Raw genomic sequence first — 57,671 nt, forward strand, 5'->3', positions numbered from 1 at the left:
TTTTCATTGGTAATTTTAGAGCGTAAAATAATCTAAGAAGCCAACTTTTATTGTCCTTTATTTCATTTTTTCTTATCCAAAGTTCTTGGCCAATATGGTAATAAAATAGTGGAGGAGTAAAAGGAACAACATCAGAGCCATTAATAATACGTATCGTTTTTTTGTTTAGTTCTTCATAGAATGTTTTAAATCTTTTTAAACCAACAGCTGGTGCTCCAAAAAGGACTACTTCATGTAATTGTTCGGCAACTACAATTGGCATTTTTGCTCTTAACTTTACAGAAAATAAAGTTGCTAAAGCCCCCCCTAGGGAATGTCCAGTAATAACTATTTTTCTATTGGTAATCAAATCTAAATCATTTATATGTTTCAATACGGCATCAAAACTATTAAGTTTTGTTGTTTTATCTGCATAATATAGTGTTCTTTGAAAACCTCTATGAACTTTTATTTTTTTTGAATTCATTTCACAGTTTTTCAGCAAAACAGGAAACATTTTAAGATTTGAAACCCACCAGTCTATACTTTCTCTCGTACCTCTAAAAGCAAGAACTAACGTTTCATCATTCCAAAATAATCTGCAAAAACCTCTACCGTAAGAACCGTGAACAATCTTTTGTCCTGACATTTTTTTACCGTTGTACGACAAGAGGTCTTGTCTAACGGGACTTCCATAAACAGCTTTACACATTTTTGCTAATTCAAAATATCTCTTGTAATCTGTAACCATAATTTAAATTATTTAAACGTACCAGTTTATTTTATTAAAATCTTCAAGCATTTTTTTACTTGCTTTTTCATTTATTGATTTTATGAAACACATATGGCCATACAACCAGTTATGAAATTTGATGTTGTTATATTTTGGAAATTCTTCTTTTCGCCTTTCTAAATGACTATTTACGCCATACTTTCTACAATAATAGATATGTTCTGTAATTGTCTTTCTATATTCCTTAGACACGTTTGTTCCATTGCTTGTTGTCAATCCTGTTACATATTGTTTGCAACCTCTTTTCATGTATTTTGTTTTTTTACTATTAATAAAAAAACCTTCGTCAGAAATAATTGTAGTAATCAATTTTAAAGAGGGTAATTTTCCGCCGTTTTTAATTGAGAAAGTTAAATCATCTGCATATCTAGAATAACGGAAATTTAGTTTTCTTGACAAAGCTTCAAATCGATAATCCATTTTAGTAGCCAAAATATTAGAAATGGCTGGACTCGTAGGAGCTCCTTGCGGTAATATTGGTGGTTTATTATCTACTAATTCATTTAGGATTTCTTTTGAATTTTCATCGAAATCTTTCCAATAACTTTCTCTATGTTTTGCTGTTGTAATTTTTGCAAATGAGTAAGCTAAATTACTAACATAGCCTAATGATTTAAAAACGCTACAAACTCTTTTTTCAGTAATAGTGTCATAAAATTTTAGCAAATCAACTTTTAGAATAACTTCAGAATTTTCATGAACCTTTGCATTATCTTTGATAGAAATGCCTTTTCTAAAGCCTTTACAACTATCTGCTAAAACATATTTACTTAAAATGTTTACTAAAATCCATTTTTGTATGTATTTTAAATCTTTAGCAGGAGCCATTATCTCCCTGAATTTACCGTCACGTTTTTTTAATTTGAAGTAATTGTATCTCTTGTATTTATGCTCATACTCATAATTGATATCCCATTTCCCATCTCCAATCAAGTTTCGGAGATAAACTGATTGAATCCCTATTTGTATGGCTAAATGTTCTAATGAAAAAATTACAGGTAATTCTTTTTCTTCTAGGGCTTTACCATAAGATAAACAAGCATCAATAAATTCTAGTGATTTATTTTGCTCCCTAGCTTGTATAATAAATTGTTCGAATGGAAATGACATAATAAATTGTTACTCTTTTATGAATGTTAAATAAATATTCTTAAAAATAAGGTTAAGAAAATAAATTGAGATTAACCTCTTTATATTCTATACCACTATTCTCAATTTATTTTCTTAACCTTATTCTTGATAACATATTGATTATATTATCAAGTAGCTTTATTAGTTCTCGATGAACTACACCGAGAAAACCTTATAAGGGTTATTTGCTAACAAAAAACTATGTCAGTCCATTGAACATTGTGGGTAAATATAAGACATCTTTTACTTCTAAATTTTCTTTAGTTTCTTTTCTGAAATTTTCTTTTTGAGTTTTTCTTTTTAATTCTTTCAAAAATTGAATTCCTTTAGTATTTAAATCATAATGGGTATTTATAAAACCTAATTTTTTGCCCTCAATATAAATTTTCTTCAACTCTAATCTAGTTAATCCAAGTAAATGACAAATAATTAAATTATCATATCCTTGATTTTTTAAAGTCAATAAAGCTATTACTGAATGATTTAGTTTTGAATTGTATTTTATTTTTCTAACAAATTTATCATCCTTCTTTTCGATTATAGATTTTCCAGAATATAAATCAATCTTCAGCCGGTTACAAATCCCAATGTAAAATGCAATGTCTTGTTTAAATTCACGAGCTTCTCTCATTCTAATGTTCGCCATTCTGGGAAACAATGGAGTCCAATTTTTGTTTGCACCCCATATTATTGATAATGTATTGTTTGGCGTACAATGAAAATATGATATCAAAGATTGACTATTATCAAATCCGTATGGAAAAACATAAGGGTAAGGTCCTACTTTTAAAGTGTTACCATGTTTTAATGCCATTTTTTCAATATGGCTTAAATTACCAAAAACGTTAAGTGGAGACAATGTTGAGTCAAAAATTTTATTCCTTTCTTCAGAAATAATTTTTATTTGAGGGTAACGATCTAAAATGTGTTTTTTTCCTTCAACCATTATTATGGAAGAGAGTATATATATGTTTTCAATATTATTAGTAGTTAACCACTGTTGGATATTATTAGGTTTTGAAAATTCTTTGCAAAATGTTTTACCACTACCTATAAAATCATCAAGGAAAATTATATGATTAAATGATGTTGGATTTTCTACGTTCTCATAATCATGAGTCAAAACAATATCATTTTCCCTTTTTTTAAACGCATTAGTATTTTTTAGAGGATAGGTAACCAATGTTCCGCTTTTCCCTACTTTTCCATATGGGAATATTATTATTTTATCTCCAAGAGGAATTACTTTTAAAAGTTCATTTAACAAATCATTAAGTCGGAACATAAACTCATTAAAGGGAACATATTCGTAAACACTCAATAAATCAATAGCCAAATCTACTTCGTCTTTATCAAAGTTCTCTAGCCAACGAATTATTTTTGTTGGTAAAACGGAATGCTTTAAACGAAGTAATAAATGTTCTACCTTGCGTAATGTCTTTTTATCTAATGTAAAATCATGTTTTCTTTGTATCTCCATACCTATTCAACTTCTGTATTTCTTTTCAACTCCCCCTTAAATGCCTTCTGACTCAAAACTCCATACATATTCTCTAATTCTTTCACACTAGCTATATATTCACCTTTCAATGTCTCTACTTTTTCTACTAATGCAGCAAATTGGTTTTGGAGTTCGATAGGGGGATTTGGTATTTTTAAGCTTTTAAGTTTAACCATTGAAATATTTGGCATCGATCCAGCAGCACCATTAGCTAAACTTCGTACTTGTTTAGAAAAAGATTCATTGTTAAATAGATGCCATAAATATAAACCAGATATTTTTAAAGGATGATAACTAATTTTAAAAATTGTATCTGGCAATAATAATTTCTGATAGTCTTTAAAAACAAATGCAGTTGCACCTACTAACTCAAAAGTATTCTTTCTAGAAAACAATAAATCTCCTTTTTTTGGTATTAATTCTTTCTTTATAACAGTTTCAGGATAACAAGCTTTGTTTTTTGTAGGATCAAATTTCTTATTTGAAACGCAACTTAATTTTAATACAGCCCATTCCTTCTCTGATTCTCTAGGTCTAGTATCGCATAGTGGACTCCAACCACTATCAATTGATGAAATGACGTCACTTAATTTAGTGTTCCATTTGGAATAATTTTTAAATTCATCCCCAAACATCTCCAAAAAAGTACTCTTCAACAATTCATCTAAAAGAGAAATACTTTCTTTACGTTGTGTGATTAAGTTTTCTGATTGAGTAAGTATTTCTGCAATACGAATTTGATCTTGTAAAGGTGGAAGTGATATTTTAATTTTACTTAATCCTTCTCTTGTGATTTGTGGCTGGGCAGAGCCTGTAATGACATCTTTAAAGCCTCTATTAAATAAAGCGTAATACAAATATTTTATATTAACATTATCACTCAAATCATCCAATGCCATAGCATTTGAATTTATATATGATTTTGGTCTTGTTATATGAAGACTTCCACAAGTTGCTCCACGGCATGTAATTGCAAGTGTTGGATATTCATGGTTGTATTCAGCATATTTTCCAATTATACCATTCGCTCCATAAACAAAATAACCTTCCTCGGTTAATTCCGAAGATGGCAAGTTTTTCCATTGTTTTGGTTTGGAAATATCTAAAAGCTTGACTATTTTAAAACTCATTACACTAATTCTTTAAGTTCACTAATCCCTTTCAAAATAGTAGCTTCAATACTTTCCAACTTTTCAAAAATAACTTTTGGGTTTTCATAGCTTACTTCTTCGTATACTTCTTTTTTGTATTTACTCAAGTTTAAATCATAGCCATTTTCCACAATTTCTTTTTTTGGTATAGCAAAGAAAAAGCCTTCTCTTTCGGCTTCTGTACTTGCTTTTGTAGTTCTACTGTGGTATTGCGTAATAATATCTTGTAAATCGCTATTGTCAATTTTGTTGCGTTTGTCGTCTAGCGTGTAACCATCGTTTTGCATTTCATAAAACCAAACGGTGTCGGTTTCACTTCCTTTGGTAAATAATAAAACAGCTGTACTAACTCCTGCATAAGGCTTAAAAACACCGCTTGGCATGGTTATTACGGCTTTTAACTCGCTTTTTTCCACCATAATTTTACGGCATTCTACAAAGGCTTTTCCACTACCAAATAAAACTCCTTGAGGCACCACTACAGCTGCTGTTCCTCCCATTTTTAGCATGGTGTAAATGCGTTCAATAAAAAGCAGTTCGGTTTTGGTAGTGCCTAGTTTTAGACTTTCATTAATGTCGCCTTTGTCAATATTTCCCGTAAAGGGTGGGTTGGCAAGGATAATGTCAAATTGTGCGTCTTCATTATACGATTTGCTCAAGGTATCTTTGTAGTCAATATTGGGTTGGTCAATACCGTGCATCATCAGGTTCATTAAACCCAAACGCACCATGGTGGTATCAATGTCATAGCCAAACAAAGATTCTTCTACAATATGTTTTAAATTTTCATTCAAGGTTGCCGAGACCGTGGCACGCATAAAACCATCTTCGTCTGGAGCAATTGCTTCACTATTTTCTTTTTTAACCAAATCGGTCAGGATGTATTGGTAAGCACCCAAAAGGAAACCAGCTGTACCGCAAGCTGGGTCGGCAATGCGTTGTCCTAATTGCGGTTGTACCAAATCATTCATTAATTTTATGATATGTCGAGGCGTTCTAAACTGTCCGTTTTTACCCGCACTAGCAATGGCGCCCAACAGCATTTCATACACATCTCCTTGTATGTCCTGAAAAGCATGACCGCCATCAACCGCATCTTTTTCTATTTCTACAAAAATCTCTTCAATGATTTTAATAGCTTCAACTAATAAAGAAGGCTTCGGCATAATAAAAACGGCATTGGCCATGGCATGCGTAAACTTAGAACCGCCTTCAAAAGCTTTTAAAAAAGGAAACACTTTGGTTTGTACGTGAAGCAACATTGCCTCAGCAGGCATGCGCTTGAAGTTTTTCCAACGCAAGTCTTGTTTGTCTACTTCCTCGTTACTACCAGTGACTTTATACATGCCCACAAATTTTGAGGTGTAGGATTCTCCGGTAAATTCGGCATCACGTTCGCGTTTGGCTTCTAAATCGTCCATTTGTTTCATAAAAAGCAAATAGGTAATTTGTTCGATGGCAGTAAGCGGGTTGCTGATACCACCACTCCAGAAGTTGTTCCAAAGTCGGTCAATAAGAGATTTTAATGCGGAATTGTTTTGTAACATGGTATTATTTAAGTTTTTTAATATTTTATTCCCAAGAAGCGAATTCATTTGAGAAATCGCCATTTTGTTTAATTGAATTAGTCGCTCTTTTTGTTCCAATCCTTAATGGATTAAAACGTTATTTATACTTTCCATATTAGAAAGTACGACAAGTTGCTCAATAGTAGCTTGATCACGAATGTTTCCGTCTGTATCTTGGTTTGTGTCGCGCCATTCTTTTGCGGTGATCCCAAACAAGGCCACATTAAGCAAATCGGCTTCAGAGGCATAAAGACCATTTATTTGTTGTTTAGATAGTTCTTTTGGTACTAGAATTTCTTTGATAGCATCGGTGTGAATTTGATAATTTACTTTGGCTAGAGTGCGTTGGAGATTCCAGTTTAGTTGGAGTCTATCATTTTCAACATCTTTTAGGCGTTGAAATTCTTTGATTAAATAAATCTTAAATTCTGGACTAATCCACATTCCAAATTCAAATGCTATGTCAGAATGCGCATAAGTACCTCCATATCTGCCCGTTGTAGCTTTAAGTCCAATGGCGTTGGTTTTCGCTACCCAATCTTTAACACTTAACTTATAGCTATTCAAACCAGCTTGACTTTTAATTATGGCAAATTCGCCATAATTAAAATCTGGATTATAAACACTTTCCCAAATTCCTAAATATTCGATAGTATTTCTGTTTCTTAACCAATCTGAAATAAAAAAGTCACCATCTTTGGCTTTAATCATATCAGTAAGCGATATAAATTCACTGTTTCCATTTTGTAAAATAGTTATTGAAGCTCCTTTTACATTGATTGTTTTACTTTTCGCCATTTTCTATTATATAAATTAAGTGCCTTATTTAGGCCGCTAATAATTTATTCGTAAGGTTTATAATTTCTTCTATTTCGCTGGGTTTAAATACACCACGAATGCCTTCGGGATGCAACATGGTAAAAGGTGATTCAATCAAATTTCGTTTGTTGAGTTCGCCTTTCTCTATAATGAATTTTTTGAGTAAGTCTACAAACTGCAATTGTCTTGCGGTTAAATAGGTATGCGCTTTTACATAGTCGGCAAAAGCATTAGAAACCGTTTCGGGAAACGATTCTAATATTTGAATACCTAAAATGTGCTTGATGAATTGTACTAGTTGTGCCTTTCTATGCGAATACACTCTACGCAATAAATCGACCGTAATGTGTGGGTGTTCGTCATGCAAGACTTCGGCAAGAATTGCTGCTTCATCAGGAGTAATTTCTTGACCTTGTTTTAGCTTTTGCAAGATTGGATTTTCAGAAACCAATTGATTTACGGTTTGTTCTACCAACTCTCGGTATTTGGCAATACTTAAAGCTTCGTGTTGCGGTCCAAACTCTACGTATTCTTTGGCATACACTTCATCTTTGAAATTGTATTTGGCTGTTCCCAAAGGCATAACTGCCTCTCTAAATTTCATGAGAGGTGCTAGTTTTATTATCAATTCATCAAATCGCTCTTCCGTAATGGTTGCCCAATAATTGTTGGTTTGGGCTTTTCTAATGAGTTCGCCTTCTTTAGTAATGCTACTTACTGTGAGCGGTAATTCACTTATTTCTTCAATGATGCTTTCTTTTAAAGCTTCAAATTTTTCTTTTTCTTCAAATAAATGTGCTAATGAAACTTCGAGGATGTCTTTTTCAAAACGCATGGCTTTAAAGTCTACATCAGAAATGGTTCGCATCAATGGTTTGACTACTAATCGTAAAAAATCTAATTTATCAGAAGTTAGCAGATTCCAAAAATTATCATCTTCCAGACGTTGCAATTCTGATTGTGCATCGAGAATAACAATGGAGTTTTTAGGCAAAGAAGCAATTTGTTTCCTCAATTTTGCAACTTCATTAATTACAATGGAAGTATTTTGCAATTCCTGCGCTTTTTCAATTTTATCCAAACGAATACCAAACAAACGAACTGGTAGTGGGATTGAAGAACTAATTTCTTTACCACGAGGATTAATTTTGAAATATTCAAAATTATCCCAACAATCCAAAATCAAGAAATTATCTTTTTGCGTACACCAAGGTTTCATTTTTGTAGGTTCTAACAAACGTGTACCACGCCCTATCATTTGCCAAAAACGAGTATAGGAATAAACAGGTTTAGCAAAAACTAAATTCACTAATTCCCGAACATCAATGCCTGTATCAAGCATTCCAACACTTATGGCAACACGAGGCATATCATTATTGGTGAACTGGTTGAGTAATCCGCTTTTACCATACACACGTGGATCATCACTTACCAAAACTTTAGCAAGTTCCCCATGGTATTCTGGATAAAAAGCATCGAATAATTCTTCCATTCTTCGAGCGTGCTTTATGGTCGTACAAAAGAAAATGGTTTTGCCCGGTAAAACGCCGTTAGGGTCTTTTATGCATTCCTCCATAAATTCCCTAATAATCAAAGCATTAGTCCCTTTGTTAGTTACCGATTTCTCAATGTCTGTTCCTTCATAGTTGATTTCGGCTACTTCTTTTCCTTCTAAAATCAAGTTTTTCTGGTCTTCTAAAGAAATAGTTCTTTTACTGATTCCTTCTTCTTGAAATTTGGTTTTAATTTTCATTACTTGAAAATTACTCAGGTAAGGCGGAATATTGTTTACAGCTTCTTCATACGAATAAGCAAAAGTAGGAACGCCTTCTTCACACTCAAAGAGTTTAAAAGTATTGTGATCTATAACATCTGTTGGAGTTGCTGTTAACCCCAATGTTATGGTGTTGAAATAATCTAAAATTTCACCATAGGTATTGTAAATGCTTCGGTGACTTTCATCCACTACAATCAAATCAAAGAAATGAGGGCTTAACGAATTTTCTTCGTCACGAATTACATTCAGCATGGTTGGATAAGTCGAAACATAAACCCTTCTGTCTTTTGCAATAGACTTTTCACCAATTTTTGGCCATCTTGGTTCGTTTGGTAAATGTTCTTTAAAAGCTTCTAAAGTTTGGTCACGCAATGCAATTCTATCCACCAAAAACAGTACTCTTTCTGCCCATCCAGCGCGCATTAAAGCATCTACTAAAGCTATACATGTTCTGGTTTTACCAGTACCTGTTGCCATAACTAGTAAAAACTTTCGTTTGCGTTTTTCTATGGCTTCCATCACCGCACGTATTGAAGCAATTTGGTAATCTCGTCCAGCAATCGATGTATTGATTAATTCGCTTGCCAATGTTTTTCTAGCTTTACGAATGTATTGGTATCGTTCTAAATCATCACGAGTTGGGAAACCATGTACTTTTTTAGGAGGATAGTTTCCTAAATCCCAAAAGAAAATATCATGTCCATTAGTAAAAAAACAAAAAGGCAATTCGCCTCCTTTTTCATTTTGAATGTTCTGGCAGTATTGTTTGGCTTGTTCTTTTCCAATATTTGCATCAACCAAAGATTTTTTTGCTTCAACTACAGCAAGTGGTTTACCATCTTTACCCAATAAAACATAATCGCTAAACTGATGTCCCTCATATTTACTGCGGGGCTCATTTACACCTTCAGCTAATGGCACAATAATATCGAACTCCTCAAGTACTTGAGTTGTATCGGAGATATTCCAGCCTGCTGCTTGCAGTCGTTTATCAATGATTTCTTTTCGGGTATGTTTTTCGTTTTTCAAAAAGCGATTTTTGATTATTCAAAAGTTACTAGTAGTAAGACGCTAAAGTATCGAATATTTAATTAAAAAGAATGTAGAAAACCGTAAAACGAATGTTTTTTGGCATGAATTTCTTATCCTTTGACTCGTTTTGGTTCCATTTGTAAATAAACTACATTTTCTAGAGTTTTACCATACCCACTTTTAGTGATATTAAGTCACCACTTTTTCTCTCAAAAAAATTTAAAGAAATCATAACATGATGAAATTCAGTTTTTTGATTAATCAAAAAGAAAATTAATTATAAAAAAGATAAAATTTCGGTCTTCTGTTTGAAATCAGGAACTCTAAATTTGAATTAAAATAGATTTATGATTGCGAAATTAATTGCTACTCTTTTGAAAACTGTGAGCCAAGTAATTTCTAATTATTAAACCCTTAAATTAATTTGGGGCTTTATTTTTATAAAATAACACATTCTAACATCAAATCTGATTATCTTTGTGGACAGAAAAACAAGTTGAAATTATAACTAATTTTTGTTTTGATACTGAACACGAAATTGAACACGATTTTATAAAAAACATATGGTTTTATGGCTCGCAAGCCCAGTAAATACGTTGGAATTTTACGGTCTGCGCAATTCATAACCCTGAGGTCCCGAGTTCAAATCTCGGTCTCGCTACAGACAACCCCTTAAACAACAACTGTTTAAGGGGTTTTTATTTAAATCAATTCCTCACTTAGTGAGGAAATAGAGTGAGGAATTATAAAAAGATACCTATATATAACTCTGACAATGTGAACAATAAGTAACCAGACCTCAGGTTCAATCACACCAGTCCTTTTTTTGTTTTCATTTTTATAACAAGCAATTTAAACTGACAAGACAAACAATTTACAACAAAACCTAAATAGAGGTATTATCAAAAAAGAAAAAAACAGACCCTTTTCCTATATTGCGCAGAAATTATTTTAAACCTTGTATTAGAAATACAGTGCAAGCCTTCTTCCATAAGTTCTTTGAATACTGGCTTAACCAGAGCCAAATAGCATCAACCTTTAACCAAAATATCAAAGGTTGTTGTTTTTTTTTGAGTGTTTAGATTTTTAAACAGGAATCAGAATTTATACAAATCCTAATCCATCAGACTCAAGAATATCATCATACCTAAGTATTCAAAAACATCATCCAAAATTTATAATTATAAAAAAGTTTCTGTTTTCAGGAAAATGAAATCATTAGCTTCTATATTAAAGACAATGGTATTGGTATTCCTGCTGATCAGCATGAAAATATATCAAAAATTTTCAAAACGCTTGACCAAAACGCTGTCAACAATGGTGTCAGGCCTTCAGTGTGCAAAAAAATAGAAGAATTACAGGGAGGAAAAATTACATTTCATTCCATATCGGGCCAAAGTCCAATATTTTATTACACTATTTAAAAAAATAATGTTAAATAGTTAAAAAAAATGAAACTATCACAAAATTTCTTAATGAATTAAACTCAAGTCTAAAATAAAATATATTTATATTTGACTTTAAAAAACAAATATAAATGCCTGATAAACAATTTGCCAATCTTTTTGTTGAACAATCGAAGGACCTTATTTGGATCATAGATTCGTGCTTTTGTTTAAAATACGCCAATCAAGCCTATCAAAACTTGATGAAGCAAGTTACGGGCGAAGAAAAAAAATTGGATGAACCGATATTTACAGAAGGTTTTGGTGATGGTTCTATAAAAAAATGGAAAGCCTATTTTGAGCGTGGGCTGAATGGCGAACATTTCGAAATTGAGGATCAGTTTTACAACCCTACTACGAATCAAGTTGAATACAGTCAAATATCGTTACATCCAATAATTGATGAAAACCGAGTTGTTGCTAGTTTAGCATGTCAATCAAGAGATATTACTTCGATTATAAAATCAAATACTGAAGCAGAAATAATTATGGATGCCTCTTTGGATGTGATTTGTTCTATTGATGAGCAGGGATTCTTCAAGAAGGTGAATGCAGCTTGTAAAGAATTATGGGGATATGAAAAGCATGAATTGGTTGGTAGAGCATACATTGATTTTGTTATTGATGAAGATGTAGAAAAAACTAATGCAGCCGCTGCAGATATTCTTTCAGGCAAAAACGTTACAACTTTTGAAAATAGGTATAAAAGAAAAGATGGAGGTATTGCTTTCAATTTATGGTCAGTACGATATGACCCAAAAAGCAAAATTATGTTTTGCGTAGCGCGTGATGCAAGGGAAAAAATCCAAAAAGAAGAATTGCTGATTGAGAGTGAAAACCGCTTTAAGGCACTAGTGCAAGAGGGGTCTGATATTATCAGTATTATCGATGGGGCTGGAAATTATATCTACACCAGTCCTAACACAACGGCAATCTTAGGGATTACCCCAGAGGAGTTTGACGGCAATTCCATATTCGACTTTATCCATCCCGATGATATCGAAAAATCAGCCGCATACATACAGCGAATAAGTACCGAAAACAAAGTGATTGTTGAGCCTTTTAGATTGAGGAATGGTAAAAATGAATGGCGATGGATAGAAACAGTATTGACTAATATGCTGGATAACCTTGCTGTGAATGGTATTGTGGCCAACTCGAGAGATATCACCGAAGAGAAAAAATTAGAGAAACTCAATAAACAAACCAATGATTTAGGCAAAATTGGAACCTGGGAATACGACCTGATTGAAAATAAACTCTTTTGGTCAGATGAGGTATACTATTTGCACGATGTAGACCCTGGTACATTTGTGCCAAATGTTGAAAGTGCAATAGACTTTTATAAGGAAGAACATAAATCATATGTTACGGATGAAATCACTAAAAGTCTGACTCAAGGAGTTTATTTAGATTATGAGGCTGTTATTATAACTAGAAGTAATAAAGAAAAATGGGTAAGAGTGATTGGTAGCCCTGAATTCATTGAAGGAAAATGTGCCAAGTTCATTGGAAGCTTCCAGGACACTACCGACCTCAGAGAAGCTGAAAGCCGTCTGCAAAGTTTGTCTGACAACATCCCAGGAGTCGTCTTTACATACCTAATTCATCCAGACGGTTCAGATGACTTTAAATATGTGAGTAAGGGATCTGAAAAAATTTGGTGGTATAGCCCGGAAGAGGTCAAAGACAATTCTGATCTGGTTTGGAATCAAGTAAAAGCCGGAGGTGATTTTGAAGTAATGAAGCAAAGCATTAGTGACTCAACTGAAAATAAATCACAGTGGTATATGCGTTTTAGCATCGTTAGAGCGGATGGCGAAAAACGATTGCTCCAAGGATTGGGAACACCAGAATTTTTATCTAATGGTACTGTGCAATATAATTCAGTGGTGTTAGACATCACTGAAGAAGCTAAAAACGAAGAGCTACTTGAACAAGCCTCCAATCTAGCAAGGATAGGTAGCTGGGAAGTAGATCTGAAAAAAAACAAAATATTGTGGACTGAAATGGTACATCAATTGCACGAAACCAATCCCCAAAGTTTTAAGCCGGACCTTGCCCAGAGCATCAATTTTTACCGGGAAGATTTCAAACCCATGATTACCGAAGCTGTCAATCAATGCATTCAGTTAGGTACTTCTTTTGATTTTGAGGCAGTAATTGTAACCGCAAACAAAAACGAATTGTGGGTAAGAGCCATTGGTAACGCTGAATTTATAAATGGGGAATGCGTCAGAATTTATGGCAGCTTTCAGGATATCCATAAACGTAAAGAAGCCGAGATTCGCTTGCAATCCTTATCAGATAATTTACCAGAGGTAGTTTACACCTATATCATTCATCCGGACGGTACCGACTCAATGCAGTTTATTTCTGGAATGGTTGAGAAGATGTGGGGTTATACAACCAACGAAGTAATGCAGAATATTGACTTATTATGGGATCAAATAAAGCAAGGTGGTGATATAGAAGAAGTCAAGTCGAGTGTAGCCAAATCTATCGAAACAAAATCAAAGTGGACTTGTCGCTTTAAAATTGTTAATCATAACGGCGAAATTAGAACTCATTTTGGCAGTGGAACTCCCATTTTTTTGGCAGATGGAACCATTCTATTCCATGTAATGGTACTAGACATTACACAGGAAGCCAAAAATGAAGAATTGCTAGAGGAGGTTACCAACATGGCAAGAGTCGGAAGCTGGGAACTGGACTTGATCAACCAAGACGGAGAAAGCATTTATTGGTCTCCAATTCTGAGGGAAATAGTGGAGGTGGATGATAGCTACAACCCTACATTAACAGGTGGTATAGAATTTCATGTTGGAGAAAGTAAAGAACGCATTCAGAAAGCACTGGACCTTTTAATTTCTGATGGTATAGAGTTTGATGTGGAAGTACTTCTTCGTTCACCAAAAGGAAATGAGCGATGGAATCGATGCATTGGTAAAAGAGAAATGGTAAATGGAAAATGTATCCGCATATATGGTAGCTATCAGGATATTCATCAGCGTAAAGAGTCTCAATTAGAATTATTGGCTGCTATAAAAAAAACACAGGAAAGCGACGCTAGATTTAAATCATATACGCAACAGTCACCAATTGCTATTTATACAACTGATATAAATGGAGATTGTATATATGCCAATGAAACGTGGCTTGAAATGGCAGAAATGCAATTGGAAGACGCCTTAGGTAAAGGATGGATTAACGCTCTTCATCCTGAGGACATGGACTATGTAACTGACAATTGGTACAAATTAATTGAATCTAATGATGAATGGAATTATGAATATCGCTTTTTAAGTAGCAATAAAAACATCATTTGGGTCAATGGAAGTGCTAAAAAATTATTCAATGATAAGAATGAACATATTGGTTATCTCGGATCTAATGTAGATATCACGGAACGCAAAAAAGCAGAGCAAGAAAAAAACAGTTTGCTCGCAACGCTGGAAAAAAGTTTGAATGAAATTTATGTCTTTGATGCAAAAACATTAAAATTCACTTATGTCAACCAATGTGCTCTCAATAACATCGGCTATTCAGAACAAGAAATAAAGGAACTTACTCCGATTGATCTAAACCCAGAATTTACCGGAACAACTTATAACCAGCTGATAAATCAGTTGATAACTAAAGAAAAAGAAAAAATTATCTTTTTTACAAATCACAAACGAAAAAACGGGAACCTTTACCCTGTGGAAATCCATTTACAATTCATCGTAGAAGGCAACAATAAAAGATTTCTGGCAGTAATTTTGGATATTACGGAGCGAAAGCAAAGCGAAGTAAAACTGTTGGACATAAATAAAAAGTTAAATATCCAAACCAAAGAATTACAACGTTCTAATGAGCAACTTGAACAATTTGCATTAAGCCGAAGCCAATACGTTATGCAGATGGAAGCACAAAATGAAAAACTTAGAAACATTGCATGGACGCAATCTCACCTTGTGAGAGCACCTCTATCCAGAATATTAGGTATCATCAACTTAATAGAAATGCAGCGAGACAATCTCGATGATTTGATGTTTTGCTTAAAGCAACTACGAGTTTCATCCGATGAAATGGATGCTATTATAAGGAAAATCACAGAAGAAGCTCAAGAAATTCAATTAAATAAAATCAATGAGTAAGACAATATTTATTATTGATGACGATCCCGTATTTAGCTTTATTGTAGAAAAAATGATGATAAAAGTGGACAGCACTTTAACAATTATTTTATGTAAAGACGGTAAAATAGGTTTAGAAAAAATATTTGGGCATCAAGGCGACTTATCAGAATGTATTGTTCTTTTGGACATAAATATGCCTGTATTAGATGGGTGGGGGTTTCTAGACCAAATACAATCAGAACAGTTTAGTGAGTATCACAATATACCATTATATATTTTATCATCATCTACAGACAAAGTAGATATTGAGAGGTCCAGTCAACATTCAATTGTTAAAAAATTTTACTACAAACCATTAAGCAGTGTTGATATTGTAGAAATATTGAACTTTAATAATATACAATCAGAAAGATTTTAGCGGCTTGTTAACAAAAGCTATAATACCATACTCACAAAATTAGAAACCTAATTAGTGAAGTAAAATTGAAACCAAAGACAAAAACCTTTAAGTTTATAAACTACTTATAGGCTCGGGATTAGTCCTTTTAAAATTGAATCATAGATGATTTTTAGTAAGCTACTTTGACCCAAATTAAAAATTGCTCCAAACAAGTTAGATATTCAAAAAATATTTGGAAAAACCACTATAAAATTACAACAATTCTAGTACTTTACAAACCCATACATAAACCTATCCATCAGCGAAAACTCCGTAAAGTGTGTGTTAAATAGCCGCACCCTAGAAAGCATGTAAAGCTTCAGAAAAGAACAACCAAGTCATATCAGTGGTTTTGTGAAATTTGGGTTTTCGGCCTAATATGAAGTTGGTTTTGTATTTGGAAATTTTGGCTAATCCGAAAATTGGGCTTAATTTAGTCCAAAACCCGCTGTAGTGTCGTAACGTAGTCAGAAACCTTAGAACTAGATATACAATAATGTTAATCATCATTTAAAATAACTATGAAAAAAATATCTATTTTATCCTTGTTATTTTTTACTACAATATTGTATTCTCAAATTGATACCACACATAAAAAAGACCTAAAAAACTTTTTTATATTGTCTCAAAAAAAAGATACAATTAAAAATTTTTCATTAAAATTTGATTTTAAAGACTTTTCTACAGAATTGTTTTCAGCATATAACCAGAATTCCAAATTAAATGATATTTTCATCATCAAAAAAGACACCTCAAACTTTGTGAAATCGACAATCAATTTCAATAATAACCTTAGAAACCCTAAAATTGATTCATTCAATCCTTATGGTGCTAGTGATGCTAAATCTGGTTTGATTATTGGGGCAATTGGAGGAGTTTTTAGATCCATCTTTAACACTGATTAATTTTTAACTCTTTTATGTATTGGTTTCATTGCGTGCGCAGCACGAACAATGAAACCCCTGTTGAATAGCCTGTCCCCTTTTTTCGGGAGAACCAATTATATACAGTCAACATTTATGGAGTTATCGTAAAGATTTAAGAGAGAATTTCGAGAGGATTTAGTGTCTTACTTTTTTTTTGAGAAATAATTTAGGTTTGGTATCGTGTATTATTCCTTTTATACATAAATTCCCTTACCCATTCGCTCGTATTACTTTCCGTACGTTTTATTACTAACAAATGAAGAAGTAATGCAAATAACTCTACAATTATTAAAAAATTAAACTGGAAAAACGCTCCATATCCTTTACCATAAAAAATTAGGAAATCGTTTTTTGTACAATGATAACAAAATACTAAGAAAGTATATGGTCAATAATAAATAAATCTCAACAAAGTACTAAAACAATCTTTAAAAGTATTGGCTTTATATTTTTGAACTTTAACTGCTGTTTTTAAAGCTTAGTTATACTTTTATTATCTCAAAGCGAATTTCATAAAATTTTTTTTATTGTAAGTGAAATCACTTATATTTATTTTGTAATTTACCACATAATATTTGTTTAGAGATTTTTAGACAAATTTTTATTAGCTGCAAGCCATGTATTCGTTTTTTGAAAAATGATTCGTTATACACTACATGCTGTGAAATTAGACTGCCTACAGAAAAAAAAAAAAAATAGAAATATGGATGAAATTTTTGAAATTGTAGAAAATATTTTCAGTTCTGGTGGGTTTATGCCTCGATGGATATGCGGGCAATGGTCAGAGACACTCGGTTGGCTCTATATTATTTCAAATATAGCTATTGGATTAGCCTACCTATCTATACCGATCTTCTTATACAAATTTGTCAAAAAAAGAAAAGAAAAAATATTTAATAGAGTGTTCATATGCTTTATGCTCTTTATCTTTTTTTGTGGCACTACGCATTTTGTGGACGCTATTATATTTTGGTTTCCGTTATACCGGCTAAATGCGGTAGTCTTAAGCATGACAGCATTGATATCTTGGATTACTGTTTTCGTGCTTTATCGTTTCCTTCCGATAGCATCACAATATCGATCTCCTGCAGATTTGCAGCTAATTATTGAGGAACAAACGAGAGACTTAGCCATTGCTTATCAAAAGTTATCAATCAGTGAGAATCAATTTAAGACTCTAGTTAATAGTAATCCGGATATCATTACTCGGATAGACAAAAATTTAACCTATCAATTCATCAATGATTCGATTCGCGAAATACAAATGGATGCTGAAAATATTATTGGTAAGGACATTCGAGAAGTGCGAGGGAAAGCCAACAAAAAGATAAAGGAATTATTCATTAGCCAAGTAAAATCTGTTTTCAAAACAAATAAAACCGAAACGTTTGAATTTGAAATGAAGACCAATGAAAATCAAAATAATTACTTTCAATTATCAATCATACCGCTTGAAAATCAAGCGGGTGAATTGCCTGAAGATGTATTAGCAATAACCAAAAATATTACGCCTCAGAAACTATATGAACAGGAACTTAAGCGTAATATTAATCATTTCGAACTATTAGCTGATGGAATAGAGAAAAAGAGAAAGATATTAGAAGATTTTACTTATATTGTTTCACATAATTTAAGATCACCTGTTGCCAATTTAGCCGCTTTGTTAAATTTGCTAAAAGACGAAACAGATGATGATATGCGAAACATGTTCATTGAAAAAATCGACATTGCCTTTCAAAGTCTTTCTACGACGGTAAACGATTTGACAAATGTTGTGCGAATACGACAAGATGCTGAAATACCGAAAGAAGAACTTTTCTTTCAAGATATTTTATCAAATCATCTAATCAATCTGGAAACACAGATTAACGAAACGGCTACCACAATTACTTACGATTTCAATGCATGTGAGAAAATTGATTATCCAAAAGTATACCTTGAAAGTATTTTTTTAAACTTATTAACTAACGCGATTAAATACAGCTCACCAAAAAGAGCACCGCAAATTATTTTTAAATCGTTTATTGACAAAGATGGAATGATTAGCTTAACTTGCGAAGACAACGGCATGGGCATTAATCTAGAAAAACATGGCGCAAAGCTTTTTGGTCTAAATAAAACATTTCACGAGCATCCTGATGCGAAGGGTGCTGGCTTGTTTATCACTAAGAATCAAATCGAAACAATGGGAGGTGCGATTTATGCTGAAAGTGAAGTAGATAAAGGATCCAAATTTATTATCTATTTCAATGTCAATAATTCTTAAATTTAAAAAAAATATTGTGATTGTAAAAAATAGTACAATTCTTTAAAAAACATTTATGAAAAAGATAAATACTTTTTGCATTGTAGACGATGATGATATTTATCAGTTCACTACATCACTTTTGCTGAAAAAGACTGATCTAGTAAATAAGATTATCGTGTTTTCAAATGGACTAAAAGCCATTAATTTTCTAAAGGATGAGATGGGTAATATAGAAAACATTCCTGACATTCTATTTTTAGATGTGAACATGCCTGTTATGGATGGGTGGGAGTTTTTGGAGGAATACCTAATAATCAAGCCCATGATACCTAAAACAATAGTAATTTACATGGTGACTTCATCTGTGGATGAAAAAGATGTTTTAAGAGCCAAAAGTATTAGTGCATTGTCAGGTTATTTGGTAAAGCCTATATCAAGCCAAAATATAGAAGAAGTTATTTTAGGAATTTTTAATTGAATTTTGTTTTCAATCAACTTTTAAATCTAGCCGCAAGGATGTTCTTTCCGTGTGTGTAAAACTTTTTTTCGCAAAAAATAACTATAAAGTTTTCAGGTTTAAACCAAACAGTCCATTCTGTTCGCTCGGGATTACATTCCGTTACTGTTTACTGTTATCAAATAATGAATTACACTAAATACTTCTATCATCATTAAAAAATGAAATTAGAAATACTATACCCATTCTTTATCACAAAAATTCAATAAATCATTTCGACCCAATTATAGCAATTTAACAAAACTACTTTATCTTTGATTAAACATAAAAGGAAATATCCTTTGTTACATAAATCCAAAGTCATTATGCCTGAGAAAAATAATGACAAAACTATTTTTTCGCTGCTGGAAGTAACAAAAAGTATAAAAAAAACTCTGAAGCAATTATATTCAATTACTTTTTGGATTAAAGCTGAAATGAACAAACTGAATCATTACAGTCATTAAACAAGTGATAGATCAAAAACATCTTCCATATTAGGAGTGAGGAAAAAGCATGAAGAAAACGGTAAAAAACGATAAAAATAGATTTTTTTTTAAAAATTAAAACATTGAAAATCAATAGTTTAAAAAATAAAAAAGTTAAATTTCAATTTTCATAACCATGAGGTCCCGAGTTCAAATCTCGGTCTCGACACCAAGACAAACCCTTAAACCTGAATTGTTTAAGGTTTTTTTATTAAAAATGAATTCCGGAATGCAGACTTTAAAATGCTAAAGCGAGGCAAGGGACTGAGGAATTTTACATATTGAAATTCAAATATCAATCGATTTTAAACAAAAAAAGGTATAAATGAATTGTAGTTTTCATTTATACCTTTTGAATTTTAGTCAAATTGATTTGAATTATGCAACTATTGAAAAAATTAACTGTGGATTATTTACCAAAATATAACTTAAATCATAAGTTAGTTTTTTCTATCCACATTTATAAAATAAAATTGTTCAGATTTTGAAAACCAAGGGTTTTTGTTTAAAAATTAAATTTTGCTCCTTTTTGAAATTGCTTTGTAATTATTAATAAGTATACTGGCTCCATTTGCAGAAGACAATTCCTCTAAACTTGTTTCACAAAGAGCATCTATCCTGCACATTTGATCTATTGTAGAGAGTAATTTTCCAGAGGTTTCATCAAAAATAAAAATGTTATCAATTGCATTTTTAATAATTTTGATTAGTTGTTTAAAATCATCTTGGGAAAATTCATTCTCTAAAATATAATTTTCTAATCTAGCTCCTTTTCTGTATTTAGGATACTCCTCAAGCCCCATAAAGTGCAACATCCATGACTTATTGTAATATCCAATTGTTTTTACAATTCCTATATAATCTGCAATTAACTCATCGTGTAAGTTATTTGATGCTATCCCATATTTTTGAAGAGTATATAAATGTGTACATTCATGTTCTTCTCTTATCGAAATGGAATAGGACAACCATGCATCTTCAGTCAAACCCAATTGTTTTGCTGCTACATTACTATAGGGTTTTATACTCAAAATAATTAAATTATCCTTAAATAATTTCTTATTAGGCAATACATTACAAGTAAACTCTTCTGTCCAATTTCCAAAAGTATTGGTTGCTAACCATTTGTTTTTTAAAATGGTCAATCTCTCCCAATTATTGATGCCGTTTATTAACATGGCGCCCATAGATTGGGGAACATAGTTAGGGTTGTTTTTATATAAAAGTGACTGTATAATCGTAGTGAAGTCTTCACTATTTGAAACCGTTACTATGGGTATTGAACCAGCAATACTTTTATGAACTTTAAATGTGATATTTTCAAAATCGTTTAAATGTAGTAAAAAAGGAAAATTCATATCGACTGTTTTTCCTCTTAACACTATATCTTTATAAAATTCTGTTTTTTCTATGCCTAACTGTATTGGGAAATTCAATTGAGGATAGCATTTTTTTAATTCATTAAACACCATTTTACCTTCTGAAACTCGTGTTGAAATCCCTCTCCAATATTCAAGATCAATCTCATCAAAAAAAGGCGATGTTACGTTTTTTTTTACTAAAAATTTATTCTCCAAGTAGTTTTTAAGTCCTGCAGAAAAACAAATGCTGTTAGTGTGGTCAACTTCCTTTACCATATCTTAAATTTATTAAAAAGTATTAAGCAATTTGACGTTTAGCAAGTTCTGTAAACAATCCGTCCTTTTGAATTAATTCTTCATAAGTTCCTGACTCTTTAATTTCCCCTTTATCTAATACAAAAATACGATCAGCATTTTTTATAGTACTCAACCTGTGTGCTATGACTATACGAGTAGCTTGAAGTTTATCTAAACTTTCTGCAACAATATTTTGAGTTTTATTATCAAGAGCACTCGTAGCCTCATCCATAAATAATAATCTAGGCTTATGGGCAATTGCTCTTGCAATCATTAATCTTTGTCTTTGACCTCCTGAAAAAGTTCCAGCTCCCTCACTAATAACAGTATGCATTTCCATTGGCATATTCTTTATATCATCTTCCATACCAGCCATTCGTGCTGCATCCCAAGCATCATCTAATGTTAATTCTGAATTTCCAACAATATTTTGATAAATACTACCTGACATAAGTGCTCCGTTTTGTAATACCACCCCTATTTGTCGTCTTGTCAATTCTTTATTCATTGCGTCAAATGTATTACCATCATAGAATATTGAGCCTAACTCCGGATGTTCAAATCCTAAAAGGAGTCTCATAATAGTAGATTTTCCAGAGCCGGAAGCACCTACAAAAGCAACCATTTCACCAGGTTTTATTTTAAATGTAATATTTTTTAAAATTAAAGGTTGATCCTCATAATACCTAAAAGATATAGAATTCAACTCAATTTCACCCATTAATTCACCTGGATCAATACTTTCCTCTATCGATTCTGGTTTTTCCTCTAGAATAGGCTTAACCCTTTCGTAAAGAGGGATAACACTAAGTGAAGAAATAAATGCCATACTTAATCTTAAACTATCATTTAAAAATTTGTTGAAGGAAATGATAAAAGCCATAAATGAGCCAACAGACATCATTGCCGCATCTTTAGAATTTAAAACCGTATAATATATGAATGAAAAAAATAATATACTTGTAAAAAGAGGATAAGAACTATTGAAAACCTCCACAAAATTTTGGTAACTACCTGAACTAAAGCCTAATTTTTTTAATTTTGAAAACTTTTCACCCCAAAGAGAAAAAATTCTTTTTTCACCTCCTGTTATCCTTATTTTACTAATTCCAGATAGAAATTCGAAAAGAAAACCTTGAATATCTCCTTGGTATTTTGACACCTCTCTATCGTACTTGAGTTTAAACCAGCCCATCAAAATCATAAAAGCAATAGCTATTAAGGCAAGCGTAACTCCAACCCATGCTAAACTAGAATCATAATAAAAAAGAAGTAATAAATTTACAAAAGAGAATACCCCACTAAGTACAACTGTCATCAATGTATTAGATAAAATTTGTCTTATTGAATTAATACTTAAAACTCTATTTGTAAGATCACCCGCTGTATATTTTTTATAAAAAGTTACAGGTAAGCGAAGGATATAATCCATCACTCCTACTTGAAGGTTAATACTTGATTTTGACTCTAACCTCATTTGCAAAACTCCTTGCGCAAGTTGCAGTCCAGCTGATACAAAACCGATAATTATCATGATAATGAAAATTTCTAAATGTATAGATTTATCTGCAGTGGGTATTACATCATCATATATCATTCCTGATAAAATAGGAATTAATAAACCTATTAAACTTACAAGTAAGGAAGCAACTAGTAATAGTCTGGCATCTTTTTTTACGCCATTCATAGCGAAATTCAATACTTTTTTTATGGAATCCATTTTTACATCAAATCCAGAAAAAAACATATACCCAATAGGTTCTAAAGTGTCGGCTATTTCATTATTAACTATAGTTTCGGTACCCTTAGAAAAGTTTTTAATTAAATAAGTGGTAGAATTTTTCTGAATGAGAGCTACAGGTTCATTTGTTTCTTTTATAAATGCTAACAAATGTCCATTTTCATCTTTCCACCACACATCTCGTAAAATAATTTTTCGTATTCTTACTTTAGAACTCTGAGCAATTGCATATAAATAATTATTTGTATTGTAATTATCCGTCTCAAAATATTTGGGCTCTTCAAATTTAAAACCTGTTTGTTCTCCAATTAATTGGCATGTCAAAAAAAGTATATTTTGCTTTTTTGCTTTATCTTTCTTGGAGTGATGTAACTCTTTTTTAGAACCAGTAACTATCGATTTTATTTTTTCTAAAGTGCTTTTTAATTCCTCTTCTTGATAAATTAATTTATCATTAAGAATATCACTTTCTGATAAACTACTGATCTCTATATTCTTGCAAAGTTGATTGTAAAAATGACCTTGTAGTTTTTCTAAAGAAATTAAAAAATTAATTTCATCCTCTAAAACTTCTCTAGTACTCATAGATTTCAACTCAGAACTTTCAGACAAGGACTTAACCCATAACTTATTACAAACAGGAATAGGAAATTTAAGTCCATCACTATAATTAATGGTCTCATGATCTGAAAAAATAGAAAGCTCTCCATCAATTAAACTTATCCAGTTTATTCCATGAGAAGGGTATGCAATTGTATTTTGATTTAAAACAAAGTAATTATAACTATCAATCGTTTTGTAAGTTTTTGGAGTGTTACTTGAGTTGATTTTAAATGAAGTTTTCAGTATCCATTTATCAATCATACCGGCTAGAAAAAAATGATCAATAGCAATAAGTTTATGTTTATCTATTGACAACAAAGTTGCTTCGTTTGAAAAAACAATTAAACGAGTATCATTTTTACAGTCAGTTGAAAGTAAACTAAATAATAAGTCTCCTTTTTTAGCGGAGTATAAATATTTTAACGCACATAAATAATCTCCTTTTTCATCAACTCTTACATAAAACACATTTACTTCACCAGAAACTACCATCCAGAGTTTATCTGTGTTATTTAGTATCAATGGTTCTTCGACTCCTATATATATTTTTTCTTTCGTTGACATATCTTAATTTTTATTTTGTTTCAATCAATCTAGAATAAACACCATTTAATTTTAATAATTCTTTATGAGAGCCTCGTTCTACGATTTTACCAAACTCCATTACAATTATCTCATCACAGTCCATTATAGTGCTTAATCTATGGGCAACAATTAAACAAGTACATCCTCTTTTCTTAATATTATCCATCACAATTTTCTCTGTGGTTGAATCCAAGGCACTAGTAGCTTCATCCATAATTAAAATTGAAGGATTGCAAACTAGAGCTCTAGCAATTTCAATTCGTTGACGCTGTCCACCGCTAAAATTTGATCCACCCTCTAAAACAGAGCTATCGTAACCCTCATTTCTAGCCGCAATAACATCATGAATATCAGCATCTTTTGCGGAATTTATAATGTTTTTTTCTGGGATCATCACGTCCCAAAAAGAAATATTCTCTTTAATTGTGCCATTAAACACTAAAACTTCCTGATCAATTACTGCTAATGATTCTGTAATGACATGTCTAGGAATATCTTTTCTATATTTATTATCTAACAATACGTCACCATCCCATGGATCATAAAGCCCTGAAGCTATTCTTGCCACAGTAGACTTTCCGCTTCCAGAACCTCCTACTAGTGCTACTCTACTTCCGGGTCTTAACTTTAAATTAAAATTCTCAATTAACGCTGGCATTGTAGGACTATATCCAAAAGTCACATTCTTCATTTCAAAATATCCAATTAATTTATTATTAATGGATTCCTTATTGGGCTGCTGAATATTTTTATCTTCGTTTTTTATAAATTGTTTGTCAATTTCATAGTTCATTACATCATCAATACGCGCCATATCGCTTTCCGTCTCGTGCAACATAGCTCCTACTGATACTAATTGATTTACTGGAGTAATAAAATTGTTCATTAAATAGGTAAAGGCTACTAGAGCTCCTAATGTCATCTCTCCTTCCATTATCCTCAAAGCCCCTAAACCTAAAATTAAAGTATTTGTTAAAGATGAAATTAGGTTTGGGAGTATATTAAGTCTTATAGTCAACCACCCAAATTCTTGTTGAGCATTCATTACTTTAGCCAAATAACCAATCCAATTCGTGAAAAAATCATTTTCTCTACCAGAAGATTTTAATGTTTCAATCATGCTAATTCCAGAAGTAGTAGTTCCTAATAACTTTCCAGTTTCATTGCTCAATCTTCGGCTTCCGTCTTTTCTAGCAGTCGAAACATACTTTAAGGCAACCACATTTAACAGTGCCATAAAAACACCTATTAAAGTCAGGGTAACATCATAGGAGAACATTAAAATTGCATAAAAAATTACAACAATAACATTTAAAGCCGCATTTGCTAAATCACCACTTAATAGTTTTGCTACTTTGTCATTCAATGAAACTCTATTACCTATTTCACCACTATATCTCTGAGTAAAAAAAGCAATAGGTAAATGAAAAACATGCCAAAGAAATTTACTAGAAGTTACTAATGCTAGTTTTGTTTCTAATTTAAGTAAAAAGTATTGCTGCAGATAGACTAAAGATGCATTAACAATAAGAAGGCCTCCCATAATTAATAAAAGCGGCATTACAAAACCTGAAAAATTATTCACTAGATATTTATCTATAAATATTTTAAGGAATGATGGAATTACTAAACCAGGAATTACTAAAAACAAGCTTGCAATAATAATGTAGGTTATACTCAATTTAGAATTTGTAATTCTTGAAATTAGCGATGCAAATAAGCCTTTTTTCTCATTTCCTTTTTCAAAATCTTTTGATGGACTAAAGGTTAAAACAACTCCAGTGTAAGAATCATCAAATTCTTTGTGAGTTACATAATACCTACCTTGAGCAGGATCACTAAGATAAACTCTCTTTTTTGTAAAACCCTCAAGAACCAAAAAGTGATTGAAATTCCAAAAAATAATGGCTGGAGCTTCTATTTGCATTAACTTTTCAATAGACTTAGCGTATCCTTTTGCCTCTAACCCAAACTCTTTAGCCGCTTTTAGAATATTTGTAGCCTTTAATCCATCTCGTGATACCCCACAAGCTATTCTCAATTTTTCTAATGGAACAAATTTTCCAAAATGTCCTAAAATAATACTTAAAGCAGCAGCACCACATTCAACGCTTTCCATCTGAAGAACAGTAGGCACTTTGACAGGTCTATTTTGTTTTTTTAAAAGTAAGTTTATGATATTTTTCATTTTGATGGATCAATATAAGTCAAAAAATTTCTTGAACGCTGGAACAACTAATGTAACAGGAGGCTCTCGTTTGATTGTGATTTTACCTAAACATGATGTACCTTCTTTTAAAAAAATATCTGGTCCTTTTGCAGAAGTCCATTTATATCCACTATACGATACTGGGTCTTTCTCAAAATCTACGTATACTTCAAATAAAGGACCACCTACTAAAAGTTGCTTTGTAAGTTGATCATTTTTAACAGATGTGAGCATTCCTTGTTGGGTTATCGGAAAATCTGATACATATGTTACTTTCCCTTTTATAAATCCATATTCCTCAGGCTGTACAGTCGAAGGTACAATTAAAGCTTCCATTCCTTTTTTGATTTTTTTTCCATCTTTTGAAGGAATATAAAGAATACCTCTTAATTGAGATTGTTTTGTTTTAATGGTATTCTTAAGTTTAAATAATGGAGACCCTACAGAAACAACAATTCCAGCATCGGTTAAAACCTCAACTACTTCTCCACTATATGGACTTTTTATATTTCTTTGATTGTCATACCTTTCAGTTAAAAACTGAAGATTTCTTTCAGCTTCCGCAATTCTTTGCTTTTGTAATATCACTTTCTGTTGCATATCAAAACCTAAATCATTTTGCTGACTTGAGGTTTGAGCTATTTGTCCTTTTAATCTTTCAATAGTATTTTTGGCTACTTCAATTTGTTGTTTCGTATTTGCAACTTGCGATTTAGTTATTAAACTTTTATCCAATAAAATATTCTCTGATTCTAGTTGATTATTCAGAAAAATAATTTTCTTTTTTTCTGATTCGATTTCACCTTTTATACTTACACGAGATTGACTAATTATTTCACCTTGTAGTTGAGTGCCTTGATTCCCATAAGACATTAGCTTTTCCATTTCAAATTTTCTATCAGATAGAACCGCTTTTGCATCTTCAATTTGTTGAAATAGTTCTGGTTGTCGTATTGTAGCAATTATGTCACCCTCTTTAACAGTACTCCCTATTGCTACTCTCAACTCAACTAATTGCCCTTGTGCTGTAGCAACTACTTCATGAACGTCCCCGCCCAGTACAACACCTATTACATCTAATTTTGTTTTTACGGTGCCCATAAAAGACCACATTATGGCTGTGAAAATTGCTACTATAATTGTAATTAAAGCTATCCAAGCTTTTGTACCAGTGACCTTAATTAATTGATCTAATTTTTCTGGAGTTGAAAGTTTTTCTAATGCCGATTTTCTAAAAAAAGGTGCTGACATAATTTATGTATTTTTAATTTTCTTTGTTAGGAATAGTATAAAATGCATTTTGAGTAATTTTAAACCCAAGATCTTCTTTAGAAATAAGCGTACCTGTTTCGTGCCTAAGTATTAAGATTGCATTTGAGAATTGTTGCTGTGCGTTTAAATTCTCTAATTCTGAAGCAGTAAGTCTTTCTTGAAATAAGATTAAATTTAAAAGAGTAGTTAAACCGGATTGAAACTTAATCTGTTCATTTTTAAATGCATTTTGATAAAAATCAAAAGACTCTTTTGATTTTTGAAGAATTAAAACACTATTCATAAGATTATTAACTGCTATGTCAATATTCAATTCAATATTTCTATGAATGTTTTCATTTATTACAGTTTGATTTTGCAAAGCAATTTTACGTATCGAATAATTCCCCTTGGCCAAATTGTTATTCAACGGAAAAGAAAATGAAAGTTTGGCTCCACCTCCTAGTTCTTGACCTTGATTATTAACAAGAGAAGACCATGTTTTATCAACTCCGTTTCCTGCGCTTGCACTCCCATAAAAACCAAAAGCTGATAAGTTTAATTGAGGCCTTAAATTATTAGTTGCTACTAAATATTGAAGTTCTAATGCTTTATATTCTTCTCCTATTGCCTTAACATCACCTCTTTTACTCTTAGCAATTTTAATTAGTGCATTTTTATCAATAAATTCATTGTAACCAGATTCTAAAACAGTGGGGAAATCATTAACAGGAATATCTAGTCTTTGACCTTCTTCATCAATTAAACCAATAACTCTTCCTAAATTAATTCTTGAATTATACAAATTTTGTCTTGCAACTGCAGTTAGCCTTTCTTGATTTCTTAAATCTGCATTGACTTGATCTAAATCACTTAGAGGTTTTTTATCCGCCTTTACAAGTTCTGTAGTCATATTTAACACCTCTCTCACTCTATTCTCATTTTGAGTATAAATTGATAGACTTTTATATGCCGTATAATAATCCCAATAAGCAATGCCTATTTGCTCTATTTCAAGAGAATTTGCAAACTCATAGTCATATTTACTTTTATTGATGTAAAAAACAGATGCTTTTTCTGAAGCTGTAACTATCTTAGCTCCTCTTCCTCTTAAAAGTGGTTGAGTTAAAACAAGGTTAAGCGTACTAGAATGATTACCATAAAAACTGCCAACAAGTTCATTGAAAGTATTGTACGGAAAATTTGAATTATTATAATTATATTTTAAACCTATATCAATTGATTGTCCAGTTCGTAGTCTTTTTTGTGAACCAATTGAAAAATCAAATGAATTATTTCTAAGCGTTTTATCGACGAAATCATTTCTAGGATCTGCATCAAAAAGATTGTATTTTCTATTTTGAAATGCAACATCAGAGTTTAAGTTAAAATCAAAAATACTTCTTTGAACTTGTAAATCAGCTTCGGCATTTTGAATGGAGTAATTAGCACTTCTAATGGTTGGATTTTTATTAAATGCAATACTTGAAACCTCAATTAAATCACACTTGATTTTAGCCTGACTGTATAAAAGACTATAACTACCAAATAAAATATAAAACAAAAAATAATTCCTCATATTGAACTTAATAATTAACACTTAACTTTACTTCTGAAAATCTATTTAATATTTGACCAAAACGCGCACCTGCTTGTGAAACAACATCTAATACTTTTGTGTCAATTAAATCCTCTTCCTCTGGTACTCCATATCCCAACTGATCTGTAGTTTTTCTTAACCTATTAGAAAGAAATAAGGCTAATGAGTAATAAAAATTAGCTTTGAAATCTGGATTTGATGAAAGACGTGCTTCTATTACATTTCGAGATATTTTATAAACTACAGCTGATTTTTTTGAAATAACAGAAACTGATGGAGGTCTAGATTCTAAAAAAGACATTTCACCCACAATTTCACCTGCTCCTAAGGTGGCTATTTCCTCATTCTCAGTCTCATCTGAAAAGATTGATAGCTGACCTGATAATAAAATGTATAAATTATCCACATAGTTTCCTTTTTGGATTAATTTATCTCCTGTTTTCAGTTCTATTTTTTGGCCGTTTTGGATCATCCATTCCACATCTCTGTCGTTCAATTGGCCTAAGAAAAAAAGCACTCGTTTCATAGTATGTATTTTAAAGGTTATGGTTATTTAGTTATTCTTTTTTAAAATAATTTTTATTTTAACTACTGGTTTTGATAGCACTTTATCAACAGTTTCGTTTTCAAGACAATGAGTTTATTAATTCTTTGGGAGATATATTATATTGATTACTAAACAACTTTGAAAAATAATGAGAATCATTATAACCAACAGAATATGAAACTTGAGAGATCGAATCTTGAATATAGTTCTCTATCAATTGCTTAGCTTTATGTAACCTTAAAACACGTATGTATTTATTAGGAGTTAAAAAAACTAAATTCGAAATTTTTCTATGAAGTTGCCTTTCACTAACAGCCATTTTACATGATAATTCATATAAGTCAAGGTCACTTTTAGAAATAGAATTATAAATTTCTTTTTCTAAATTGATTAACCAATTTTGATCATTTTTTGTTACTTTTTCTGGAGTAATCTTATTAGAACATAGATGCTGTACATTTTTATTTGACTCATAAATATCAAAAATATCAGGGCGCCTTTGAATTGTTAAGCTTACTGATTTAGATTTAATTTCATTTAATATTTCCTCAATAAGGTCATTAATTTGCTTACTACTAGAAAAAATTATTTCATTTGTTATCTTATTCTCAACTGAACTAGGGGTACTAGCAGTCATAATAGTATCTAATGGGTTCTTTATGTGTAAGAATAAATGATTTAAAATATCCGGCGAAGACCAATCTATTGTAGTTTTTTTTACTGTTGCATTCATGACTTATAGCGGTAATTAATTCTATTGATTACTAAATTTCAAAATTCGGATACTAACATGTTCGTAGGCAAACTCAAAGTCTATTGACTTTCATTATTTTCAATTACATAAAAATATTAGTAAAATGAGATACCTATATTGCTATGTAAACATTCTATTTTGTTGGTTTTATACCCTTCAAAATGTTAGCTGAAAATGATTCTTAAGAAATTCTATATGCCAAAACTACAACTGAAGTTTAGTGAAGTTTTACACTTAAAGTGTAAATAAAGTTAAATCTCAAAAAATCCTGAATACAAATAACTCACACAGGATTAATTGTATTAATTGCTACAAAATCTAACATTAAACACATTAGAAATTATAACTAAAGACTTTTGGATTCCTAAAAAAAGATAACTATTCATCGTAACAATACGACAAAATTTACAAGGAGATTATGATATTATTTTAGTTTGTTAAAAGGTATAAAACAAACTGTATCTATTTTGAATGAAAAAATGCAACGCCCTTTAACTGATATGCTATTTAAAAAAGACACACCACTTGTTTGGAGCTGGTCAAATAGTTTCTTGAATTCATTTAATATAATATTCTAATATTAGATCTATAAATGTATGTTCAATAGCAACTTAGCGTTATTTTGATTTTACATTAAGAATCAACGTAATACGAATTCCGAATACTTTTAATATTTATAGTTGCCAAAATAAATGAGATAAAAATTAAAAAAATCTGATCAACGTTAAATGGTAATAAAATAGAATTTTAGATAAAAATATGGAGAGGATATTATTTAAAGATTAGAAACTGAAACAATAATTGAAGTTTAAATTCGAGGGGAAATGATAAATGAAACAATTAAAAATAAAATCTACATTATTAGAATATATTTGAAATACAGCTTTGTTAATTTAGAATGAGGTTGTATAAGAAATTGAAAAAACACATGAAATACCGTATTATATTTCCTGGTTATAAAACGTATTCTTTTGAAGTTTCTTTTATTTTTTTTGAGATTTTTACATCAAAAGTTAGATCATTCTTAATATTCTACACTCCCGTAAAATGTCTTCGTCATTGCCTTTATCAATACCTAAAATATCCTTTATTTTACTTTTACGCTTTTTAACAGTATCTTCAGAGACTTTAATTGTTGTGGCAATAGTTTTTATTTGACATCCATTAGAAATTAACGTTATGATTTGACGATCAATAGTGTCAAAATGTCCTTCAGCTAATAAACGATCTGTTTTTGCTTTTTTAGCAGTCTTACTGAAATAGTTTTCACCAGCCATGATTTTATCGTAGGCCAATAACAATTCCTCATCGTCAAAATCTGTTTTTACCAAAATTCCATTGACTTTTGTTTTTTGATATATATTGTACAAAATAACACTTTCAAAATGCGAAGTAATAATCAGTGTTTTTGCTAAAGGAATATATTTATGAACTAAAACTGCTAAATCACCACCATTAAATATATTTTTATCAGGAAAAGGAGGTAAACTATAATCGAGCATAACCAAATCAAAAGAAATTGTATTAATTTCATTTGAAATGCATTCGTATGCTGATTCACAATTATTAGCTGAATAAAACTCTAAATCATGGCCCAATCTATTGTGCGAAAGAATAGTCTGATAAGCAGTAATCATTGAAGGGTGATCTTCAACAATTAATATTTTTTTTGTCATAAATATTTAAAACTCAAATTTATTGAATTCTAATGGGATTGACAAATTTATTTTTGTTCCTATATTTTGTATGGACTCTATTGAGAATTGTCCGTTAAGCTCCATGGTGCGATATTCCATATTTTTTAAACCAATTCCTTTCTTTATTAGCTGCATTTCAAAACCCTTCCCATTATCAGCAATTTGAACCCCTATACTTGTTTCATTTTTAGTAATTGCAATCGTTATTAAATTAGCGTCTGCATATTTATTAATGTTTTGTAATGCCTCTTGAAAAATTCTATAAAGATTCATTTTTACATTTTTATCAATAACAGACCATACTATTCTTGGATCAACTTCTATGTTTATTTTAGCTGCTGAATTTAGATTTAATTCTGTAAATAATGCTTTAATCATGGCTTCAAAATCATCAGAGCCTGAAAAAACAGTAGTATTTAGATCGTGTGTAAGGTTTCTAATTTCCTCTTCAATATCTTTCATACCCGCAATATGATCTAAATGCTTTTTTATGGATTCTGGAGATTGATTGTATTTAATTTCATATAAATTCATTCGTATTGCTGACAATTTTCCAATTATTCCATCATGGAGATCCCTGGAAATTCGTTGCTTTTCAATAAGCTTGCCCTCTTCAATTTTTTGTTGATTTGAAAGTATCAAATTATATATCTGTGAATCATTAAGAGCTTGCTCCTGTTTACGGAACAATTTTTCAAGTTTAATGTTTTTGTTTTTGATAGATAACACAAATAGTAATACTAGCAATATAAATCCACTTAAAGCAGCATATAAATAAAACTGTTTAGAGATTTCATTTTTTTTATCCTCAACTACTTTTTTTTCTTGAGCTATTTGGTCAGTCTCAAACTCAATTCGGGCATATTTATCTTGAGAAGTACGCTCTACATCTTGAAGACTATCAGTAAGATGAATATATTTATTTGAAAAAAAGGATTCCTCTTGAGGATTAACAAGAGCTAATAATTTAAGAATTATGAGCTCGTCTTCAAAAAAGTTATTTTTATGAGCTTGTAACTGCGCTTCTTTTAAGTAGTAATTCGCTTTTGAATCGTTTTTTTGATTTAAGTAATATTCGCCTAAATAAATTTTAGAAGTTATCTGAATAGGCGTACTTCCAATGCTGTCGCCAATTCTTAAAGTTTCTTCAAATTGCTTAAATGATGATTTATCACCCAGTTTAAATTTAGAGTAAGCCAATTTATTGATAAGATAACAATAAATTGGAGGATCTATTTTTTTATAATCTGCTAAAGCTAGTCCCTGTTTTGCAAATTCAATAGCTTTACTATATTTTTGGGTTTTTACATAAATATTTGCAATATGATTATAGGGTTGGCATTTATATGATAAATACATTGGTTCTGATTTTAGATATTCAGAAGCCTCAATAGCTTTATTGTAATATTCTAAGGATTTGTCATAATTCTTTAACCCCATCAGTGCAGTACCTAAAGTAAGATAACAATTATAAATCAATAAATTGTTTTCTTTAGTAATTCCAATTTTTAATGCTTCAACGGCTAGTTTTTCGGTTCCAACATAATCATTTCTAGATGATAAAATTTCTGCTTTTAATATTTTAACGTTTCCTAATAAATTATCGTTTTTTTCTTTCAAAATAACTTTTTCTGATTTTGTGTAATAATAATATGCAGAATCATATTTTGTTTCATTATTGTACACACCTGCAATACTGTAGCTTGCATTTTGAATACCTTCATTATCTTTTAATAAAATTGATTTATGATACAATTTTTGCAATAAGTAAAGACATTTGTCAGTCTCTCCAAGTTGTAAAAATGAATCTACCAACTCAAAATAATAGTCGGAGGAAACTATTAAAGCATTATTGTTTTCAATAATTTTAAAAGCTAATAATGCCTTTTCTAGTCTTTCCTTTTTAGTTTTGGTTTTGTCTCTGGAATTTGAAATTAAGGAATCTACATTACTAGTGGTCGGAGCGTAAAATTTTTCATCTTTACGCTGGCACCCCATAAAAAATAGACTAAAAATCAATGCTATGTGAAATAGTTTCAATACTGAAGAATTAAAATAATTGTAAAAGTACATTTTTTATACTTTTTGATTCGATAAAAGGGACATCAATTCAGATAATAACCTCTAAATAGCTTTATAATACAACTAGATTATTTTTTTGGTGGTATTACAACACCTCCGTTTTTATTTGGATCAACATCATCTTCAGCTTCTACTTGAACTTTAGGTTTTTCTGTTTCAATTTCTTCAGCAGTACAAGAATTTAAACTAACAACTAGGGCGAAAATGGCGATACTATAAAATAAATGTTTCATGGTCTTTTGGTTTATGTTTAATAATTGTTTTTTGAAGCTATTTCAATATTGAAATAGCATATCAGGAATTCCTTGTACTTGTAATATTACATTACAAATCTATGTCGATTCTAAAGTTTGGCTTTAGACTAAAAGTGTAAAAAATGTTAAAATTCGTACTTTTAAGGGTATCTGTCTTTCGAACTAGTCTAGATGTTTCTGGTAAAAAACAATATCATTTTAAGAAAGGAATGTAGCTTTGATTAATTATCGTAAAATCAGTGTAGACAGTATAACTAAGCAATGAAATATAAACATAACATCATCACTGTTTTTTACTATTGAAAAGTGTTTGAGGTGTTTGAGGTGTTTGAAGATTGAATTTTTCTAAAAAAAATTAAGTATGAATCTTGGATAAGGAAAATACATGACCCATAAAAAACAACCAAATTACTTCAAACAATAAAGGAACTTTTTAGTTTGTAAAAACAAGGAAGTATCGTAAAGTTGCAACTAAAAGTGTAATGAAAAAGTGTAAAATTTCATTGATGTTGTAGTTAGAACAGGATTAAACAAGCCTAAGTTTTATTTAAAACAAAGCTTTTATCAGCCAAAATATCAATACTACTGTTTCATCAAATAGATGAAGTAATACTACTTTAGAACGAGGTGAGATAAGAGTTAAACTGAAATATAGAAGAAGTCTCGATTTTTCAATCTGGCACAGGAATTTAAAATCCTAACAAAAACTTTGTATCTTCACTTCAAGCCAATAAAAAAAACTTGAAGTATGACTGACTTTTAAATAAAGATACTGGAAAACACCGCAGCCAGAAGCTTCTTTAAGTATTTGAAAACTGACCAAAAAGTATAATCAATAGATTTTTAACTACTAATCAATAGGAACAAACTGTTTTAACAGTACCAACAAAGCTGAAAAAATTAATGAAAATTGCAATTTAAAACAACTATAAGTAAGTAAGTAGGTCAGCCTTCAATTAAAAATCGTTAAAGAACTCAGATTTAAAATTGATGACTTAAATGTTGCTAACTATATGAATCCAATTTAATTTACAAATCACGATTATATTCACTTCATACGATAAACTTACTTAAAGTATGCCGTTCCTATTTGATCAACAGTAAAATTCACTAATCCTTTTAGAATAAGTAAAAGACACGCATTAAGTATAATAAAGATAAAAAGAGTACTTTTTTTGTATTGAAATTTTGAAAAAAATTGATAGAAAAAAAAGCACATATAAATGAATTCTAACAAAGGATTAAACAAATTTAATACGCTTAAAACTTTTATGTTCCCGTAAAAGACTGTTAAGCTTGTAAAAAATAAACCTATTATTAATATCCCATTTATTAAATACATAGCCATTACAAGATGTTCTATGTAATTTAATTTAGCTTTTTTAAAGACACAATAACTAGCAAAAGCATAAAAAGGAACAGTGGCTAATAAAATAAATTTAGCAAAATCTTTTGCCACTTTATGAAATCCTGACATTTTACCGTTTTCAAATAATTGATCACCGGTAATTTGTGAATAATTCCCAATGAAATGACCTGCAGCAAGGAGTAGAATAAAGCCTGTAAAATAATTAAAATGATCAACTCTTTTACCTTGTATATATTCTCTAACACTATGTCCAGGTCTAGTTACTAATTCCTTCAGAGTAAATAAAAAACCTTTGTCTAAATGAAACACGCCATGAATAAAGTCATGAATAACAAAATGTTTCATAGAAAATCTTTTTGTAGAAGATTTTTGCCCACAAAATGGGCAAAAATTATTTTCTACTTCGCTATTACAGCTGAGACATTTTTTGGTCATATTCTTTTATGCATCTAGTGAAAAACAAATATTAATAAACAATTTTTAACAAACCTCCTCTAACAAGTCTTTTTGCTAATTTCACTTTGTTATCATCATTCACATATGGAATATCTTTAACATTAAATATACCTTTTTGCTCAGAAATAAATTCTAAGGTATTTGCAATTTGAGAAGGTCCTTTAATGGTATTTCCTTGAAACAAAATTCTAGCTCCTGTTACGTGATTAGTAACTTTAGACTTCAAACCTTCCCTTTTTATAAGTTTTGTATTTAAATCTAAATGATTTAAATGATCTAAACTTGAAAAATGACCATCTGGTTTCGGTTGCTCTTTAGTTCTAAATTCTTCTGATAAAATATCTAAAGTCCCTTTAACATTATCTTTTTCAAAAACAGATTTTAAGATGTTCATTAAATCATTTTCTATATTTTGAGAAAGTAATCCAGTTTCATCAGCATTTAAATAACCAAGTGGAAGTGCTTTACGAAGCTCTATATGTTTTTGACCTAAACTAAGCATAGCTTTAGAAATGAAGTCTAACCATTGAGTAGAATGCACCCCTAAGGTAATATGCATAGAGGATTGGTCTGTGGTGTATGCCTCATGAGGCACACCTCTTGGCATATACAATACATCTCCAGCTTTCATTGTGATTTCTTTCGCCGCAGTTAAATGTTCTCTTTGGAAAATAGGCTGAAAACTATGCATTAATGGCGTTTTGTAATAAGTATCGTCATATAGAATCCAATGCTTTTCTCCCGAAATTTGTAAAGCAAATACATCATGTGTGTCATAGTGTGGCGATAATGCTTTTTCGTTTTCTGGTGTTAAATACAGATTGGCAACCACATGATGCCCCATATATTGACGAACACCCTCTACCAATTCCTTAATAGGATTCGAAAATCGCTGTATTTCATTTACTACAATAGTATGTCCATCTGCATAAGCAGCATACAATTGATTAAGATTTAAACTTCCATCTTGGTTTTCATACACTGTTGGACTCATAGGTTGTTGACTTTTTACAACCCTAATACTATTTCCTCGTGGTCGTGTATATTGTAACAAAAGATCCAAATCTTTGATAGAAAAAAGATTGCTAAAGAACTCTGGATTTCCTCTTTGAATGTGTAAAACCTGATTCTCCCAATAGTTTTGTTCAAAATTTTCTAAACCGATAGGGTCAATTAATTCGCAAAAGTCTTTTATTGCGGTTTGTTTTTTTATGAATGCTTCCATGCTAGTAGTTTTTCATTTAATCTTGATTAAATTTTATTTTCAATTCTTTTCTATTTGTTTTGCAAACATATATATGCTGCAAAGTAAACATAAAACTGAAAACCCAAGTATCGATAATTTTATTATACTACTTTGAATAGATAGACTTATTGGTACACTTATTATCCCTACTAATAGGTAAACAAATGGTGTTACTTTATTCATATATAATTGATTTGAAAAAAAAATTCGGAAGACCTGAAAATATAATATTGCTTCAAAATTTTGGGACACATGAAAAATCTAACATCGTCACATGTCCCAAAAATTGATAAGTTGAACTATTTCATTCTATTTTTTAAATTTTAAAACAAAATAAACTGCATTTACAAATAGAATTATTAGTCCAGTAGCCATATATGGATAACCTATTTTTTTATTATTCGCATATGGTAGATTATTGCCATAATAACTTAGCCATAGACCAATTACAATGCTCACAAAGCATATTAATGATAAAATATTTTTATCTTTTGGCATGGAATAATTATTTTTTCTTTTTTCTTTCTTTAATTAAAAAAGTTAAATTTATTATTTGTAGTAAAACACCAATGCATATAATAATAATGCCTAACTCATTTTGTTTGAAAACTACAAAAGAAATTACACCAAAGGTTGCTACTATTAAACCAATAATCGGAAGTAGTACGTTTTTCATTTTTTTTTGAATAGTAAAATGTATAAATTATTATAAGGATGTTAGCCTAAATTAGTGGAATTTAAAAAGAACATCTATCAATCAATGGATAGATCTCGTAATTATTGCAAAATCTTCTTTAAAAATAGGTATTTATTTACACTTTAATTTCCAACTCTCAAAAACCTAATTTGCTTTTCCATTAGTTTTGGCTAAGAACCAATTATATTATTATGAATTATCAATCTAAAAGATAACAAATTGCGTACGCAGACGCTGCTCCTACTAATCCAGAGCCAATAATAATTGCTGCACCTGCCAAAATAAACTCACCGCCGGATACAAGTTCTAATTGCTCATCTGTAAGTTCTACTTCGTTAATATTAGGTTTTACAGGAATGTTAAAATAGATATAATTTGGATTTGATTGCTCCTCCACAACTATATTCATTTCTTTAGAAATAGTCTTACCGTAAAGAGATTCTATAGCTAGATGTGGATTGTCTAATAGTTCTTTTTTGTAAGTTGGGCTCTCGATTGTTTTTTTTACAACTTGATTTATTAAATCAACCCCTTTTTTCAGTTTTTCAGATGTTATCATTTTTTTTATTTTTTTATTAATTAACCGCGGTACAGATTGCTACACCAACTCCCATACCTGTTAAAAAAGCAGCTCCTATAGCAAGCCCTAAAACAATTTCTCCTCCAGATACAACATCAAGCTGTTCATCGGTCAATTCTAAATTTTCTATTTGAATCTTTCTAGGTATATTTAAATAAATCATAGAAGAATTTGTCTGGTCCTCGACTACAAATTTATAATCACTAGTTACAGTATTTCCGCTGACTGATTCAATCGTTGCAACTGGGTTTTTAATCAATTGATCTTTAAAAGTAGCACTTTCCCAAGCTTTTTCTATTAGAGTTTTCATTAACTCCGTACCTTGCTTTTGTTGTTCAATAGTGTATTTCATTTTTATAATTTTAATGTGTTAATAAATTATTCGTTATAAAACGCGATCTCCTCCTTGAAGAATAGGGATATCAATAGGGTACCAAGGAAACAATAGCCCACCAGCAACAGCTTCTAATTGATCATCATTTAGTTCTACATCGTCCATTTGTTTTGAAGCAGCAGGAATGTTGATATAAACAACAGATTCATCTGTTTGATCTCTTACTACTAATGTTTTACCTTCCGGTAAATTTAGTTTTTTACCTGTTAATTTTTCAATTGCAGCTACTGGGTTTGCAGCTAATTCTGCTTTAAATGCAGTATCTTCCCATGCTTTTTGTACAATTTCGGCGTACAGTTTTTGATCGGGTGTAAATTCCATTTTAATGAATTTATAATTATCAATTAGATTTAATATAGTTCTGGTAAAGTAGGAATCCAAGGAAATGGAAAAGTTGGAGTACAACCACCCGGGCCTTCAATTCCACCCGCTACAGCTTCTAATTGCTCTTCGTTCAGTTCTACATCTACTGATTTTTTTGGTGTTGCAGGAATGTTGATATAAACAACAGATTCATCTGTTTGATCTCTTACTACTAATGTTTTATCTTCTGGTAAATTCATTTTTTTCCCAGTAAACTTTTCTATTGCAGCAACAGGATTTGCTACTAATTCTTGTTTAAATGTAGCATCTTCCCATGCTTTTTGTACAATTTCTGCATACAGTTTTTGATCGGTTGTAAATTCCATTTTAATAAATTTAATGTATTATTACTTAGATTTAAATTAATTCTGGTAAAGTCGGGATCGGGTTCCAAGGAAATGGAAAAGTTGGAGTACAACCACCCGGACCTTCAATTCCACCCGCTACAGCTTCTAATTGCTCTTCGTTCAGCTCTACATCAACTGATTTTTTTGGTGTTGCAGGAATGTTGATATAAACAACAGATTCATCTGTTTGATCTCTTACTACTAATGTTTTACCTTTTGGTAAATTCATTTTTTTTCCAGTCAATTTTTCTATTGCAGCAACAGGATTTGCTACTAATTCTTGTTTAAATGTAGCATCGTCCCATGCTTTTTGTACGATTTCTGCGTACATTTTCTGTTCTTGTGTAAATTCCATTTGATTAATTTTATAGTTATTATTAGTTTAATTGCTATACGTTAAATGAAGGACATATAAAAAGTAAAAAGTCTTTAATAGGTGACTTGCCACCTGCAACAGCTTCTAACTGCTCTTCATTTAATTCCATGTTGTCAAAATCTACCTTAGCAGGTATATTAATATAAACCGAAGACTCATCTGTTTGATCTCTTACAATCATTTTCTTTCCAGGTGGCAAGTTTATTTTTTTTCCAGTCAATCTTTCAATTGCAGCTATTGGGTTAGTCATTAACTCATCTTTGAAACTCTTATCTTCCCATGCTTTTTGTACAATTTCTGCGTACAGTTTTTGATCTTGTGTGAATTCCATATTTATTTAATTTTAGATTATAAAGAAGTTAGATTTTAATAATATCTTTCAATTCTGGAAATAAATTATTTACTAAATCAGCCCATACCGTTTGTCCACCTCCCGCAATAATTTCTAATTGCTCTTCATTAAGTTCTATATCTTCTATACTAGGTTCAACTGGAATATTCATGTAAACCTTTGATTTATCCGTTTGATCATTTACCACTAGTGTTTTACCTTCTGGCAATATGATTTTTGCTCCTGTAAGATTCTCAATTGCTAGTATTGGATCACTTATTAAGTTTTTTCTAAAATCAATATCTTCCCATGCTTTTGAGATTATTAATCGTAAAACTTCTTCTTTATTTTTATTTTGCCCCATGACTCAATTTCTTAATTAATGTAAAATTAGCTGATCTGTTTGCGACAAAATTGCCAAAAAAACCGACAAAAAAAACATCCTAGTTGCAACCTGTTAAATCATAAATCACAAACCTGATTTTGTTTTTACTCTTTAAATCATTCTCGTTATTAATGTAAAATTAGTAAGTCTATTTCTGATGAAATTGCCAAATAAACCGACAAAAAAACATCTTAATTACACTCTTTAAAAACTATAAGATGTGAACTTCATTTTCTATAGCTTCATAATCCATTCTATTTTATTAATGTAAAATTAGTGAGTCAAATTCTCATGAAATTGCCAAATAAGCTGATAAATTATAGCAAAACAAAATCAACAATTCAATCATTATCAATAATTTAGACCCAACATTAAGCACAATAAATTCAAGAACAGTTTATCATTTAAAAAAAGCTTAATCAAAAAGATCATTTCTTACTGATCTTTAATTTGCTTTTTCATTGATGTAAATTTAAAGTATCTAATTCCTGTAAAACTGACAATTAGACTGACAAAATTGAATTTGAAAATTAGTTTTAGTACTCGTGGTTATTTAGTCGGAAATAATAGGATTCTTTTCAACAAAATACATTTTGATTTCTCCCTTCCCTTTTGCGTGAATGTTGCCGCGGTATTGAAAAACAAAAGATTCATCATCCTTGATTAAATCATATAGTGATTCGCTTATATTTACTTTACCTACAATTCCATTGCTTTCAATTCTGCTAGCCGTATTCACCGTATCGCCCCACACATCATATTGAAACTTTTTTATTCCTACGATACCAGCTACAATGGGTCCTGCATGAATTCCTAATCGCATCTCAAAGGCTGGATTATTATTTGCTTCGTTATTAATTTTCCTTTTAGACATAAAATCCTGCATTTCTAATCCTGCAAGTACAATATTTGTTAAAGATTCTTTATCAGGCTTGGGGATACCACCAGCTGCCATATAAGAATCACCTATTGTTTTAATTTTTTCAATTTTGTATTTTTCAGTGATTAAATCAAAAGCTTTGAAACAGGTATTTATTTCTTCAACTAAATTTTGAGGAGACATTTTCTCGGCGGTTTGAGTAAAGGATTTAAAATCTGAGAAAAGAATCGAAACTAAATTAAAGTCTCGGGCATTAACAAAACCCTTTTCTTTTAATTCTTGTGCAATTTCTTCAGGTAAAATATTTAGCAATAGCTCTTCAGAGAGGTCTTTTTCAATTTTTAAAGCAATTTTAGATTTTCGTGTATAGTTTAATCTATTCCATAATCCTAAAGCTACAAGAACAATAAAGCCTAATGAGATAATGATAATATTGCGTTGCGTTTCCTTTTTTTGAACTTCTTCTTTATGTTTGATTTCAACAGCATGTTCCTTATTTACATGAGAGATACTATCTAGTAACTGTTGACGTTGAAACTCCATATTCATCATTTTATTTGAAGTTTCGCCAGATTTTAAACTGTCCTTAAAATTTATTGATTTTTCATAAAAATGAAGAGCCAATTTATCATTTTGACTAGATTTATAAGCTTTATAAAGACAATCACATGCCTCTTTTTTTACAGATATAGCTCCTATTTTTTGGGCGGTAGTATAACCTTTTAAACATTTTGTAATTGCTTGCTTATTTTTACCTACATTATTTAGTATTTTTCCAAGGGCAACTTCTGCTATGCTTATATATTGTAGACTATTAATTTCGGTAGCATATTTTAAAGAAAGATTGTAGTTAAATAATGCTCGCTGAAAATTTGATTGTTTAAAAAACAATTCGCCTAAACTCGATAAAATTTCAATTTTTAATTGTTTATCATTTATTTGGTTTGCATTCTCTAATGCTTGGTTTAAATTTTTTAGTGCTTTTGGGTAATTGGATAATTTTATATAAACAATCCCAGACGCATTTAAGTTTTGAGAGATTGCTTTTAAATCAGTACTATTTTTATAAATCAAATAAGATTTACGAAAGTATTTAAGTGCATTGGGATAATCTTCTACTTGTGAATATATTGCACCAATATTTTGAGAGGTTCCTGCAGTCATTTTCATATCTTTGAGCTCTTCTTGAACAACAATTGCTTGTTTATAATAATTTAAGGCTTCTAGATAGTTTCCTAAATAATAATAAACCCCTCCGATATTATTTAAAATAGAAGAAATTCCTTTTTTGTACTTTGTTTTTTTATATACTTCGTTACTTTTCTTAAAAAAGTGTAAAGCATTTGAATAATCTCCTTTATAATAAAAGGTTACTGCTTTATAACTAAAACAGTCACCCACATTTTTACTTTTACCCAAATGATTATAAATCCTTAAACTTTTGTCAAATAAGAGTAATGATTTTGAATACTCTCCTGCATCTTGATATTTCATACCAAGATTTAGAATAGAGTCAGCCATTTTAATATTTTCCTTTTTTGTTAGAATAATTTTTTGTTTAATTCTTGATTGCCCAAAAAAAGATATTCCATTAAATAATAGAAAAATAGAGAAAACAATTTGTATGACTCTTTTCATGAGTATAGTTGTTATGATTAAATATGAAAACGTACATATTCAAGTTTAGAATAGGTACGTTTTTAATATTTAAAATTGCAAATAAGTTAAATTTATTTAAAGATATCCCCTGTATAATTGTTGGGCTTAATTATAACTGGGGGTATTATATCTCCATCCCCACCTGATACAATGTCTAATTGCTCTTCATTTAATTCTACATCATCCATATTAACCTCAGCTGGAATATTGATGAAAATTGTTGAGAAATTTGTTTGATCAACAAATGCAATATTCTTCCCCTCTGGCAAATGAAAAGGCTGCCCTAAAAATTTTTCTATAGTTGTGATGGGGCTAGCTATTAAATTGCTTTTAAAAGTTGGATCTTGCCATGCCTTTTTAATAATTGCATCTAGAATTTTTTGGTCTTTAGTTAATTCCATTTTTGTAGTTTTTATTAATTCATTTTTAGAATTGTGAAATTAACTTCTTATTTACGAACAGAAATGCCAAAAATGCTGACAAAAAGATTCATTAATTGATCAGCATAAGGTTTCTTAAAAGAATTTTTCTCCTATTAATTATTATGAATTGAATGATTCACTAATAAAATTCATCTGAGATATCGGGTTCAAATCTCGGTATCGCTACAAGTTTTAAAAATCAAAAAGTTTAAATTTTAAACGGTATTAAAGCAATTTAACACCACTTTTTTATGTATAATTTGTTGCGATATTTGCCATGTGAACACCATTAAAGTAGACGAATTTATGGCATAAGCTAAAGGAATTTTAATCGCCGTTGAAATTATTGCAGCTACTACTAAATATATTACAAAAGAACGGGTTCAAGATTTAGAGCATCAACTAAACGATAGACCCAAAAAAAAAAGATTTGGTTATAAAACACCAAAACAAGTTCATTTAAATATATTAACAAATCAGCTAAAACTTATAATTATAACTCTAATCCGCCCATTAAAAATTCATCCCCAACCGCAATTGCTAAGCTTTTGCGGTTTTTTTGTGCTTTTTCAAAATAAGGATTTAAAAAAACAAACAACTGACTATTAGTTATTTATGATTTTTTCCTAAATTTGATAAGAATCTTAATCACAAAAATTATGTCAAAAAAAATTCTTTATCTTTTAGGAATTGCACTTACCATTATTTTAGGTATGTTTTTGTACCAAAACTACTGTTGCAATTGCTGTATGAAGCCTCCGAAATTAGACAACTCAACTACTGTTGTCAATAACAAGAGAACTGGTTTAGTTCCTTTTACAATTAAAGGGAGTGATTTCGACTACCATTGTAATGACAATATAAAATTTGTCAAAAACGAAAAAGCTGCTCTTGTACCCTTTTCTGATTCTGTTGCAATTGGATTTAAAAATCTGAAAACAGCATTGCAATCTAATCCTAATAAAAAAATTAAGATTACAGGTTATGCCACTTCCGACGAAAAAAACACCACAACTTTTCAGAATTTAGCCCTGGCTCGAGCTAATGATCTAAAAAAGTATTTAATTTCAACTGGTTTTGATGCCAATTCTTTTGTTTTAGAAGGAGAAATTAAAGATAAATGGGAAATGAATTCAGACACACTTATTGGTCCTGCATCGTTTAACATCATTGAAAACGAACCCGCAAGCAACAATCAATGGGAGGTGTTAAAAGCAAAAATCAATGCAAATCCACTCGTATTGTATTTCAACACGAATGAATCTCGAGAGAACTTGAGTACCGAAGAGCAAACTAAAATTGCTGAAATAGCAACTTATTTAAAAAATGTTCCTAACGCAAAAGTGAGTATTGTAGGGCATTCCGACAGTGTTGGTGCAAGAGAAGCAAACATTGTTCTGGGACAATCACGTGCTGAATTTGCTAAAGCATTTTTAATAAAAAAAGGAATTGATTCAAAACAAATTCAAACCAGTTCGCAAGGTCCAGACAATCCAATTGCAGACAACACAAGCGAAGAAGGAAAATCAAAAAACAGAAGAACAGTTGTTACTATAAAATAACCAAAAACACATTTAATTATGAATATACCATGTATCTTAATACCCTTAATAGTAGGGTTAATTTGTGCCTTATTAGGCTATTTGTTAGGAAAGTTGTTGTCCAAAAACAATTCCGATTCAAGTTCTTTGAAAAATGATTTGGATGCTTGTTTGCAAAAATCAAATCAATATTCTAAAACTATTGCCGACTTAGAGGCTGAATTGGCAAATGCCAAAAAAGCAACTTTTCAATCTTTTGCAACTGTACCCGATGCGCCTAAATTTTTATTCGATTCCGAATTAGCAGCTTCGGTTTTTGGAAAAAAAATCAAAGAAAATGATTTGAAAATTGTAGAAGGTATTGGTCCAAAAATCGAGGAATTATTTCACGCAGCAGGCATCAAAACTTGGCAAGCTATGTCTGAATCCTCTGTTGAAAAACTCCAAAATGTTTTGGATTCAGGTGGCGAAAGATTTTCTGTTCACACACCCGGAACTTGGGCAAGACAAGCTGAATTAGCATACCAAGGAAAATGGCAAGAATTAAAAGATTGGCAAGATAAATTAGACGGAGGAAAAGAATAAAAAAACATTATTTTATTTTTAAAAGCTACAACGATACTCTTATTTGTTGTAGCTTTTTTGTTTATTTTAAGTTCTTTTATTTGTAAATTTTCACACTCTATTTTTTGACAACGATTTCATTAATTGATTTACTTTATGGAAAAAGGAAAAAAGTAACGTTCTACACGCTAAATTGTACATTAAATTTTTCGGACTTAGAATTTTAATTCTTGAAATTTGTAGCCGATAATTCTAACTCAGCTACTACAGGAATGTATACTAAAACCAAAGACTGTAACGATGATGGTGAAATTAGCACAATTACCATTCGAACGTACATAGGAGGAAATACCTATGGTTCCCCATTGTATTTAAAATTAAAAAAAATCTGCTGGATCATAAAGAAAAAACCTTACTATACCGATTAAAAATCAACATAAATTAAAATTTTAGATCCTACTTTAATTGAAATAGAACTTGCCAAAATGTTTTTTAAAACAAAAAAGCCCAGCATTTCTGCTGGGCTTTCGTTTGATATCAAATAATCTACCAAATTTTAACACGTTTATCAGTTGCTAAATAAAGTGAATCTGTTGGCTTAATTTTAAATGCTTCGTAAAATTCTGGAACGTTGCGTACTACAGCATTAATTCTGAATTTAGCTGGCGAATGTGGATCAGAAGCAATTTGATTGCGTATTGCTTTTTCACGGCTTTTGTCCAACCACACTTGTCCCCAACCTAAAAACACTCTCTGAATCCCTGTGAAACCATCCATAACTGGTGCTTCTTTTCCGTTAAGGCTTAGTTTGTAGGCTTTAATTGCAATACTTAATCCTCCCAAATCTCCAATGTTTTCTCCAAGGGTAAACTCTCCGTTAAGATTCAAATCTGGAAATACTTTGAAAGTACTGTATTGATCTACTAATGATTTTGTTTTGGCTTTAAAAGCAGTTAAATCTTGTGGTGTCCACCAGTTTCTCATAACCCCTTCACCATCAAAAGTACTTCCTTGATCGTCAAAACCATGACCAATTTCATGACCAATTACCGCTCCAATTCCGCCATAATTCACGGCGTCTTCTGCTTTTAAATTAAAGAAAGGCGGTTGCAAAATAGCTGCTGGAAATACAATTTCGTTTAAGGTAGGATTGTAATAGGCGTTGACCGTTTGAGGTGTCATGCCCCACTCTGTTCTGTCAACAGGTTTTCCTAACTTGTTTAACATTCTGTTGTATTCAAATACTCTAGCTCTTTCTGCATTTCCATACAAATCGTTTTTAGCTACTTTTAATGCTGAATAATCTCTCCATTGGTCTGGATAACCAATTTTAATCATGAATTTATCTACTTTGGCAAGCGCCTCTTTCTTGGTGTTTGCACTCATCCAATCTAGCTTCTTGATACTTTCTGCATAAGCTTTCAAAAGATTTTTCACCATTCCGGTCATGCGTTCTTTTGCTTCTGGCGAGAAATGCTTTTTCACATATACTTTACCTACTATTTCTCCCAAACCACCGTTAACACTGCTTACACCTCTTTTCCAATCTTCTTCCTGAGCTTCTGTACCGTAAAGTGTTTTTCCGTAAAAGTCAAAATTTTGTTTGTCTAAAGCTGTTGTTAAATAATTGGAAGTATTGTTAATCAAACTCCATTTAAGGTACGTTTTCCAAGTATCAATTGGCGTGTTTTTGATAATAGTATTTAAGCTTTTGGTATATTCCACCTGAGAAATTACGATTGTTTTTTCTTTATCAATACCTGCATTTTTAAGCATTGCATTCCAATCGAAATCAGCCATTAATTTTTTTAAATCGGCTACATTGTATTTGTTATACAGTTTTGCCGTGTTTCTGGTTTCCTCTTTTTTCATGTGGTTGGTAGCCAATACGGTTTCCAAAGCCATGATTTTAGAAGCACTTTCAGCTGCATTTGGAAGCCCCACCAACTGCAACATTTTTTCGATATGTGCTACATATTTCGCACGTGTTTCCACCATTTTAGCATCAGCTTGCAAATAGTATTCTCTTTCAGGAAGACCTAATCCGCCTTGCCAAGTCATTAACGTGTACTGTTTTGGGTTTTTAAAATCTTCGGTAACCACTACAGAGAAAGGCATTGAAACTCCTGTTCTGTTTGATTTTCCAAAATAAGCTGCCAAGTCCGTATAATTTGCAATAGCATCAATATTTTTCAATTCTGGTTGAATAGGCGCAATTCCTTTGGCATCACGGTCTTTTCTGTTCATGAAAGAGCTGTAGTAATCGCCAATTTTCTGTTCGTCTGAACCTTCGGCAAAAGTACCCTTTGATGCTTCTTCGATAATCGCTTTTACATCTTTTTGAGATTGATCATACAAGATATCAAAAGCACCGTAAGACGTTTTATCAGCTGGAATTTTATTGTTTTTTACCCAAGTTCCGTTTACATAGGCATCAAAATTGTCACCAGGATTCACAAGCGTGTCCATATTTTTTTTGGTAATACCCGAAATTAATTCTTCTTTTTTATTGCACGAAGCCATGAGAACGACTGCAGCAACCAAAGAAATTTTTAGATTTTTCATTATTGAAGGTTTATTAGTTGGTTTAATATATTCTTACATTATAACTAGTTAGTTGCTATTTTAGTAAATTGTTACATTAAAAAGTACCAATCGTATTCTTTATGAAATTTAATGAGTGATTTACTTTATTTGAAAATATATTCTCAACTAAGGATTTAAAGATTGTATTATTCTGAACATTTTGCGGTATAAACAATTGTTATAAACTGAAAAATGTGGTGATTAAGTTAATTAGTCACTTTATAACGTTCCCGTGCTGCACGCGGTTTGGTCTAAATTAGCGTTATTTTTATCATTAGAAAATTCTTACAAATACAAAGCCATATTTCCATTAAGCCTATTGCCCCAAATCCGTTGGAGTGGCTATTAGGCGTTCGCTTTTTTTCGTTCAATTAATTTCTACTTATAATATTCATCTTGCATTTTTCTAAACTCTTTTTTTGAAAATTTAAATTTCGAATTTGAATATGGCCTTAATTGATTAAGCATGAAAATTTTAACTGGCTCACTGCTAAGAACGTCGTAATAATGTCCTTTAACCAAATCGTAATCATTTAAGTGTCTATTAAATAATTTTCTAATATTTACATAATCTCTGTCGACTAAAGTTTTAAAAGCAATACAACGCAACAAAGGAACTTCACATTCTGTAATTTGTACCAATTCGATATCAGTTAGATTACTACGGAAAATTTCATATTCTTTATTTTGTTTTCCACTTCTATTAATCTCAAGATTGGTAAGTCTAAAATCCCAAATTATATTCTTTACTCGTTCATTTTTTATTATTTCTTTTAAAAGTATAGTTGGTTGAAAATGTTTTTCTTTTTCATCTTTATTCGCGCATTTAAAAAACAACAAAACCATTAATGTCAATATAATTCTTTTCATTTGAATAATTCATGTTAAAATCAAAAAGTATCTTTCTCGATTCTGCGGTAAAGTGAAGCCTAACGTTTCGCCACTTTGAGATTGCTGGAAGTTAGTAACCGCTCAATTTTCGGCTTAACGAAAACTTGATGCGAAACGGTAATTCCACTAAATTCCAGCTAACTCAAAATGGTGGTTAGCAAACGTATTTATTTAATCTCTGAAGCACTATAAAATTCATAAGCTCCTATTAATTTTTCTTGCCAAACTTTAATCTCCAATGGGAAAAATTCAGTGATTTTTTTTGAAATGTCAATTATGGAGTGTACTGGTAATTTTATACTTTTAGTTACGAACATTTCATAAATCGTATTCCCTGAACTAAATTCGCTGTTATCATTTTCAATTCTTGTAAGTTTCACGTAGTAACAAATATAATTCAGTATTTTTTTAGTCTTATTTTTATTTATTTCAATGATATATTTATCTTTATTTGCGAATAAATCATAAGTTTTATAAATTTTTTCTCTTTCAAATTTTGGACGATAATCTAGATTTCCATTATTTTTTGTCAAACTAAAAATATCACCAATTATAATATCTTTTTCCGTTGTGTATCTCCATATACTATCATTTTTAAATTCAATATAAATTTTTGTTTTTGGAGTTTCTTTTAATAAATCAACTATAGATTTATTATCAATAATTTCAAGTTCTGTTGTATCAGTTTCATTTAGATTAAGTACCTCTGCTTTAATTTTATTTTGCATTTCCACTAATGACTTTTCAGCATTTGAATCTATTATAAAAGAATGTTCAAAAATTAAATTTATGTTGTTTTTATTAACGTTTATGTCTTTTTGGGCTTTACAACTTATAAAATTTAATAAAATAATAAAGGTCAGATATTTTCTCATTCCGTGTAATATATTTGCTAACTTGTTTATAGGTCATACATAATCAAATACATCATACCAAAACCGTGTTGACTTGTCTGACAAACGTTATCATTTTGCTTTTGCTAATCTATAATTAAAACATTACAAATAAAAATATTTTTAAGTATATAATCTTACATGTTTTGTACCCTTGTTTCTTTTAAAAAAAATCTCCACAAGCTCTTTCATATTCGTTATAATTCGATAATCAATGTTTTCAACATCTTTGATATTTGGGATGTTCTTATTAATGAATATTACTAGGAAGTTTAAAATAAAAAGTACTGCCTAGACCCAACTCACTTTCAACTCCAATAATTCCATTTTGAGCTTCTATAAATTCTTTGCTAATGGCTAAACCAAGGCCCGTTCCTGACTTTTGGCTACCCGGAACTTGGAAATATTTATCAAAAATTTTAGTTTTATAACGGGTATCAATTCCTTTTCCCGTATCAATCACTTGAAAAACAACTTGACTGTTTTCATTTTTAAGTTTTACAATTATGGTACTGTTTTCTGTTGAATACGTAATTGCATTGGTTAAAAAATTAATCAAAACCCAAGCCGTTTTTTCACTATCTGCTTTTATATCCGGTAAATTTTGTTCCGTCTCAATAACTACTTCTATTTGCTTTTGTTCCGCTTGCACTTTTACGGCTTCGGTAGCATAGTTCATAATTTCGTATGGATTACTCTTTTCCATATTCAGCTTTATATTCCCGGTTTCTAACTGCGACAATTCCAACAGTTCTCCCGTAATTTTTAATAACCGCTGACTATCGTCTTTAATGCTTTCGATTAATTGCTTTTGATCTTCATTAATGTCACCTGTTTCTGCTTTTTCAAGTAATTGTAAACTTAATTTGATGGATGAAATTGGGGTTTTCAATTCATGTGAAACGGTAGCAATAAAATTGGTTTTAGCAAAATCCAGTTCTTTAAAAACAGTAATATTTCTTAAAATAATAACATTCCCAATGTCAATAATTTGATCTTCTCCCGTGGGTTTAATGGTAATGTTTATGGTTTCTTTTTCGAAATAACTTTCTTTGCCATCAGCAAAAATTTTCATGGGAAGCGATTTCTGTTTTTCATCTGACAGATCCTTAATTACTAACGATTTCATCAAATCATTGGTCAGAGCAAGAGTTGTTACGAGTTTACCCATAACGTCCTCAGATTTTAAACCAATTATTTTCAAAGCCTCATCATTTGCAAATAAAATCAAACCCTGATTGTCTAACCCGATAATTGGGTCGTGCATGTTGTTGATTAAAGTTTCTAGTCTTTTCTTTTCAAATGACATTTTATACAAATTACTATTGTTGTATTCCTGCAGTTTTTCGGCCATGGTGTTGAATGATTTGGCTAAATCTCCAAATTCATTGTGGTTCATAAAATGCACTCGTTGCGAATAGTTTTTATTGGCAATTTGCTTGATACTGTCCGTGAGTTCTTTTATTGGATTGGCAATATTGTTGGGCAAATTCACTAATAAATTGAACGCAATCAAAAAGCAAAGTGTTCCTGTTACTGCAATCCAAAAATTAGCAGTCTCTGCTGTGTGTTTTGCAATATCACTTTTTTCTTTTATCGCATTCATATTCAATTTCATAATCTTGAAAATGTCTTGACGAATTTGGCTTTTTAAGGTTTCATCAGTTCTACTTTCTTTCAACAAATCGAAATTTTTCTGCAAATTATAGGTCGCTTTGTCTTCGCCAGCCTCTGTAATATTGGCAATTTGTTTGGTAATATTGGTTTCAAAAATAATAATTGCCTTTTCTTCATTCACATTAATTTCATCTAACGAAAGAAGCATGTTTCGCGAATATTCTAGCGTGTTATAATTGGCTTTCAGAATATTTTCGGTGTCTTTTTTTATCGAAAAAATATAAAATGCCGCTACTAATGAAAGTATGATTATCATCAGAAAAAGCAAGCCAACGCCCAGGTTTAATTTGGTTTTAATTTTCATTTTAAGATAGAATTATAAGATCAATATTGGATGATGTTAGGTTGTTAAGCAATTTATTGAAAACAGTTGTCGATAAAACTACTTTAAATAAACTCAAATGCGGTTTCCCGATGCAAACAGTAGTAATTTGTTTTTGCGCGACCACCTCTAAAATAGCATCTGTTATATGAGTATTCTGAACTTTAATTACTTCGGCACCAAGTTGTGTAGCTAATTTAAAATTATTTATCAGATGCCGCTGTTTGTCAAGTGCAATTTTGTCGCTGCTTTCTTTGGGCGTTTCTACATACAAAACACACCATTTGCTATTGTAATAACTCGCTAATCGGGCCGTTTTTCTTATGATTGTCTTAGCGATTTTGTCGTTACTGCTGATACATGCCAACAATTTTTCATGTTTTACTGCAATGTTTTTGGCCACTTCACTTTCCACTTTCCGATTGACTTGACTCGCTACTTCCTTCAAGGCCAGCTCCCGCAATTGTAAAATTTGATCCGATTTAAAAAAATTATTTAGCGCCGTAGGAATTTTATCTGCGGTATAGATTTTACCTTCTTTTAAACGCGTAATCAACTCATCTGAGGTCAAATCAATATTCACCACCTCATCCGCTAATTTCAAAACACTGTCTGGGATGCGTTCCTGAACATCAATATTTGTAATGTTTTTTACGTCTGCATTTAAACTTTCTAAGTGCTGAATATTCACTGCCGAAATCACATTTATTCCCGCTTCCAAAATCTCCAGAACATCCTGCCAGCGTTTTTCATTTTTGCTTCCTTCTATATTGGTATGCGCTAGTTCATCTACAATAACCACTTCTGGACGCAAATTGATGATGGCTTGTAAATCCATTTCTTCAAGCAGTTTCCCTTTGTAAAAAAGGGTTCGCCTGGGAATGACCGGTAAACCCTCTAGTAGTTCGTGTGTTTCTTTCCGATTGTGCGTTTCTATAAACCCAATCTTTACATCTATCCCGTTTTTCAACAAGGTATGTGCTTCCTGTAACATCCTGAAAGTTTTGCCCACACCGGCACTCATACCGATGTAGACTTTAAACTTTCCTTTGCGTGATTTCTGAATTAAATCAAGAAAGTGCTTGACATTATTTTCCTTTTCGTTGTCCAATTTGGTTTTAGGATTTTAAATTTTAGAAAAAAATTAAAAAGAAATAGCCAATGCTGTCGTTAAAAATACATTTTGATTACTAGGATCAGTGTTTTTCAAAAAGATATCGTCTTTACTGTTTAAAGTTCTTGCTTCTACTCTAAACATCACGTTATTGGCAACTAAATAATCAAAATTTGTTGAGAAACCGTATGTTTTAAATCCGTTAGGTGTTGCTGTTGCTATTATTACTCCTTTTTCATCCGCGTAATATTCCGCTCTTGCTGCCAATTGGATTTTAGTTGTCGGTTTGTATTGCGCTATTAAAATTGGTGCAAACCAAACATCATATTGGTCACTTTCTGTTGCTTTTTGTTGCGCTCCAATATCAAAACCAGCAATTAAACTTGTTTTTTCAGATACTTTAAATTGTCCGTAAAAATTATTGAAATAACGCCATTTTTTTACATTATCCGGTTGTTCATTCCCCACATACGTACTCCAGTTTAATGTGGTTTTGGCAGTAGGTTTATAGGTTACTTGTGTACCAAAAGCCGGAGTTTGGTTGCCATCAATTTTCTGGATGCGTTGCCAACCGTTTAAATACATGGCGGCCAAATACCATTTTTCATTTTTTGAAGTATATCCAATTTTCACACCCGCTTCATAATACGGCGAATTATCAGCTAAAATACTTCTAGTCAAAGTGGCGCAATCTTTACCAATAGCGCTTTCAAAACCAATATGTGACGGCATAATTCCCGCATCAATCCACAGATTATGTTTCGACGAAATTTTCACACCCACATTCGCTTCATACACATTTTTTAGTAAATCCTGTTCTGCTGCCAAATTGTATTGGGCATACGTTCCTGCCATTAAGGCAAAATTCCCGCGAACATTCTCTGTAGCATAATTTACCTTCGCTAATCCTAAATTCAAATTGACCTCGTTGTGCTTGTTATGACTGTAAATAAATCCGGGTCTGACATGATTGTCGGGTTTTCCAAAATCATAACTGTAATACGTTTCTACATAACCCGAAAACGTAAAAGGACTTTGTGTTTTTTCAGTTTCTTGTGCACTCACTGTTGTTATCCCAAAAGCTATTAAAGCAATATTTATTATTTTTTTCATTTCTATTATTTTTTGAAGCTAATCCCGCTATCATTCCAATCTTTTGTCTCGCAAAAAAACGAGACAAAAGGATTTTCCCTTCTATCGGGGCTAGGGCATCTCGTTTTTAAAGAGCTTGTTTTTTCAATTTGCCATTCTCTTTTCTATTGAAATCATTCTTATTTCAATTCGTCCAAGGCTACATTCAACTCTAAAACATTTACTGTTGCAGTTCCTATTACTGCTGGTGTATTGATTTTGGCTTGGACCAAAGCTTTTACTTTTTCTTCTGATAGGTTTCTTTCTTTCGCCACCCTTTTTATCTGAATCAGAGCTGCTTGCGGAGAAATATTCGGGTCTAAACCACTTCCCGAAGCCGTCACCATATCCGCAGGAATCTCTGATTTTTTCAAATAAGGATGCACGATTAAAAAAGTGTCGATTCTTTTTTGCACCAATGCTAAATAATCAGAATTACTTGGTCCTTTATTGCTTCCTCCACTTCCTGCAGCGTTATAATCCACAGCCGAAGGTCTTCCCCAAAAGTAGTTGGATTTATCGAATTTTTGTCCAATTTTTTGATACCCCACCACTTTTCCGTTTACAGTAATTGTTTCTCCTTTTCCTTTATTGGGAGCCAATTGTGCTATTCCAAAAATTGCCATTGGGTAAATAACCGCTAACAATACCACCATAAATAAGGTGAATTTTAATATTGAAAATATATTTTTCATTTTTCTTTTGTTTTTTTACGAAACCTAACCCGTTTTCGAAACCTGTTAGGTTTGAATTTACATAAATAATGCTACAACCAAGTCAATTATTTTAATTCCAATAAATGGGATGATCAAGCCACCAAGACCATAAATCAATAGGTTTCTCTTTAAAATAGCACTCGCACCAATTGGCTTATAATCAACTCCTTTTAGCGCAAGCGGAATCAATATTGGAATGATAATCGCATTGAAAATTACAGCTGACAAAATCGCACTTTCTGGACTGTGTAATCCCATAATATTTAATCCTTCCAGAGCAGGAATAGCCGTGATAAAAAGTGCCGGAACAATGGCAAAATATTTAGCTACATCATTCGCAATCGAGAATGTGGTTAGTGTTCCTCTGGTCATCAATAATTGTTTTCCTATCTCTATGATTTCAATTAACTTGGTGGGATCATTGTCCAGATCCACCATGTTTCCGGCTTCTTTTGCTGCTTGAGTTCCGCTATTCATGGCCACACCAACATTGGCTTGAGCCAAAGCGGGTGCATCATTGGTTCCATCACCCATCATCGCTACGAGCTTGCCTTGTTCTTGTTCATTTTTGATGTAATTCATCTTATCCTCAGGTTTGGCTTCGGCAATAAAATCATCTACACCAGCAGCTTCGGCAATAAATTTGGCTGTCAACGGATTATCTCCGGTTACCATCACCGTTTTTACACCCATTTTTCTCAAACGCTCAAAACGTTCTTTCATTCCCGTTTTGATAATGTCCTGCAATTCAATAACACCTTGCACTTGAGCATTTTTTACTACCACCAATGGCGTTCCACCTTTTGATGAGATAGCAATCACTGCTTGTGCAATATCCTCGGGGAAAATAGTTCCCGCTTTCAGTGCAATATTTTTTGCTGCATCCTGAGCACCTTTTCTAATATCGGTTCCATCTTTTAAAACAACACCGCTGGTTCTGGTTTCAGCAGTAAACTTTATTGTTTGTGAAATCTGAGAAGTGAGTTGTGAAATGCTTTCCTTGATTTTGCCTTTTACATCTAACATTTCACTTAATTCAAGTATACTTTTGCCTTCGGGCGTGTCATCAGCCAGCGAACTCAAAACTGCAGATTTGATAAAATCCTCTTCCGAGATTCCTTTTGCTGGATAAAAACGAGTCGCTTTTCTATTTCCAATGGTGATAGTTCCGGTTTTATCCAAAAGCAATACATCAATATCTCCGGCAGTTTCCACCGCTTTCCCTGATTTGGTAATTACATTGGCACGCAAAGCCCTGTCCATTCCTGCAATTCCAATAGCTGATAACAAACCGCCAATCGTTGTTGGAATCAAACAAACAAATAGCGAAATGAAGGCGGCAATTGTTATCGGCGCATTGGCATAATCAGCAAACGGTTTCAAGGTTACACAAACAATCACGAAGATTAATGTAAAGGCAGCCAACAAGATAGTTAACGCAATTTCATTAGGTGTTTTCTGGCGGCTTGCTCCTTCAACCAAAGCAATCATTTTATCCAAGAAACTTTCTCCTGGTTCGTTAGTCACGATTACTTTGATTTTGTCTGATAGTACTTTAGTTCCGCCGGTAACTGATGATTTATCTCCACCCGCTTCCCGAATTACAGGAGCGCTCTCTCCGGTAATGGCACTTTCATCTATAGTGGCCAAACCTTCAATAATTTCACCATCAGTGGCAATTAAATCACCAGCTTCACAAACAAAAATATCGCCTTTCTTTAATTCAGAAGAACTGATATTCTTAATTTCGCCGCTTGCTAAAACTTGTCTTGCTGGTGTTTCTTCCCGTGTTTTTCGCAAACTATCCGCTTGTGCTTTTCCTCTTGCTTCGGCAAT

46 protein-coding genes (2 of these 46 running past the window's edge) are annotated in these 57,671 nt (G+C 31.4%); 9 read left to right on the forward strand and 37 right to left on the reverse strand.

The features are described 5' to 3' along the window. The 7 genes from IQ05_RS00560 to IQ05_RS00590 form a co-directional block, all read right to left on the reverse strand. On the reverse strand, positions 1–730 hold the 5' portion of the coding sequence (locus tag IQ05_RS00560; RefSeq protein WP_144888981.1) for a lipase family protein. It extends 65 nt beyond the left edge of the window; only the first 730 of its 795 coding nucleotides appear in the window; it begins with the start codon at positions 728–730; its stop codon lies off the left edge, out of view. A gap of 12 nt (positions 731–742) precedes the next feature. After that, entirely contained in the window at positions 743–1,882 is a 1,140-nt protein-coding gene (locus tag IQ05_RS00565; RefSeq protein WP_144888982.1) for a reverse transcriptase family protein, read from the reverse strand. 220 nt (positions 1,883–2,102) lie between these two features. After that, the gene (locus IQ05_RS00570) at positions 2,103–3,383 is read right to left on the reverse strand and encodes a phosphoribosyltransferase-like protein (protein ID WP_144888983.1); all 1,281 of its coding nucleotides are present in this window, start codon (positions 3,381–3,383) and stop codon (positions 2,103–2,105) included. A 2-nt stretch (positions 3,384–3,385) separates the two neighbouring features. Then, positions 3,386–4,534: a restriction endonuclease subunit S gene (locus IQ05_RS00575; protein WP_144888984.1), complete on the reverse strand. Its 1,149-nt coding sequence runs from the start codon at positions 4,532–4,534 to the stop codon at positions 3,386–3,388. After that, on the reverse strand, positions 4,534–6,150 hold the full coding sequence (locus IQ05_RS00580) for a type I restriction-modification system subunit M (RefSeq protein WP_449404238.1): 1,617 nt from the start codon (positions 6,148–6,150) through the stop codon (positions 4,534–4,536). The genes IQ05_RS00575 and IQ05_RS00580 overlap by 1 nt, the downstream gene beginning before the upstream one ends. A 54-nt stretch (positions 6,151–6,204) precedes the next feature. Further along, positions 6,205–6,921 (reverse strand): KilA-N domain-containing protein, encoded by a 717-nt coding sequence (locus IQ05_RS15620; RefSeq protein ID WP_144888985.1) that lies wholly within the window; start codon positions 6,919–6,921, stop codon positions 6,205–6,207. A 28-nt stretch (positions 6,922–6,949) separates the two neighbouring features. Then, positions 6,950–9,748, reverse strand: a complete 2,799-nt coding sequence (locus IQ05_RS00590) for a type I restriction endonuclease subunit R (RefSeq protein ID WP_144888986.1) — start codon at positions 9,746–9,748, stop codon at positions 6,950–6,952. A 1,220-nt stretch (positions 9,749–10,968) separates the two neighbouring features. Here IQ05_RS00590 and IQ05_RS15590 point away from each other — a divergent pair. From IQ05_RS15590 to IQ05_RS00620, 6 genes are all read left to right on the forward strand, one after another. Then, complete coding sequence (locus tag IQ05_RS15590; RefSeq protein ID WP_394345190.1) at positions 10,969–11,175, forward strand: ATP-binding protein; 207 nt, start codon at positions 10,969–10,971, stop codon at positions 11,173–11,175. 113 nt (positions 11,176–11,288) lie between these two features. After that, the gene (locus IQ05_RS00600) at positions 11,289–15,335 is read left to right on the forward strand and encodes a PAS domain-containing sensor histidine kinase (RefSeq protein ID WP_144888987.1); all 4,047 of its coding nucleotides are present in this window, start codon (positions 11,289–11,291) and stop codon (positions 15,333–15,335) included. Continuing rightward, on the forward strand, positions 15,328–15,735 hold the full coding sequence (locus IQ05_RS00605; RefSeq protein ID WP_144888988.1) for a response regulator: 408 nt from the start codon (positions 15,328–15,330) through the stop codon (positions 15,733–15,735). Before IQ05_RS00600 ends, IQ05_RS00605 begins: the two co-directional genes overlap by 8 nt. 542 nt (positions 15,736–16,277) lie before the next feature. Beyond that, the gene (locus tag IQ05_RS00610) at positions 16,278–16,661 is read left to right on the forward strand and encodes a hypothetical protein (protein ID WP_144888989.1); all 384 of its coding nucleotides are present in this window, start codon (positions 16,278–16,280) and stop codon (positions 16,659–16,661) included. A 724-nt stretch (positions 16,662–17,385) separates the two neighbouring features. Then, a complete protein-coding gene (locus IQ05_RS00615) occupies positions 17,386–18,948 on the forward strand; it encodes an ATP-binding protein (RefSeq protein WP_158634559.1) in 1,563 nt (520 codons plus the stop codon). Between the two features lie 55 nt (positions 18,949–19,003). After that, positions 19,004–19,408 carry a response regulator gene (locus tag IQ05_RS00620; protein ID WP_144888991.1) on the forward strand — a complete coding sequence of 135 codons (405 nt, stop codon included), beginning with the start codon at positions 19,004–19,006 and terminating at the stop codon, positions 19,406–19,408. A gap of 1,018 nt (positions 19,409–20,426) precedes the next feature. On the opposite strand, the gene IQ05_RS00625 is transcribed toward IQ05_RS00620, so the two are convergent. From IQ05_RS00625 to IQ05_RS00720, 22 genes are all read right to left on the reverse strand, one after another. Further along, positions 20,427–21,551 carry a DUF7005 family protein gene (locus tag IQ05_RS00625; RefSeq protein WP_144888992.1) on the reverse strand — a complete coding sequence of 375 codons (1,125 nt, stop codon included), beginning with the start codon at positions 21,549–21,551 and terminating at the stop codon, positions 20,427–20,429. Positions 21,552–21,573: 22 nt separating this feature from the next. Then, positions 21,574–24,480: an NHLP bacteriocin export ABC transporter permease/ATPase subunit gene (locus IQ05_RS00630; protein ID WP_144888993.1), complete on the reverse strand. Its 2,907-nt coding sequence runs from the start codon at positions 24,478–24,480 to the stop codon at positions 21,574–21,576. 10 nt (positions 24,481–24,490) lie between these two features. Next, on the reverse strand, positions 24,491–26,689 hold the full coding sequence (locus IQ05_RS00635) for an NHLP family bacteriocin export ABC transporter peptidase/permease/ATPase subunit (protein ID WP_144888994.1): 2,199 nt from the start codon (positions 26,687–26,689) through the stop codon (positions 24,491–24,493). Between the two features lie 9 nt (positions 26,690–26,698). After that, on the reverse strand, positions 26,699–27,961 hold the full coding sequence (locus IQ05_RS00640) for an NHLP bacteriocin system secretion protein (RefSeq protein WP_144888995.1): 1,263 nt from the start codon (positions 27,959–27,961) through the stop codon (positions 26,699–26,701). A 13-nt stretch (positions 27,962–27,974) separates the two neighbouring features. Then, positions 27,975–29,540, reverse strand: a complete 1,566-nt coding sequence (locus tag IQ05_RS00645; RefSeq protein ID WP_144888996.1) for a TolC family protein — start codon at positions 29,538–29,540, stop codon at positions 27,975–27,977. 7 nt (positions 29,541–29,547) lie between these two features. Then, positions 29,548–30,087 (reverse strand): cyclic nucleotide-binding domain-containing protein, encoded by a 540-nt coding sequence (locus IQ05_RS00650; RefSeq protein ID WP_086454579.1) that lies wholly within the window; start codon positions 30,085–30,087, stop codon positions 29,548–29,550. Positions 30,088–30,187: 100 nt separating this feature from the next. Beyond that, the gene (locus tag IQ05_RS00655) at positions 30,188–30,841 is read right to left on the reverse strand and encodes a helix-turn-helix transcriptional regulator (protein ID WP_144888997.1); all 654 of its coding nucleotides are present in this window, start codon (positions 30,839–30,841) and stop codon (positions 30,188–30,190) included. A gap of 1,034 nt (positions 30,842–31,875) precedes the next feature. Continuing rightward, positions 31,876–32,538: a helix-turn-helix domain-containing protein gene (locus IQ05_RS00660; RefSeq protein WP_144888998.1), complete on the reverse strand. Its 663-nt coding sequence runs from the start codon at positions 32,536–32,538 to the stop codon at positions 31,876–31,878. Between the two features lie 6 nt (positions 32,539–32,544). Then, on the reverse strand, positions 32,545–34,632 hold the full coding sequence (locus IQ05_RS00665; RefSeq protein WP_144888999.1) for a tetratricopeptide repeat-containing sensor histidine kinase: 2,088 nt from the start codon (positions 34,630–34,632) through the stop codon (positions 32,545–32,547). A gap of 77 nt (positions 34,633–34,709) precedes the next feature. Beyond that, a complete protein-coding gene (locus IQ05_RS15315) occupies positions 34,710–34,874 on the reverse strand; it encodes a hypothetical protein (RefSeq protein ID WP_158634560.1) in 165 nt (54 codons plus the stop codon). Positions 34,875–35,961: 1,087 nt separating this feature from the next. Beyond that, positions 35,962–36,609, reverse strand: a complete 648-nt coding sequence (locus tag IQ05_RS00670; RefSeq protein WP_158634561.1) for a DUF3667 domain-containing protein — start codon at positions 36,607–36,609, stop codon at positions 35,962–35,964. A 121-nt stretch (positions 36,610–36,730) separates the two neighbouring features. Continuing rightward, the gene (locus IQ05_RS00675) at positions 36,731–37,945 is read right to left on the reverse strand and encodes a cupin domain-containing protein (RefSeq protein WP_144889001.1); all 1,215 of its coding nucleotides are present in this window, start codon (positions 37,943–37,945) and stop codon (positions 36,731–36,733) included. A 526-nt stretch (positions 37,946–38,471) separates the two neighbouring features. Beyond that, positions 38,472–38,642: a hypothetical protein gene (locus tag IQ05_RS15320; RefSeq protein WP_158634562.1), complete on the reverse strand. Its 171-nt coding sequence runs from the start codon at positions 38,640–38,642 to the stop codon at positions 38,472–38,474. A gap of 220 nt (positions 38,643–38,862) precedes the next feature. Continuing rightward, complete coding sequence (locus IQ05_RS00680) at positions 38,863–39,222, reverse strand: NHLP leader peptide family RiPP precursor (RefSeq protein WP_144889002.1); 360 nt, start codon at positions 39,220–39,222, stop codon at positions 38,863–38,865. 16 nt (positions 39,223–39,238) lie between these two features. Continuing rightward, entirely contained in the window at positions 39,239–39,595 is a 357-nt protein-coding gene (locus IQ05_RS00685) for an NHLP leader peptide family RiPP precursor (RefSeq protein ID WP_144889003.1), read from the reverse strand. Positions 39,596–39,628: 33 nt separating this feature from the next. After that, positions 39,629–39,958, reverse strand: a complete 330-nt coding sequence (locus IQ05_RS00690) for an NHLP leader peptide family RiPP precursor (protein WP_144889004.1) — start codon at positions 39,956–39,958, stop codon at positions 39,629–39,631. Positions 39,959–39,987: 29 nt separating this feature from the next. Beyond that, complete coding sequence (locus IQ05_RS00695; protein ID WP_144889005.1) at positions 39,988–40,326, reverse strand: NHLP leader peptide family RiPP precursor; 339 nt, start codon at positions 40,324–40,326, stop codon at positions 39,988–39,990. Between the two features lie 31 nt (positions 40,327–40,357). Next, positions 40,358–40,702 carry an NHLP leader peptide family RiPP precursor gene (locus IQ05_RS00700; RefSeq protein ID WP_144889006.1) on the reverse strand — a complete coding sequence of 115 codons (345 nt, stop codon included), beginning with the start codon at positions 40,700–40,702 and terminating at the stop codon, positions 40,358–40,360. Positions 40,703–40,736: 34 nt separating this feature from the next. Further along, on the reverse strand, positions 40,737–41,054 hold the full coding sequence (locus IQ05_RS00705; RefSeq protein ID WP_144889007.1) for an NHLP leader peptide family RiPP precursor: 318 nt from the start codon (positions 41,052–41,054) through the stop codon (positions 40,737–40,739). 28 nt (positions 41,055–41,082) lie between these two features. After that, the gene (locus IQ05_RS00710) at positions 41,083–41,418 is read right to left on the reverse strand and encodes an NHLP leader peptide family RiPP precursor (protein WP_144889008.1); all 336 of its coding nucleotides are present in this window, start codon (positions 41,416–41,418) and stop codon (positions 41,083–41,085) included. A 574-nt stretch (positions 41,419–41,992) separates the two neighbouring features. Continuing rightward, the gene (locus IQ05_RS00715; protein WP_208653339.1) at positions 41,993–43,738 is read right to left on the reverse strand and encodes an adenylate/guanylate cyclase domain-containing protein; all 1,746 of its coding nucleotides are present in this window, start codon (positions 43,736–43,738) and stop codon (positions 41,993–41,995) included. A 311-nt stretch (positions 43,739–44,049) separates the two neighbouring features. Further along, the gene (locus tag IQ05_RS00720; RefSeq protein WP_144889010.1) at positions 44,050–44,379 is read right to left on the reverse strand and encodes a TOMM propeptide domain-containing protein; all 330 of its coding nucleotides are present in this window, start codon (positions 44,377–44,379) and stop codon (positions 44,050–44,052) included. Positions 44,380–45,059: 680 nt separating this feature from the next. Here IQ05_RS00720 and IQ05_RS00725 point away from each other — a divergent pair. The 3 genes from IQ05_RS00725 (at position 45,060) to IQ05_RS00735 (ending at position 46,933) form a co-directional block, all read left to right on the forward strand. Beyond that, entirely contained in the window at positions 45,060–45,962 is a 903-nt protein-coding gene (locus tag IQ05_RS00725; RefSeq protein ID WP_144889011.1) for an OmpA family protein, read from the forward strand. A gap of 18 nt (positions 45,963–45,980) precedes the next feature. Further along, positions 45,981–46,526, forward strand: coding sequence for a hypothetical protein (locus tag IQ05_RS00730; RefSeq protein WP_144889012.1), 546 nt, complete (start codon positions 45,981–45,983; stop codon positions 46,524–46,526). A gap of 209 nt (positions 46,527–46,735) precedes the next feature. Next, positions 46,736–46,933, forward strand: coding sequence for a hypothetical protein (locus tag IQ05_RS00735; RefSeq protein WP_144889013.1), 198 nt, complete (start codon positions 46,736–46,738; stop codon positions 46,931–46,933). A 118-nt stretch (positions 46,934–47,051) separates the two neighbouring features. Here IQ05_RS00735 and IQ05_RS00740 read toward each other — a convergent pair whose 3' ends face one another. The 8 genes from IQ05_RS00740 to kdpB all read right to left on the reverse strand — a co-directional run. Beyond that, positions 47,052–49,070: a M13 family metallopeptidase gene (locus tag IQ05_RS00740; RefSeq protein ID WP_144889014.1), complete on the reverse strand. Its 2,019-nt coding sequence runs from the start codon at positions 49,068–49,070 to the stop codon at positions 47,052–47,054. 399 nt (positions 49,071–49,469) lie between these two features. Further along, entirely contained in the window at positions 49,470–49,961 is a 492-nt protein-coding gene (locus IQ05_RS00745; RefSeq protein WP_144889015.1) for a hypothetical protein, read from the reverse strand. A gap of 188 nt (positions 49,962–50,149) precedes the next feature. Then, positions 50,150–50,857: a hypothetical protein gene (locus IQ05_RS00750; protein WP_144889016.1), complete on the reverse strand. Its 708-nt coding sequence runs from the start codon at positions 50,855–50,857 to the stop codon at positions 50,150–50,152. 268 nt (positions 50,858–51,125) lie between these two features. Next, a complete protein-coding gene (locus IQ05_RS00755; RefSeq protein WP_144889017.1) occupies positions 51,126–52,856 on the reverse strand; it encodes an ATP-binding protein in 1,731 nt (576 codons plus the stop codon). Position 52,857: 1 nt separating this feature from the next. Then, positions 52,858–53,985 carry a sensor protein KdpD gene (locus IQ05_RS00760; protein WP_144889018.1) on the reverse strand — a complete coding sequence of 376 codons (1,128 nt, stop codon included), beginning with the start codon at positions 53,983–53,985 and terminating at the stop codon, positions 52,858–52,860. Positions 53,986–54,018: 33 nt separating this feature from the next. Next, positions 54,019–55,101 carry a porin gene (locus IQ05_RS00765; RefSeq protein ID WP_144889019.1) on the reverse strand — a complete coding sequence of 361 codons (1,083 nt, stop codon included), beginning with the start codon at positions 55,099–55,101 and terminating at the stop codon, positions 54,019–54,021. Between the two features lie 158 nt (positions 55,102–55,259). Beyond that, positions 55,260–55,814, reverse strand: a complete 555-nt coding sequence (locus IQ05_RS00770) for a K(+)-transporting ATPase subunit C (RefSeq protein ID WP_144889020.1) — start codon at positions 55,812–55,814, stop codon at positions 55,260–55,262. Positions 55,815–55,871: 57 nt separating this feature from the next. Beyond that, on the reverse strand, positions 55,872–57,671 hold the 3' portion of the coding sequence (kdpB, locus tag IQ05_RS00775) for a potassium-transporting ATPase subunit KdpB (RefSeq protein WP_144889021.1). The gene runs 258 nt beyond the window's last position; only the last 1,800 of its 2,058 coding nucleotides appear in the window; the start codon falls outside the window, past its right edge — the gene reads right to left on this strand; the stop codon is at positions 55,872–55,874.

Origin of the sequence: Flavobacterium tiangeerense, from assembly GCF_007830355.1 — a bacterium.
Classification (GTDB): Bacteria; Bacteroidota; Bacteroidia; order Flavobacteriales; family Flavobacteriaceae; genus Flavobacterium; species Flavobacterium tiangeerense.

Coding starts and splice junctions, on each gene's coding strand:
- IQ05_RS00660 (WP_144888998.1), bottom strand. CDS start 32,538: ATGACAAAAAAAATATTAATTGTTGAAGATCACCCTTCAATGATTACT.
- IQ05_RS15315 (WP_158634560.1), bottom strand. CDS start 34,874: ATGAAACATTTATTTTATAGTATCGCCATTTTCGCCCTAGTTGTTAGT.
- IQ05_RS15620 (WP_144888985.1), bottom strand. CDS start 6,921: ATGGCGAAAAGTAAAACAATCAATGTAAAAGGAGCTTCAATAACTATT.
- IQ05_RS00565 (WP_144888982.1), bottom strand. CDS start 1,882: ATGTCATTTCCATTCGAACAATTTATTATACAAGCTAGGGAGCAAAAT.
- IQ05_RS00725 (WP_144889011.1), top strand. CDS start 45,060: ATGTCAAAAAAAATTCTTTATCTTTTAGGAATTGCACTTACCATTATT.
- IQ05_RS00710 (WP_144889008.1), bottom strand. CDS start 41,418: ATGGGGCAAAATAAAAATAAAGAAGAAGTTTTACGATTAATAATCTCA.
- IQ05_RS00665 (WP_144888999.1), bottom strand. CDS start 34,632: ATGTACTTTTACAATTATTTTAATTCTTCAGTATTGAAACTATTTCAC.
- IQ05_RS00580 (WP_449404238.1), bottom strand. CDS start 6,150: ATGAATTCGCTTCTTGGGAATAAAATATTAAAAAACTTAAATAATACC.
- IQ05_RS00610 (WP_144888989.1), top strand. CDS start 16,278: ATGAAAAAAATATCTATTTTATCCTTGTTATTTTTTACTACAATATTG.
- IQ05_RS00575 (WP_144888984.1), bottom strand. CDS start 4,534: ATGAGTTTTAAAATAGTCAAGCTTTTAGATATTTCCAAACCAAAACAA.
- IQ05_RS00605 (WP_144888988.1), top strand. CDS start 15,328: ATGAGTAAGACAATATTTATTATTGATGACGATCCCGTATTTAGCTTT.
- IQ05_RS00635 (WP_144888994.1), bottom strand. CDS start 26,689: ATGAAAAATATCATAAACTTACTTTTAAAAAAACAAAATAGACCTGTC.
- IQ05_RS15320 (WP_158634562.1), bottom strand. CDS start 38,642: ATGAAAAACGTACTACTTCCGATTATTGGTTTAATAGTAGCAACCTTT.
- IQ05_RS00670 (WP_158634561.1), bottom strand. CDS start 36,609: ATGAAACATTTTGTTATTCATGACTTTATTCATGGCGTGTTTCATTTA.
- IQ05_RS00700 (WP_144889006.1), bottom strand. CDS start 40,702: ATGGAATTTACACAAGAACAGAAAATGTACGCAGAAATCGTACAAAAA.
- IQ05_RS00740 (WP_144889014.1), bottom strand. CDS start 49,070: ATGAAAAATCTAAAAATTTCTTTGGTTGCTGCAGTCGTTCTCATGGCT.
- IQ05_RS00650 (WP_086454579.1), bottom strand. CDS start 30,087: ATGAAACGAGTGCTTTTTTTCTTAGGCCAATTGAACGACAGAGATGTG.
- IQ05_RS00695 (WP_144889005.1), bottom strand. CDS start 40,326: ATGGAATTTACAACCGATCAAAAACTGTATGCAGAAATTGTACAAAAA.
- IQ05_RS00755 (WP_144889017.1), bottom strand. CDS start 52,856: ATGAAAATTAAAACCAAATTAAACCTGGGCGTTGGCTTGCTTTTTCTG.
- IQ05_RS00645 (WP_144888996.1), bottom strand. CDS start 29,540: ATGAGGAATTATTTTTTGTTTTATATTTTATTTGGTAGTTATAGTCTT.
- IQ05_RS00690 (WP_144889004.1), bottom strand. CDS start 39,958: ATGGAATTTACACCCGATCAAAAACTGTACGCCGAAATTGTACAAAAA.
- IQ05_RS00570 (WP_144888983.1), bottom strand. CDS start 3,383: ATGGAGATACAAAGAAAACATGATTTTACATTAGATAAAAAGACATTA.
- IQ05_RS00705 (WP_144889007.1), bottom strand. CDS start 41,054: ATGGAATTCACACAAGATCAAAAACTGTACGCAGAAATTGTACAAAAA.
- IQ05_RS00680 (WP_144889002.1), bottom strand. CDS start 39,222: ATGATAACATCTGAAAAACTGAAAAAAGGGGTTGATTTAATAAATCAA.
- IQ05_RS00720 (WP_144889010.1), bottom strand. CDS start 44,379: ATGGAATTAACTAAAGACCAAAAAATTCTAGATGCAATTATTAAAAAG.
- IQ05_RS00625 (WP_144888992.1), bottom strand. CDS start 21,551: ATGGTAAAGGAAGTTGACCACACTAACAGCATTTGTTTTTCTGCAGGA.
- IQ05_RS00745 (WP_144889015.1), bottom strand. CDS start 49,961: ATGAAAAGAATTATATTGACATTAATGGTTTTGTTGTTTTTTAAATGC.
- IQ05_RS00685 (WP_144889003.1), bottom strand. CDS start 39,595: ATGAAATACACTATTGAACAACAAAAGCAAGGTACGGAGTTAATGAAA.
- IQ05_RS00750 (WP_144889016.1), bottom strand. CDS start 50,857: ATGAGAAAATATCTGACCTTTATTATTTTATTAAATTTTATAAGTTGT.
- IQ05_RS00620 (WP_144888991.1), top strand. CDS start 19,004: ATGAAAAAGATAAATACTTTTTGCATTGTAGACGATGATGATATTTAT.
- IQ05_RS00630 (WP_144888993.1), bottom strand. CDS start 24,480: ATGTCAACGAAAGAAAAAATATATATAGGAGTCGAAGAACCATTGATA.
- IQ05_RS00675 (WP_144889001.1), bottom strand. CDS start 37,945: ATGGAAGCATTCATAAAAAAACAAACCGCAATAAAAGACTTTTGCGAA.
- IQ05_RS00600 (WP_144888987.1), top strand. CDS start 11,289: ATGCCTGATAAACAATTTGCCAATCTTTTTGTTGAACAATCGAAGGAC.
- IQ05_RS00655 (WP_144888997.1), bottom strand. CDS start 30,841: ATGAATGCAACAGTAAAAAAAACTACAATAGATTGGTCTTCGCCGGAT.
- IQ05_RS00770 (WP_144889020.1), bottom strand. CDS start 55,814: ATGAAAAATATATTTTCAATATTAAAATTCACCTTATTTATGGTGGTA.
- IQ05_RS00640 (WP_144888995.1), bottom strand. CDS start 27,961: ATGTCAGCACCTTTTTTTAGAAAATCGGCATTAGAAAAACTTTCAACT.
- IQ05_RS00765 (WP_144889019.1), bottom strand. CDS start 55,101: ATGAAAAAAATAATAAATATTGCTTTAATAGCTTTTGGGATAACAACA.
- IQ05_RS00730 (WP_144889012.1), top strand. CDS start 45,981: ATGAATATACCATGTATCTTAATACCCTTAATAGTAGGGTTAATTTGT.
- IQ05_RS00615 (WP_158634559.1), top strand. CDS start 17,386: ATGGATGAAATTTTTGAAATTGTAGAAAATATTTTCAGTTCTGGTGGG.